The sequence below is a fragment of the Parvularcula lutaonensis genome (assembly GCF_014651915.1).
GTDB classification, from domain to species: domain Bacteria; phylum Pseudomonadota; class Alphaproteobacteria; order Caulobacterales; family Parvularculaceae; genus Parvularcula; species Parvularcula lutaonensis.
In genome coordinates, this window is sequence record NZ_BMXU01000001.1 from 1471015 (window position 1) to 1526983 (window position 55969).

Sequence of the window (55969 nt, forward strand, 5' to 3'; positions counted from 1 at the left end):
AGGCTTCGGGCCTCGTTGTAAAAGGCGCGGGCTTCAGCGCCGAGCCTGCGGCGGATGGACGGAAGTTGCGCCGAGGCCGCGACAGCCTGCGGGCTGGCTCCTGCAAGACCATGCTCTGCGAGAAGCTCCGCAGGCAGATAGAGGCGATCGATCCGTGCGTCCTCCTCGACGTCTCGCATGATGTTGGTGAGCTGGAGGGCATCGCCCAGAGCGAGGGCAAAACGGTCGGAAACCTCGCCCTTCCAAGCACCGAAGACCCTGATCGACAGGACGCCGACGCTCCCCGCCACCCGGCGGGTGTAAAGAGCGAGTTCTTCGCGACTCGGGGCCTGGATCGGTCCGTTGGCATCCATCGCCATGCCATCAATCAGGGCGAGGAACTCGTCCTTGGGCAGAAGATAGGCCTGTATGGAAGGGAGCAGTGCGCGACCGATCGGCGAACGCGGCGTCGCCTCATAGACCTGCTCGATTTCGTCCCGCCAGGCGTCGAGAGCCTTGTGCTTCTCGGCCGCAGGCCACGGCCCGTCCGCGATATCGTCGACCTGGCGGGAGAACGCGTAAAGAGCGTGCATCCCGGCCCGGCGCTCGGGCCCGAGGATGCGCATGCCTGCTGCAAAGCTGGTCCCAGAGGCCTGGGTGATCGCCGTTGCCTCGTCCTGCGGGTCCGCGCCCTGGTGGGCGAGGGGAAGATGGGCCTCGATACCGGTCATGCGGCCCTCCGGGGCATGAGCGCTCCCTGCCAGAGGCCCAAGGCACCGGCAGCAAGGAAATCGGTCCTTGAGAGCGCAACACGCTCTGCGACCGGATCACCCGTGCGGAGACGGTTGTGGAGGCGCTTGGCGAGGCGGAGGATCACCGCACTTTCCGCCGCGAGGCGGCGACTCCTGAGCCCTCCGACCAGCTCCTCGGCCTTTCGGTTGAGGTCATCGCAGACATCGAGGAGGCGGTGGAACACCTTGCGCAGCTCCGGCGAGGCACGGTCGGCGAGCACGTCCTCGACCGCGGCCCCCTCCTCCGTCAGCCAGCGGATGGGCAGGTAGCTGCGGCCGATCTTTCGCAGGTCATCGCTGCAGTCCTGAAGGTGGTTGAGGATCTGCAGAGACGTACACAAAGCATCCGAGGCCGGGAACAGCGCCCTGTCCTCCCCGTGGAGGTCGAGGAGGAACTGGCCCACGGGGCAGGCGGAATACTCGCAATAGGTGATGAGTTCCGACAGCGAAGCATAGCGGTCCTGCCGGGCGTCCTGCTTGAAGGCCCTGAGGAGATCCGAGCCACGCTCCAGCGGCACGCCGGTGGCGAGAAGCGAGCGGCGAAGGGCTTCAGGCTTCGTCAGGCCCTTGGCCTCTCCGTGGAGAACCTGGCGGTAAGCTTCCAGACGGCGGATTTTCTCCTCTCCGTCGAGATCGGGGTCGTCGCCGATATCATCCGCGCCACGGGCGAAGTCGTAATAGGCCTTCACGTGGGGGCGCAGGGGCGGCGCGATGAGGAACGAGCCGACGGGAAAATTCTCGTCGCCTGCGCCCTTCCCCGAGGCGGCCTCGATATCCGCGTCCCTGTAGACTTTCATCTTCCGCCTTTCGCAGCGCGAGGAGGGTTCCTACGTCCCACCCGAAGAGCAATCCATCAAGGTTTTCGCCCATGCTTGCGCTCACGTTACTGTCCTTTGTCATCTGGCTGTTCCTGCTGTTCGGGCGCGGGGGGTTCTGGCGCGCGGACATCGCACTGCCTGCAGCGAAGGAGCCCGAGCGCTGGCCAGGCGTGGCCGTGGTCATCCCGGCAAGGGACGAGGCGGAAACGATCGCCCGCGTGGTCGAGGCCCACCGGAACGCCGACTATCCCGGCGCGCTGCAGGTCTTCCTCGCCGACGACCATTCGAGCGACGGCACGGCGGACAAGGCCCGGGCAACGGAAGGCAGCCGCGCGCTGCACATCGTTCCTGTCGGGGACCTGCCCGAAGGATGGAGCGGCAAGCTTTGGGCCCTGAACGCAGGGCTCGCGGCGGCCGAGGAGACGATGCCCGACGCCGACTACGTCCTTTTCACGGATGCCGACATCGTCTGTGACCGGGGCCTTGTCAGGAAGCTGGTCGCCCATGCCGAACGGGAGAAGCTGGCGCTGGCGTCGATCATGGCGCGGCTCGATGCGTCAGGGTTCTGGGGAGGCCTGCTGGTGCCGGCCTTCGTCTTTTTCTTCCAGAAGCTCTATCCGTTCGCCGAGGTCTGCGACCCGCGCTCGAAGGTGGCGGGGGCGGCGGGCGGCGTTGTCCTGCTCCGCCGGTCAGCGCTCGAAGCCATCGACGGGCTCGAGGCGATGCGCGGCGCGCTGATCGACGACTGCACGCTGGCAGCGCGGGTCAAGGCGACCGGGCGCAAGATCGGACTCTACCACTCCTCGCCCTTCGCGCAGGCCGTCAGCCTTCGGAAGAACGATAGCTACCGCGCCATGGAGACGATGGTCGCGCGGACGGCCTACACGCAGCTCGACCACAACCCGCTGATGCTGGCCGGGACGCTCGTCGGGATGTTCGTTATCTATCTCGCCGCACCGCTGGCCGTGCTCTTCGGTGATGGCGATGCACGCATGCTGGGCCTTCTCGTCTGGGCACTGATGGCCTTCGCTTATATGCCGACACTCAAGCGCTATGGCCGCCGGCGCTGGGAGGCGCTGGGTCTTCCGCTGGCGGCGGCGGTTTTCGTGTGGTTCACCTGCCTGTCGGCTTGGCGGCACTGGCAGGGGCGCGGCGGGGAATGGAAAGGGCGGAGCTACCCTGCGAGGAAACCTTCCTGACGCAAGAAGGCGACCGCATCCCGGATCGCTTCCTCCGTGGCGCGAGGGGCAAAGCCCAGCTCCTCGCGGGCGAGGCGGTTGTCGAACCTGACAGGCAGCGCGGCGAGATCGACACCGTCGGCTGGTGCGGTAGGCGGCTGGCCTGTGAGCTTGCAGGCCATCGCCTCAATCCTCGCCGCAGCGCGGGCGACGATCGGCGGCACGGTCAGCGCGGGCGGATCGACGCGCGCCTCAGCCGCGACTTTCTGCGCATACTGACGGAGCGTGAGGTCTTCGCCTGAGAGGAGGTAGGCCTTGCCCGGCTTTCCCCGGTCGAGCGCCGCGAACGTTGCCGCCGCGACGTCCCTGATATCGACGATGTTGATCCGGCCCGCCATGACGCCGGGGAGCTTCCCCGCCGCGACGTCGCGGGTCATCTTCATCGGCGGGGTGAGCGTCAAATCTCCGGGGCCGATGGGCGCGGTGGGGCGGACGATCACGGTCTGCGGCCAGGCAGCGAGGGCGGCCTTCTCCCCCGCCCTTTTCGAGGTCGGGTAGGCGCCGATGAGGTCGAGGGGCGGCGGCAGGCTGACCCCGTCGATGAGGGTCTCGGACCGGGTGCCTCGGCCCATGAGCACCGTGTACGAACTGACGAGGAGAAGGGGTGCGTCGTGCTGCTTGGCGAAGAGGGCCGCCATTTCCGCGCCGCCGCGGTTGATGCGGTCGAAGTCCGAGGGGTCCTTGCGCCAGAGGTCCGTGATCGCCGCGCCGTGGATCACGGCGTCGACCTTGCCGACGGTCTCCCATGCGGACGGTTCGATGACCGAGCCACGGATCGAGAGCCATGGCGCGCCTTCCTCCGCATGAAGATCAAGGCAGACAGCGGCATCGCCGCGCTCGTGGATCATGCGGCAGAGATGGCGGCCAAGGAACCCTGCGCCGCCAGTGACGAGGATACGCCTGCTCACGGCGAAGGCTCACAGACGAGAAGTCGGTCGCCGCGGACCGAGCTGGCAATCATGGTGCCGTCATCGGTCAGGACGGCCGCGGTGGCGCCGGAGAGGAGCGTGCCTTTGGGATCGTCGTAGAGGATCTCGATTTCTTCCGTGACGGGATCGATCAGCGCAATCCGTGTCGGGGCCCGTTCGGAATGGCCGTAGCGGTAGAGACCGAAACGCCAGAGCTGCGGCTGGAGGGCTGCAACGATACCTTCGGAGGACGCGTTCAGGTTGTCTGGCGCGCCGGGGAGGTCGATGGTCTCGCGGTCAAGATTGATGAGGCGCTTCGCGCGCATTTCTGCTATCCAGAGTTGGTCCCCATACTCAGCGATCCCGTTTGCCAGTTTCAGGCCGTCGAGAAGCACCGAACGCGTCTTCGCGACACCGAGAAGGTGTTCAACCCGGGCCGAAGGCTTGCCAAGGACGCGCTCATGAAACGCGCCCTGACATGTGTCGCGATCCACGGTGTATGCCGTCTCCTCCCACCCCTGCACGAGGTCGTTGGCGCCACACGGAAGATCGCTCGTCTTCAGCGTCAGGATTCTTGTTGGGGTCCGAAGGGCCTTTAAGAGCGAGACATTACCGACCCCATCACGAACGATCGCATCCACATAACCTTCTCCGCCGCTGATCCCGTGTGGCCGGATATCGGCGAGGAATGGGGTAACCGAGACCTCATCACCCCCAAGATCAGCCAGCTGAATATCATATACCCCGCCTTCAGCGTTGGCGAGCCGATCGTAAGCGGAGACCCAGAGCGTGTTCGAGCTGAGCGAGAGATCCTCCGCACCCACCACAGTCGTGCCGGTCTCGGCATCGACCAGCTCCACAGTCCGGCACTGCTCGGCGGCAAAACGAACGTTGCCCAACTCCTCCCCGCCGCAAGCAGCAAGAGCCAACAATAACGGTACGCAGTACCTCATGCGGGTTTCTCGTAGCCCCAGCGGTCGAGCCACGGCGCCCAGGCTTCGGCTACTTTATCTGTCCACTGATCGGCTTTGCGGAACTTGTTCTTCTGATAGCCCTTGATGCTGTCGAGATAGGCGGCGAAGGCTGGCCGAGCCGCATCGAAGCCGGGCAGGTCGAGGGTGCGGTAGATCGTCTCCAGCGTGCCGATAGCATCGCGGTTGAGGTCGGCATAGGCGACCTCAACGTAGTCGGGTGCGGTGAGGCCCTCCGTCTCTTCCGTGAACTGACGCATCATGCGGTCGTAGACGCGGAGGATGGTGCCGTCCACATCAACATGGTCATAGGGCTGCAGTGCCAGAGGCGGGAAGAGTTTCTGGTAGAAGTTCTGCATCGACGGGAAGACGTCGAAGGGGTCGCGGTGGATGTGGACGATCTTCGCGCCGGGGAAGAGCTTGAGGAGCTGTGCGGGCCGGGCGGTATAGACCGGGTTCTTGATAAGGATCCTCCGTCCACGGAACAGCCGGTCAAGCTTGCGCATGAAGAGGACGAAGGCGTCCTCCCACTGGGCGATGTCCTCCAGCGAGGCGTCGTCGAAGAACAGCCCTCTGTTCACGAACCGGTCGAACCTCTCGGGGAAATAGATGCCGTGGTAGAAACTCATCGCCGAGAGATTGGCGAGGGCGATCTCGTCTTCCTGCGGAGAGGTCGGGGTGACGGGAATGTTGTCGATATAGCGGCTGTCGGGGAGCTGCTTCTCAAGCATCGGCCGCAGCCACTTTCCCAATGTCAGCATCTCTGACGGCATGCCCGTCGCCACAGGCGGGACATAGGCGAAGCCGCCGAGGCTCATGACGTTATAGAGATGAGTGGTGCCCGAGCGCCAATGGCCGAGGAGGAAGATCGGCGGCTCGAGCTCCTCCTTGGGACGGAGGCCCTTCTCGATCTGTCCTTCGAGCGCGGTAAACGGCGTGCGGCCGAGGACCGAGCCCATGATCGGGGCCAGCCTGCCGCGGTCGACAGTCCCCGCTTCGGACAGGACGCGGCGCAGGACGGACAGTCGCGCGCCGCTCAGGGGATGGGCCATAGGTCTCTCCAAACCGATGCGTCTTCGCTTAGGCGCTGCAAAAAGCTGCGGCCAAGGGCGCAGTTCTTTCCGGGATGTAATCTTTTGCCGTGTCGAGATGGTTGAGGCGGGTAAGGTGCCGCTTCGGGAGATCGGCGTGGACGAAGAGAAGGTCACCGCGGGCTTTCGCGCCGGATCACAGATGTGGCAAAGCACCTTCCACGGGGCACGAAGCTTGCGCTCGACGTGTCTCTGCCCAGATGGGGCCGAACACGCCGGAGTTGTCGTCCATGAGATCCGCCTTGCTGCTTGCCCTCGCCCTTTTGAGCGCCGCCTGCACGACCACGCCGCAGCGGCTCGAGCCCGCGCCGAGCTATGCCGAGCCGAATGATCCTTTCGAAGGCTACAACCGGCGGGCACTGGCCGCGAACCGGATCGTCGACGATCTCTACATCAAGCCAGCAGCGGACCTCTACCAGTTCCTCCTGCCCCAACCCGTGCGGCGCTCGGCGGCGAACGTGACGGAAAACATCCTCACGCCCGGCTATGTGCTGAACGAGTTGCTGCAGCTCGATTTCGAGGATGCCGGGCACTCGACAGCCCGTTTCGCTATCAACACGACCCTTGGCGTGGGCGGGCTTTTTGATCCGGCAGCGAATTGGTGGAACCTCGAAAGCCGACCTGAAGACCTCGGCCAGACGCTCGGGAACTGGGGTGTCCCGGAAGGGCCCTATTTCGTGGCGCCCTTCATCGGGCCGACCACGGCGCGGGGTGTGCTGAGCTCTCTCGCCAAGCTCGGCCTCGGCCCGACGACGCAGCTGGTCTTGCCCGATGGCATCGAGTACCGCATCGCCATCGTCACCCAGCGGACCGCCCAGCGCCGCATCGACAGCCACGAGCAGCTCGAGAGAGTGTACACATCCGAGGATGGTTACATTCTCCTGCGTTCCCTCTACCTCCAGAGCCAGGCCGCCGAGCTCCACGAAGACGGCGATCCCTACGAGAACCTGCCCGACTTCTAAGCCCCGGACCGAACGCCCGTGAACACCACCCTTCTCGAAGGCCCGCTTTGGCGCCTCATCTCCTTCGCGCGCAGCAACCGGCTGGTCGTGATCCTGTTCTGGGCCCTGATGACCGGGCTGGCCGTCTGGCAGGTGGCAACCCGGCTTGCGATCAACACCGATAGCTCGGACATGATCAGCCCGGACGCGCCCTTCCGCGTCGCGGCATCGAAGCTGAAGGCAGCGTTTCCCGACCTCGAGGACCAGGTCATCGTGGTGGTGCGTGCGGCAACGCCCGATGAGGCCACGGCCTTCACCGAGGAGCTGGCGGCACGGCTCAAGGAGCGCGAGGAAGTCCGCGCGATCCTGGCGCCGCCGTCCGAGCCGTTCTTCCAGGAGAACGGGCTTCTCTTTCTCGAGGTGTCCGAGCTCGAAGACCTTCTGGCCCGGCTGACCAATGCGGCGCCGCTGATCGAGCGGCTGGGGCCGGACCCCAGCCTCGCCACCCTCTTCGACGCCTTGGCCGAAGCCGCAGAAAATGACGGCGCGACCACCGACCAGGAAACCCTCGACGCTCTCTACACGCAGCTATCGGAGGTCCTGACCTCTGAGGATCAGGTCCTGTCGTGGCAGACCCTGCTTTCCACCGGCGAGCCACCTGAAGCACAGGTGCTGTTCAGCCTCGACCCGGTGCTCGACTACACCAAGCTGAAGCCTGCCAAGGCGGTGAAGGATGCGATCCTTGCCGAAGCCGATGCCGTGCGGGTGCAAACCCAGTATGTCGCCGATGTCCTGATTACCGGCGAGCCCGTCCTGCGCACGGAAGAGCTCGAGGCGGTTTCCAGTGGCATCGGGTGGGCGCTGGGCCTCTCGGGGATCATGGTGGCGATCCTGCTCTGGTTCGCCTTCCGCTCGACGCGGCTGGTCGGCGCCTGCCTTGTCACCATCGCGCTGTCGGTGGTGCTGACCGCTGGCGTCGCGGTGGCGATCTTCGGACAGCTCAACCTGATCTCGGTGGCCTTTGCCGTCCTGATGGTTGGTCTTGGCGCTGACTTTTCGATTCACCTCCTGGTGCATATCCGTCATGAACGGGCACGAGGGCTGAGCGACCGGGCTGCTGCCTACCGCACCGTGCGGATGATCGGCACGGCCCTCGCCCTCACCGCCCCGACCACGGCACTTGCCTTCTTCTCCTTCGCGCCGACCGAGTTCATCGGCATGAACCAGCTCGGCGTCATCGCGGGGCTCGGCGTGTTGATCGCCTTCCTCGTGGCCATGACCCTGATCCCGGCGGTGGTGCGCGTCCCGGCGCCCGAGACGCCAGCGGTCTCCCGCGCACCCAGCGGCCTGCTGAGGATCATCGTCTGGCCAGTAGGAACGGTCGTCGCCCTTCTTGGCGTAGCATCGCTGTTCCTGCTGCCAAAGGCGCGGTTCGACGCCGATCCCATGGCCCTGAGGGCCAAGAGCGCGCCATCGGTCATCGCCTTCGACATCGTCGTCGAAGACGAGAAAGCGACCCCCTACCGCCTCAATGTCCTGGCACGGAGCGAGGAAGAGTTGCGCGAGCGGGCCGCTATCCTCGAGCAGCCCGCCAGTGTCGACAGCACGCGGCACCTGTTCAGCTTCGTCCCCGAGGATCAGGACCTGAAACTGAGCCTGATCGATGCAGCGAGCGTCGGGCTTTCCTTTGCCCTCATTTCGGGCGGCGACCTCGGCCCTGATCTCGAGCCGGCATTGGCGCGGCTGCAGATGGCGCTGCGGCAGGAAGAGAGCGAAGCGGCGGCGCGGCTTGGCGTGATCCTCGATGGCCTGTCCCTCGAAGCAATTCGCGCTTCAGCGCCGCGGGTCTTCAAGTTCTGGCCGCGCCAGCGCGAGGCGCTGAGCAGGCAGTTCCGGGCGAGCTATGTCAGCGTCGAGGACATCCCCGAGGTGATCCGCGACCGTTACGTCACCGAGGACGGGATTTACCGCCTCGAAATCCTGCCCAAAGGCGGTGCGGTCGAACTCGAAGACCGCAGGCGTTTCGTCAATGACGTCCTGGCCCTTGCCCCGGATGCTGCCGGGAGCGCGCGCACCGCGCTGGCGGCCGGCGATGTGATCGGTCGGTCCATGGTGCAGGCAAGCCTGACGGCTGCGGTTCTGGTCAGTCTTCTGGTGTTGCTGGTGACCCGCAGCGTGACGGTGCTCTTCCTCTTGCTGGTCCCGCTGGTCCTCGCCGGCTCGCTGACCACGGCGACGGGGACGCTGTTCGGGCTGCCTTACAATTTCGCCAATGTCCTGGTCCTGCCCCTGATTATCGGCATCGGCATCGACAGCGGGATCCACCTTGCCTTCAGGGCCGCGAAAACCGGGGACGCCCTTGCCGCCGTGCAAGGCCCCACGGGGCGCGCAGTGCTGTTCTCCGCACTCACGACCATTGCTTCCTTCGGCTCCCTCGTGGTGTCCGACCACCGCGGAACGGCGAGCATGGGAGCCCTCCTGACCGTGGGGATGCTTTGGGTCCTTGCCACAATGTTGTTTGTCTTACCGCCGCTCGCGCAGCTCCTATATGGGCGCAGGAGAGCAGCCCTCAGGGAGCAGATCGCATGATCAACCGTTTGATTGCCCTTGCCGCGTCCGGCGTCCTGGCGGTGACCGCCGCATTCGCAGCGGAGCGCCAGCCCGAGGCCGAAGCCTTCATCGTCGACCTTGTCACCGAACTCAGAACCAACGCCGAGACCGACGGCGAAGGATCGCTGTCGGTGCGCAAGACCCTCGAAGACAACCTCGCCACCGAAGCGATCGGCAAGTTCCTGCTCGCCGGCGATGCCGCCGAAGGCGCCACCGACGAGGAACGCAGGCGCTATGAGGAACTCTTTCCGGCCTATATCGCCGCCGCCTATGCCGAGGAGATCGGCCAGCTGACGGCACGTGAGATCCAGGTGAAGAACTCACTGGAACGCCGCCCCGGCGACATCATCGTGCAGTCGGTTCTTGTTGACAAGGAAGGCAAGCCCCGCGCCGACATCGACTGGCGCGTGCGCGTCCTCGAGGACGGCGAGCTCAAGCTGCTTGACGTGCTGGTCGAGCGGACGTCGCCGCTCATCACCCGTCGCCAGGCTTTCTCGGCCCGGGTCAGGGACGAAGGCATGGCCGGCCTGCTCGCCCATATGGAAGAGGTGATCGCCGCGGGTTCGGTGGAAGCGGTCGAGGGCTGAGCGCCCTCGACAGGACGCCTCCCCCCGCCTAGCCAGCGGCCGATGACGGACCCATCCGAGAACAAGCCTTCCTTCGTGAAGAACCGATGCAACGACCGGCGCTGCGTCGGCACCGGCGAGGCGCTGGCGCCGGATGCGCCTGCCCTACGCTTTGCCCGCGCACCGGACGGCAAGATCGTCCTGGACCTCAAAGGGAACCTGCCCGGACGGGGCGCTTGGCTCAGCCCGACAAGGGACGCCCTGCGCAAGGCCGTGAAGAAGGGCGGCTTCGCCCGCGCCTTGAAGGCTCCGGTGGAGGTGCCGGGCGGCGATGCGGAAGCCTATGCCGAGCAGGTGGAAAGCGCCCTCGCTGCAGCGGCCCTCAACCGGCTCGGCCTTTGCCGGAAGGCAGGCGTCCTCGCCATCGGTTACGACAATGCGAAGGCGGCGGCGAAAAAGGGTGTCGCCTATTTAACGCCCGCGGGATCAAGCGAGACCGAGACCGCGAAGCTCGCCAACACCCTTCACAAAGCGGCGGGCATTCCCCATCTCCCGCTTCCGGCAGACAGGCTGACCGTCGGCGAAGCCCTTGGCCAGGACGCGGTTCATATTCTCCTTCTTGGCGGAGGGCCGTCCAAAGCGGCCCTGGGGTCAGTTATCCTCTGGCGTCAGTTCGCGGGTTAGGATTGGGTCCCTGATCAATCGGTCTTTTCCCTGTGGAGAAGCTGGACCGAAGGGGGCGTGTCGGTTATGGGGGCGCCCCGGGCCCGAGCGACGTGTGTGGCGCTGGCCGGGCGCTTTGGGCCTGCGCTTTGGCCCTATTCCGACCTTGTCGGGGATCGATGGAGGCACCGGCCTCCTTTTAAGGATTGTATGAGCGACGATACGCAAGAAAAACCGAAGTCAGGACGCAAGACGCTGAGCGTGGGCCGCCGGGAGACCGGAGCGGTCAAGCAGAGCTTCTCCCATGGCCGCACCAAAACGGTCGTGGTCGAGAAGAAGCGGCGCGCGGTCGGGCCTGGCGGCGCGAAGACTGGTTCTCCGAGCACGACCAAGGGTCCGAAGCTGGTCAAGCCCGCCGAAGGCAAGGCCGCGACCGAGGCCAAGAAGGAAGCCGCTTCCAAGGCTGCGGCACCCGCCAAGAAGGGCAAGGTGCTGCGCCAGCTTTCCGATGCCGAGAAGAAAGCGCGCGCCATCGCCCTGGCCAAGGCCAAGAAGGAACAGGCAGAGCGCGCCAAGCGCGAAGAAGCCGAACGGAAAGAGCGCGAGAGGCGCGAGGCCGAAGAAAAGGCCAAGCTCGACGCTGCCCGCAAGGCCGCAGAAGAAGAAGAGAAGAAGCGCGCGGCCGAGGCCGAGGCGCGCCGCAAGGCTGAAGAAGAAGCCAAGAAGCTGCTCGAAGCCGAAGAGGCCGAGCGCAAGCGTCGGCAGGAGCTCAAGGCCAAGGGCATCTCCGACGCCTCGAAGGACGACAAGAAGAACGACCGTTCGAATTTCGCCAAGGACGAGAACAATCCGCTTTCCGCGCTTGGCGGCAGGATCAAGCAGAAGCGTAACAACGCGCCTTCGAATGATCGCAATGCCAAGGAAGCGCCAAAGCGCCGGTCGGGACGCCTGACCATCGCGAAAGCCCTCGAGGATGACGAGCGCCAGCGTTCGCTCGCCTCGGTGAAGCGCGCCCGGGAACGCGAAAAGGCGCGCCGGGCCAAGCGCGGCAACCAGGCTTCGCAGAAGGTGCGGGAAGTCGTCATTCCTGACGTCATCACCGTTGCGGAACTCGCAAGCCGCATGGCGATGCGCCAGACGGACCTCATCAAGGAGCTGATGAAGCAGGGCCAGATGGTCACCGGCAACCAGACGCTCGACGCCGACACGGCACAGATCATCGTCGAGGACCTCGGTCACTCGGTGAAGCGGGTGTCCGACGCGGATGTCGAAGAGGGCCTGATCGCTCCCGATCCCGACGATGCGGTCCTCGAGCCGCGTCCGCCGGTCGTGACCATCATGGGCCATGTCGACCACGGCAAGACCTCGCTGCTCGATGCCCTGCGCGGCGCCAATGTTGTCGAAGGCGAGGCCGGCGGCATTACACAGCACATCGGCGCCTACCAGATCACCGACAAGAACAAGAACAAGATCACCTTCCTCGATACTCCGGGTCACGCAGCCTTCACGGCGATGCGGGCACGCGGGGCAAACGTGACGGACATCGTCATCGTGGTGGTCGCGGCCGACGACTCGGTCATGCCGCAGACGGAAGAAGCCATCAGCCACGCCAAGGCTGCGGGCGTTCCGATGATTATTGCGGTCAACAAGATCGACAAACCCGGCGTGGACCCGAACAAGGTCAAGACCGATCTCCTGCAATACGAGGTTCAGGTCGAAAGCATGGGCGGCGACATCCAGGATGTCGAAGTTTCGGCCCTCAAGAAGATCAACCTCGATGGCCTGATCGAGGCGATCACCCTGCAGGCCGAGCTGCTCGAGCTCAAGGCCAACAAGAACCGCCCCGCCTATGGCACGGTGGTCGAGGCAAAGCTCGACAAGGGCCGCGGCGCCGTCGCGACGCTTCTCGTGCAAGGCGGCACCCTCAAGCGCGGCGATGTCGTCGTCGTCGGGTCCGAATGGGGCAAGGTGCGCGCGCTCAACAACGACCAGGGCAAGCCGGTGAAGGAGGCTGTGCCCTCCCAGCCGGTGGAGATCCTGGGCCTCAACGGCGTGCCGGAGCCCGGCGACCAGTTCGCCGTGGTCGAAAACGAAGCCCGTGCCCGCGAGGTTGCCGAGTACCGCGCCCGCGTGAAGCGCGAAAAGGCCAACGCATCGAAGTCGGGCACCTCGCTCGAACAGATGATGGCGCAACTTCAGGACGCCGAGATCAAGGACCTTCCGGTCGTCATCAAGGGCGACGTCCAGGGTTCGGTCGAGGCGATCGTCGGGGCGCTCGAGAAGTTGGCCAATGACGAGGTCCGGGTCCGCGTCCTTCACACGGGCGTCGGGGCGATCTCGGAGAGCGACGTCATCCTCGCCGAAGCGTCCGGTGCGCCGGTCATCGGCTTCAACGTCCGCGCCAACAAACAGGCCCGCGACGCCGCCGAGAAATCGGGCACGGAGATCCGCTACTACTCGGTGATCTACGACCTGATCGACGACATCAAGGGCACGCTGTCGGGCATGCTCGATCCGGAACTGCGCGAAACCTTCCTCGGCAATGCCGAGGTGCTCGAGACCTTCATGGTCTCGAAGGTGGGCCGTGTTGCCGGCTGCCGCGTCACCGAAGGCATGGTCAAGCGCGGTGCCAAGGTCCGCCTCCTCCGCGACAACGTCGTCATCCACGAAGGCGAGCTTTCGCAGCTCAAGCGCTTCAAGGACGACGTGCAGGAAGTCCCGGCCGGCCAGGAATGCGGCATGAGCTTTGCCAACTATGACGACCTCAAGGTCGGCGACGTCATCGAGTGCTTCGATGTCGAACGCATCGAACGCACGCTCGACTGAGCTGCATGTCGATTGCCGGAGCCATCGGCTCCGTCCTAAGCTCCCGTCACGCAGGCGGGAGCTTTTTTCATGCGCAATTGGATATGGCTGGCGGGAGCGGGTTTCGCCTCGTTGAGCGTTGCCTCTGCGGAGAGCTGTCCCGCTGGGCAGGAAGCGATAAACCGTGCCTTCGAAGGACCATCGGATTCCCGCGGTTTCAGCGCCGAGCTTCTGGCGACCGTCGGTATACGGGAGGACCTTGCCCCGACTGCTGCGCACCGGATCATCCGCATCACGATCCAACCTGGAGGGTATCTCTCCATGCATGACCATAAGAGTGCACAGGGCGGCGCTGTCATCTTGTCGGGGACCGCGGTCGAGTATCGCTCGGACTGCAAGGTGCCGGTCCTGCGCGAGCCCGGCGATGTCGCAACGGAGCATGAGGGCCTGACCCACTGGTGGTCGAATCAAGGCGACGAGCCGTTGGTGGCGCTCGTCTCCCACACTTTCGCATTGCCCGACGAGGACTAGGCGTCCTCGCCTCTGGGGGCGTCGGGGTCGTCCTCAGGCGGAACGATGACGATGTAACCGCCATCGATATTCACCTCAGGTACGGCTTCCTTCGTGAAGGGAACGAGGACAAAGCCGCCCTTGCATTTCACCTCCACGATATCCCCTGCCCCGTGATTTGGCACGGCGCGGACCTTGCCGAGAACGGTGCCGTCTTCACTGCGGGCTTCAAGGCCGATGAGGTCGGCAACGTAGAAATCGTCCTCATCCTCCGCCTCCGGAAGAACGCTCCGGGGAACCGAGAGCAGAGCGCCCTTGAACGGCGCCGTCTGTTCAGGAGACGAGATCCCCTTGTCGCGGCAAAGAAAGACGCCGGGCTTCAGCTCACGAACGAAAGAAGGCCGCAGCACCGCGCCATTGGGCGAGGTGAGCGGCCCATAGGTGAAGACGTCGCGGGGTTCTTCCGTGTAGGAGCGGAGCTTGAACTCTCCGCGCACGCCGTGGGGTCCCGCGAATTGCGCGACCACCACGGCTCTGTCCTGAGACGCCAAGCGCCTTACTCGGCGGCTGCTTCTTCTTCAGCCGGAGCTTCGGCCTCGGCAGCCGCTTCAGCTGCGGCAGCCTTCTTGGCCTCTTCCTTCTCGCGCTTCTCTTCGAGGCGCTCTTTGGCTTTCTGGCCCGGCTCGCCTTTCTTCGGATTGTTCCCGTGCTTCCACTCGATCAGGCCGGCGGCGCCGAGGAAACGCGCAACGCGCTCCGTCGGCTGAGCGCCGCGATCAAGCCAGTGCTTGGCGCGTTCGAGGTCGATGACGACGCGGTTCTCGTCGTCTTTCTTCAGAAGCGGGTTGTAGTTGCCCAGCTTCTCGATGAAGCGGCCGTCGCGCGGCATACGGGCATCGGCAACGACGATGCGGTAGTAAGGACGCTTCTTCGAGCCGCCGCGGGCGAGACGAATTTTCAGTGCCATGATCAGTTCTTCCTGGTTTGGTCTAGTCTTGAGGTTCGTGGGTTACTTCTTCTTTGGACCGCCGAGGCCGGGGAGGCCCCCGCCGCCCAGTCCGGGAAGCCCGCCGGGAAGCGGGCTGTTGCCGAGCCCGGGGATGGGCGCGCCGCCCTTGGGCGGCATCATGCCGCCGCCTCCTCCGCCGAGCATTTGTCCGAGCTGGGCCGCCATGCCACGCTTGCCGCCCTTGCCCATCTTTTTCATCAGCGTGCTCATCGCCTGGTAGGACTTGAGCAGCCGGTTGACGTCATGCACCTGCACGCCGGCGCCTGCTGCGACGCGCTTCTTACGTGAGGCGTTCATGATCTTCGGGTTCTTCCGTTCCTTTTTCGTCATGGAACGGATGATGGCTTCCTGCCGGGCAAGCTCCTTGCTGCCCATTCCCTGTTCGGCAGCTTCCTTGAATTTGCCCATGCCGGGCATCATGCCCATGATGGCACCCATGCCGCCCATCTTCCGCATCTGGACGAATTGGTCGGCAAGGTCGTCGAGATCGAACTCGCCCTTGGCCATCCGCTTGGCGGCTTTTTCGGCCTTTTCCTGGTCGATCTCCTGGGCGGCTTTTTCGACGAGGCCGACAATGTCGCCCATGCCGAGAATGCGGCCAGCCATGCGCTCGGGGTCGAAGACGTCAAGGGCGTCGATTTTTTCGCCGACACCGGCAAACTTGATCGGTGCGCCGGTGACTTCGCGCATCGAGAGTGCGGCACCGCCGCGGCCATCACCATCGAGACGGGTGAGAACGACGCCGGTGACCGGTACCCGCTCCTTGAAACGCTCCGCCGTCTGAACAGCGTCCTGGCCGGTAAGGGCGTCAAGGACGAGGAGGGTTTCCGCCGGGTCCGTGGTGCGGTGAATCTCCTGCACCTCGGCCATCAACTGTTCGTCGATCGACAGGCGGCCCGCCGTGTCGAGCATGACAACGTCGAAGCCCTGGAGCTTCGCGGCTTCCATGGCCCGCTTGGCGATCTGGACTGCCGACTGACCCTTGACGATCGGCAGGGTCTTCACCCCCGCCTGCTCACCAAGGACGGCGAGCTGCTCCATCGCCGCGGGGCGACGGGTGTCGAGCGACGCCATCAGGACCTTTTTCTTCTCGGCCTTCTGCAGGCGAAGAGCGATCTTGGCGGTCGATGTCGTCTTACCGGAGCCCTGCAGGCCCACCATCAGGATCGGCACCGGCGCGGGACGGTTCAGGTTCAGCTCATGGTCGCCTTCGCCGCCGCCCAAGGTCTCGACAAGGACATCGTGAACGATCTTCACGACCTGCTGGCCGGGCGTCACCGACTTCAGGACCTCGCGGCCGACGGCGCGTTCCTTGACCTTCTTGACGAAGGAGCGGGCGACCGGGAGCGCCACATCCGCCTCGATGAGGGCGACGCGCACCTCGCGCAGCGCTTCGTTGACATCCTCTTCGGTGAGCGCGCCACGACCCCGCAGCCGGTCAAAGACCCCGCCAAGGCGCTCCGAGAGAGTGTCGAACATATGCGCTCGCTCCGTTCCATAGCCGTACGAACGACCGAGAGGGCGTTACCCTGTCGGAAGGAGCCCCCTGCCCCGTCCTCGTGGATCCTTCATCGCGAAGGGAGGGGTCGTGCAGGCAGACACGGTCGTACGGCCGCTTGTCAGATTTTCAGACGAGGCAAGTGGCACCAAGGTGGGGATAAGTCAACGGCCCGCCGAATCATCCCGCCACGGCCTGGGATCGGTGTCGATGATCGCCAGCATCACCGTGTCGCGCTGGCCGATATGGGTCTCCCAGCGCTTGCGCAGCACGCCTTCGCTCGTGAAGCCGTGCCGCTCGAACAGCCTGAGCGAGGGGGTGTTGTCGGGGTCGATGTCCGCCTCGATCCGGCGGGGACGGTAGAGCCTGTCGACCTCGTCCATGGCAAGCCGCAGCGCCTCGCCGCCAATGCCGCGGCCCTGCGCCTCGGGACAGGTCATGATCCCGACCTCCCAGACGCCGCCATCCTTCTCGTAAATGGTGATCCGTCCGATCGCGGTGTCGCCATCATCCTCGGTGATCGCCCAGTCGGTCTTCGGCGCCATGCCAGCCCAACGGGCGAGCTTCTCGCGCGTGTCCGCAACGCTCGCCCCTGGGGGATCGGGCAGGTAGCGGCACGCCTCCTCGTCGCCGAGAACCGCGTGCAGCGGCTCGGCATCCCTTGAGGGATCGATGGGGCGGAGCTTCACCATGGTGACGTCTCAGACAATTAGCCAGCGCGGCACGCGGGCCTTGTAGGCGCGGTAGTCGTCACCGAATTTATCCGCAAGGGCCCTCTCCTCGGGCAGGATCTGGGTGAGCTGGATGACCAGCACGAAAACCGTGACGGGCACCAACCCCAGCCAGTTGCCGAAATGCAGGACCGCCGCGAGCAGGATCAGGAGCATGCAGACATACATCGGGTTGCGCGTGAGCCTGTAAATGCCGCCGGTCACGAGTGCGCTCGCCTCCTCCGGGTGCATCGGATGCACCGTTGTCTTCCGATGCAGGAACTGCGCGATGGCGACGAGGCCGAGCGCGAGGCCGAGCATCGCCAGCCCCTGCGCCACACGGCCATCGAGCGGACTTTCAAAGTCCAGCGCCTCGATGGCAAATGGTCCCGAGACTGACCACACCCCAAGGAGGCTGAGAAGGAACCAGACAGGGGGCGGAAGGATCGGCTTGCTCATAGGAGCGTTCTTCCACGCCGGATTGTGATCGGCCAGCCTTCTTTACTGGAACGACGCAGGATGGCTGCACGTTATCATCTCGGCCGCGCCGCGATGGGAAAAAGGACGTGATGAGGATCGTCAAGAAGGCCGGGACGGCCGTGCTGGGGCTTTCGGGCGATGCGGCATCGTTCCTGAAATCTGGTGCCACGCCAGCGCCGCACAGGTTCCTGATCTTCGGCCAGGGGCGGACCGGTTCGACCCTGCTCGAAACACTGCTCGACAGCCATCCCGAGATCACCTGCCAGGGCGAGATCCTCGCCTGGCGGCGGATTTTTCCCGAGGGTTTTCTAGACCGGAGTTCCCGTGGGCATGGGACGAAGGCTTATGGCTGCCATGTAAAGCCGCACCACCATGCGCGGCTCGTGCAGGGCATTAACGATCTCAAGGGTTTTGCGCATCGGATGCATGAGCGCGGCTGGCTGATTGTTCACCTGTGGAGGGAAAATACGCTGGAGCATGTCCTGTCCGGCCATTTTGCACGAGCGGCAAAGAGCTATCGGTTTACAGGTGACCTAAAGCCCCCTCCCCTCGAACTCACCCTTGATCCGGAGCGGATCATCGAAAAGATCAGCATACGGCAGGGTTTTCTCGAGGAAGAGCGGGCGGCACTGGCTGGACTGCCGGTCCACGAAATCCAGTATGAACGGGACCTCAAGGATCCGGCGGGGCGCAAGGTGAGCATGGCTGCGCTGCAGGCCCGGCTAGGGGTGGCGCCGCGCAACCTCCAGACCCCGCTCAAGAAATCCGTGCAGCGATCATTCAGTGAATTGGTTACCAACGCCGACGATGTTCTTGCCCGTCTCGAAGCAAGCCCGTTTGCACACTTCGCCAAGGCCGTGCGCTAGACGTCGAAGCGGCCAAGCTTCTCGTTCTTCTTGAGCTCTGAAGCCGTGAAGACGCAGCCATTCATGACGCCGTAGACGCCGGGCGGCAGGGTCTGCGCGGCAATGATCGCTCCGCCGAGATTGAAGCTCGCATCACTCACGAACAGCGCGTGGGGCCGCATCGCGCCGGTGAGGACCACGGTCTTCCCAAGGTCGCAGGCATCGAGATAGCGCGCGGTCTCGTCCATGGTCGACGTGCCGTGGGTGACGACGATGGCGTCCTCCTTGGCCGCGAGAATCCGCTCACAGATGAGCTTGCGGTAGGTCTCGTTCATGTCGAGACTATCGATCTGGAAGAGCTGCTCGACCTCATGGGCGTAGCAGCGCGACTGCTCGAGGATCTCCGGCACCTGGGACTTGCCCGCGCCAGCGAAGGCGATTGTCTCCGCCCGCCAGTCGTGGACCTTGTCGAGGGTACCGCCCGTGGTCAGGATACGGACGGGCTTCATGCTGTCTCCGGCTCCCGGACGGGCTGACGGAGCTCGCCCTCCCATTTGGCGACGGTGGTTGCGACCGCGGCGTCGCCTGTGACGTTTGTCAGGGTGCGCATCATGTCGAGGAGGCGGTCAAAGGGGAAGATGAGGGCGATGATGAGCACTGCCTGCTCCGAGGTCACGCCGAAGCTGCTCAGGACCGCCAGGGCGAGGAACAGGCTGGCCGACGGGATGCCGGCCGCGCCGATCGAGGCCGCGGTGGCGGTGACGGCGATAGCGATATAGTCGGCAGCGCCGAGGTCGATGCCGACCGCCTGCGCCGCGAAAAGCGACACGATGCCGAGATAGATCGAGGTGCCGTCCATGTTGATGGTCGCGCCGAGCGGGGCGACGGAACCGGCGACGGCGCGACTGACGCCGAGATTCTTGGTCAGGTTCCCGATGGTGACCGGAAGCGTTGCCGACGAGCTGGCGGTCGAATAGGCCGTGGACATCGCATCTGCCATGCCGCGGACGAACTTGAAGAAGTTGACCCGCGCAAGCAGCGTCACCAGACCCCCGTAAACGACGAAGATGTGGACGATGCACGCGAGATAGAGCGCGATCGCGAGCTTGCCGAGATTGACGAGGACTGCGAGCCCTTGCGTCCCGAGCACCCAGCACATCAGCGCGAAGACGCCGAAAGGCGCAAGCCACATGACCCCTTGGGTCAACTTGAGGATCGACTCGGCGGCCGACTCCATCACCTGGCCGAAGCGCTCGCCTTTCTCTCCCGCCGCCAGGATCGCAACGCCGAGGAGGATCGAGAAGAAGATGACCGGAAGGATGTCGCCATTGACCATCGCTGCAAGCGGGTTGTCAGGGATCACGTCAAGGATCTGCTCGACCGCCGACCGTTTCGCAGCCGCGGCTTGGTCGAGGCGCTCGGTGATGGCGGAGGTTGAATCGACCGAAGCGTAGTCGACCCCGAAGCCGGGCTTGAACAGGATGGCAAAGCCGATGCCGATGAAGACGGCGATCGACGTGGTGAAGAGATAGAGCGCGATGGTCCGCAGGCCAAGGCTGCCGATGCGCTTGGGATCACCGAGGGCGATCATGCCACTCGTCAGCGTCGTGACGATCAGCGGAATGATGAGCATGCGGATCAACTTGATGAAGCCGTCCCCGATCGGCTTGGCCTGTCCAGCCGTCTCACCGAAAAGGATGCCGGCCACGCCGCCGAGCACGAGCCCCGCAAAGACCCGTGCCCAGAGAGGAAGGCCCATGCGGCCCAGGACGAACAGAAGGACGAACGCGCCCAGGAGGACGCCCCAGAACAGCATGGTCACGGACGATTACTCCTCGTCGGCGTAGTCGATGAGGCCGAGCTCGCCGGCAAAGTAGGCGTACTGAAGCGCAAGACGGCGGGCCGCTTGGTCGAGGTTCGCCGCAGCGCCATGGCCGCCCTCGATATTCTCGTAATAGAGAAAGTCGTGGCCATATTCCTCCATCAGGCGCGCCATCTTGCGGGCATGGCCCGGATGGACGCGGTCATCCTTGGTGGACGTGAAAAAGAACGGACGCGGATAATCCACATCGGGACGGAGATTGTGGTACGGGCTGATCTTCTCGAGGAAGGGTCGCTCCTCGGGATTGTCCGGATCGCCATATTCGCCGACCCAGGATGCCCCGGCGAGCAACTTGTCGTAGCGGAGCATGTCGAGAAGCGGCACGCCGATCCCCACCCCCTTGTAGAGGTCCGGGCGCTGGGTCATCGAGACGCCCATCAACAGGCCCCCATTCGAGCCGCCCAGGATGCCGAGCTGCTCCTTCGTGGTGATGCCGCGCTCGATCATGTCCTCGGAGATCGCCTGGAAATCATCGTAGATGACCTGGCGGTTGCCCTTGAGGCCGGCCTGGTGCCACGCCGGACCGTACTCGCCGCCGCCTCGGATATTGGTGGTGACATAGACACCCCCGCGTTCCGCCCAGAGCTTGCCAGCCGTTGCGGCATAGGTCGGCAGGATCGGGATCTCGAAGCCGCCATAGCCGTACTGGATGGTCGGCGCAGGGCCACCGTCCAGCGTCTCTTTCTTGGCCATGATGGTGTACGGAATTTTCGTACCGTCCTTCGACGTCGCCTCATAGCGCTGGACGACCATGCCGTCGGCGTCGAAGAAGGCCGGGGCCTGGCGGATCTCCTTCGGACGACGGTTCTCAACGAAGTAGTAGGTATCCGGCGTGATCGGGTTCTCATAGGTGACGATCAGCGCGCCCGTCTTCGGCTCGACCGTCTGCACACCGACGACACCACCTTCGGGCAGGCGGACATCCCGGCCACGCCACCCGCGGCGGCTCTTCTCGAAGCGAACGACGCGCCCCTGGATATCATCTAGAAGGCTCACGATCACGTCGTCTTCAGAGGTCGAGACCCCCTGCACGGCCATTTTTGCCGTCGGCGCGATGATCAGCGAAGCCTCTTCCATATCGTCGGACAGCGCGACGACACTGCCCGCCTCATAGGTCTCGCCGCCAAATTCCCAAGGCTCTTTCAGTTCGATGATGTAGTCGCCCGAAGCGTATCCCGACAGGCTGGCCTTCTTGGGAAGCGGCAGCCGCTTGACCGTGTCCCCGTCCAGGACCAACCAATTGTAGTCGTAAAATGTTTCGCCGTGGAAAACCCCGCCGCGATACTTCTCGCCGTCCCAGAAGCTGAGCGGATAGGCCCAGATATCAGCCTGCGGAATTTCATGGACGAGGGTCGCTTCGGAGAGGTCCTGGCCGCGCTTCCAGAGCTTGACCTGACGCGGATAGCCTGAATCCGTCAGCGTCCCTTCACCGAAATCGGTCCCGACAAGGATCGTGTCCTCGTCAAGCCAAGCGGTCGAGGATTTGGCCTCGGGAAGGTAGAAACCGTCCTCGACAAAGCTCTTGGTCGACAGGTCGTATTCCCGCACGACCGCAGCGTCCGAACCGCCGCGCGAGAGGGTGACGAGGCACCGTGTGTAGTCCGGCGCGAGGCAGGACGAGCCTGAATAGACCCAGTTCTCGCCTTCGTCCTCGGCGACCTTGTCGAGATCCATCAGGATCTCCCACTCGGTCTCGCCCTTGAGATAGGCATCCTGCGGCATGCGGCGCCACAGGCCCCGCACATGATCCGCATCCTGCCAGAAATTGTAGGCATAACCGCCGCGCAGGGAGACACCAGGGACCCGCTCGTCTGAGGTCAGGATCGCCTTCGCCTCCGCCAGCATCGCGTCATAGGCCGGATGCGCCTCGAGGATCGCCAGCGAACGTTCGTTCTGGGCACGCACCCAGTCGAGCGCGCGCTCACCCTCGACCTCTTCGAGCCACAGGAACGGGTCCTCTTTCATCACGTCGATCTCGCTTTGGGCATGGGCTGCAGTGAAGGAAAGCGCGGCAAAGGCCACGCTCGTAAGAAGGCGTTTCATCCTCGGGACTCCCTGTCTTCCGTTGGGATTATTTCGACCGGCGGTAAACCGCGCCGGACAGGTTCTTCTGAACTTCGGCAGCATCGTAGGCGGCGACGTTGCCCTCAGGCTTCGGTCCCTTTCCGAGCACGATATAGGCAACGGCGGAGTAGCGCTGGCTCTCCCGCACATCGATGTCCGAACCCCAGCCCCACGGATAGCCGCGAACGTAATAAGGGAACGGCCCGAAGCCGTAATAGCCGAAGGCGCCGTAGCGCGGACCAAGATCGGTCACCCGCGTCTCGGTGGTCTTTTCGGTGTCATCACTGACCACGATGAAGTGGTCATAGCCATTCTCCAGCGTCACCTCTGCAGCGCGCAGGAGCAGCGCCGTCTCGACCTGCTCGCGGGTGGTGAGCGAGTTGCCGCGGAAGGAGATGCGGTAGCGGTTCTCTTCGATTCGCTGGTCGGCGAAGCCATAGCCCTGTCCATTGGCGGGCTCGAACGGTGTCGGGGTCGCGCAGGCAGCCAAGGTGGCAACCGCAGTGAGTGTGAGGAGCTTTCTGATCATTTGCCCATCCCTTCTGGTCACGCGCGCGACCTGCGTTAGTTGATCGCGCAACAAAACACTACCGCAAAGCGCCGCCGGGGGGCATGAGGCCTTCGTATGGATCACGTCACGCCCCTGACCGCAGCGCCCCAGAACCACCCGCCGATCGCGTTCGGCCGTGTTGGCGTCCTGCTTATCAATCTTGGCACGCCCGAGCACCTCACCGATGCGAGCGTGCGGGCCTATCTTGCTGAATTCCTGAGCGACAAGAGGGTTGTCGATTACCCCTCGATCCTCTGGCAGCCGGTCCTGCGCGGTATCATCCTGCGCACTAGGCCGGCGAAAACGCGGGCTGCCTACGCCAAGATCTGGGACCGCGAGACCGATGAGAGCCCCCTGCGGCGTTATACCCGCGAGCAGGCCGAAAAGCTGCGCGAGAAGCTTCCGTCGGAAATCGTCGTCGACTGGGCCATGCGCTACGGCGTGCCGGGTACTGCAGCGACGCTGCAGAAGATGCAGGATATGGGCTGTGACCGGATCCTGCTGGTGCCGCTCTATCCGCAATATTCGGCGACCACCACAGGCACGGCGTGCGACGCGGCCTTCGCCTGGGCACAGAAACAGCCCTGGCAGCCGGCCCTGCGCGTGATGCCTGCCTTCCACGACAATCCGGGCCTGATCGCGGCGCTGGCAGGGCTATGCCGCGCCCATGTGACCGAGAAGACCGAACGGGTGATCCTCTCCTTCCACGGCCTGCCCGAGCGCTATTTCAAGCAAGGCGACCCCTATCACTGCCACTGCCACAAGACGGCGCGGCTGATGCGCGAGGCGCTCGGCTGGTCCGAGGAGTTCGCGCCTGTTGCCTTTCAGTCGAAGTTCGGGCCGGAGAAGTGGCTCGAGCCTTCGACTGAGAGCCTCGTCATCACGGCCGCCGAGGAAGGGCTCACGAATATTGCCGTGGTGACGCCGGGCTTCGTTTCGGACTGCATCGAGACGCTCGAAGAGGTCGGCATCGGACTTGCCGAGACCTTCGAAGAAGCGGGCGGCGAGACCCTGACCGCGATCCCCTGCCTCAACAGCTCCGACGCCTTTATCGATGTCTTGAACGGGCTGGTCCGGCGCGAGCTTGGCGGCTGGATGCCGTCAGAAAGCTGATGATCTTCTTTACGGCGCAGGACTTCAATCTCGACCTGCCCGACGGGCACCGCTTCCCGGGGCACAAATACCGGCTGCTCGAAGAGAAGCTGGTGCGCGACGGGACGCTGGCGCCCGATCAGTTGCGCGAGTCCCCCGTCGCCTCTGACGGGGTGATCCTTTCGGTGCATACGGAGAAGTATCTCCGCTCGCTCGAGGACGGGACGATCGAGCGCGCTGCCATGCGCCGGATCGGCTTTCCGTGGTCGGAGCAGATCCCCCGGCGCGGAAGGCGAACCGTCGGCGGCCAACTGGCAGCGGCCCGGCAGGCGCTGCGGGTCGGGCTCTCAGGCCAGCTCGCAGGCGGTACGCACCATGCGCATCCGGACTTCGGCTCGGGCTACTGCATCTTCAATGACCAGGCCGTCGCGGCAACGGTATTGCTTAGTGAAGGGGCGGTCGACCGGATCGCGATTGTCGATCTCGACGTGCATCAGGGCGACGGCAATGCGGCTGTCCTTGCCGATAACCCCAATGTCCTGATCCTCGACGTCTTTGGCGAGAAAAACTTCCCCTTCCGCAAAGTGCCGAGCGATATCGATGTTCCCCTCCCTGACAATTCCGAGGATGGGCTGTTCCTGAGGGCCATAGACGAACGCCTGCAGGATATCTGGGCGTTCAAGCCTGACCTCGTTCTCTACCAGGCGGGCGTTGATCCGCTCAAGGAGGATAAGCTCGGACGGCTGGACATCAGCTTCGAAGGCCTGCGCGCGCGGGACGAAATGGTGCTGGAAGGCTGCCGACGCCGCGGTATCCCCTGCTCCATGGCGATCGGTGGCGGCTACTCCATGCCGATCGAGCACACGGTCACGGCCTATGCAGGAACCTATGAGGTGGCAAAGGACGTGTACGGATGGTGAGCTCTATCGCTTGCGTCGCCTCACGTACCAAAATGCTCGCACGATGACATACATGAATGGCAGAGCGGTCATTAGCATGATTGCCTGAAGGCCCAACTCGGTCGCAGCAACGAGTGGTATCATACGGGATGACAGGGCAGTTAAACCCACGAGCACAAAGAAGTCCGTAAGCAGGCTTTTGCGCGCTGCTCGCTCTCCCAATTTATCATCCGTGTGTTGATGGCTGTCCGCTTCTGAATCGGGTACGACCTCTGACTGAGCACCAAAAGCCTGCTCATTCTGTTGCTTGAGCCAACGCGCCCCGTAGAGGATGCCAATCACGGCTGGCGTTCCGAACCAGATGATGACGAACAACCAAGTCGGGACCATCGGCCCGATGGGCGTGAACGCCCAGACTACGAAAATGACCGGCATGATCGCGAAAAGCCGCACGCTGCGATACATGCTGTCAGCGTAGTTTCGCCAGCGCCTCGCACCGGGCTCGCCGATCGTTCGCTTGCGATACCAGATCGGCCCTTCAGAGGGCACGCTTCAGTGCCTCGACCTGCTCGCCCGTCGTCTCCCAGCTGGTCACGAAGCGGCGGGCCTCGCCTGCATAGGGATCGCCCGGCTGGACCCAGTCGTAGAACTCGGCGCCAGCGTCGCGGAGAGACTTTGCACGGTCATGGGGCATGCGGACGAAGAGCTCATTGATCTGCGGCTCAACGAGCACTTCGCAATCATCAGTCGCGGCGAAAATGTCCGCTACCTCCGCGCATTTCGCCCTCGCCTCTTCGGCCAATGAGAGCCAGAGTCCTCCGCCGAAATAGGCAGGCCACTGGGCGGAGAAGAACCGCTGCTTGGACGTGCCGAGCCCTGCCCGCTTGCAGCGGTAGGTCAGCTCCTCCGCGAGGCCTGTGTCAAAGACGACAACCGCCTCCGCCTGCAAACAGCCATTCTTGGTCGCGCCGAGCGAGAGGATGTCGACCCCTGCTTTCCAGGTCAGCTCGGCCGGCGTCGCGCCCGAGGCGTTGACCGCGCCGGCAAAGCGCGCGCCGTCCATATGCATCTTCATGCCGTATTGGTCAGCGACGTCCCTCAAGGCACGGATTTCCACGGACGTGTAGACCGTTCCCCACTCCGTCGCCTGGGTCAGGCTCAGGACGGAGGGTTTCACCCGGTGCGCCATCGGCGGATCGTAGGGCGCCATAGCCTCGCGCACGCTCTCGGGCGTCAGTTTGCCAAAGGCCCCTGCCGCAGGAATGACTTTCGCGCCGCCGGTATAGAATTCGGGCGCGCCGCACTCGTCGATGAGGATGTGCGCATGCTCGTGGCAGATCGTGGCCCCAAAAGGTTGCGTCAGCAGGCTGAGCGCAATGCCATTGGCCGCCGATCCCGTGGGCACGAAAGCGAGCGCGGCTTCCTTCTCGAAGATCTCGGCAAAAAGCTTCCGCACACGGTCCGTTAGCTCATCATTGCCATAGGCCGGCGCGAACCCGCCATCGGCAGCAGCGATCGCCGCCATGATCTCTGGATGCACCCCGCCCCAATTGTCCGAGGTGAACAGCATCAGATCGACGAACCCATCAGTCTACGGCAGATATCGTCAAGCTGGTCGAGATTGTCATATTTGAGGACGACCTGCCCTGCCCCGCCCTTCCCCTTGCGCGTGATATCGACATCCAGGCCGAGGGACTCGCGCAGGTCCTGTTCCAGCGCACGGGTGTCCGCATCCTTCGTTGCCTTCTGGATCGCCTTCGCCACTTTCTCGGTGCCCTGATCGTTCGCGGGCTTCTGGACCAGGCGCTCGGTTGCGCGGACGGATAGCCCGTCCTTCACCACCTTCTTTGCCGCTGCCAACGGGTCGTCAGCAGCCAGCAAAGCGCGTGCGTGGCCCATCGATAGCTCACCCGCCATCACCATGCCGCGAACCTCCGGCGGCAAGGCCGTCAGGCGAAGCATGTTGGACACATGGCTGCGGCTCTTGCCGACCGCCTCGGCGATCTCGGAGGCTTTCTTCCCGTACTGATCGGTCAGCCGCTGATAGGCATCCGCCTCTTCCATCGGATTGAGGTCGACACGCTGGACGTTCTCGATGAGGGCGATCTCAGCCGAGACCCCCTCCTCCACATCCTTGACGATCGCTGGAATGGTATGGAGCCCGGCGCGTTGGGATGCGCGCCAGCGACGCTCGCCTGCGATCAGGATGTATTTACCCGGAATGGCATCCTTGCGGACAAGGATCGGCTGGAGGACGCCGCGCGCTTCGATGGAGGACGCGAGTGCCGCCAGCTCTTCTTCGTCAAACTGCTTGCGCGGCTGGTCCTTGTCCGGCGCGATATCGGCAATATTGATCTCCGACGGGCGATGCTTGGGCTGACTGTCTGCCTGCGGAACATCACCGAGGATCGCTTCGAGACCGCGGCCGAGACCTTTCTTTGCCATCTTACGCGGCCCTTTCCCGGCCGATCACTTCGCTGGCAAGCTGGACATAAGCCTGGCTGCCTGCGCATTTGAGGTCATAGAGGAGGGCGGGTTTGCCGTGGGACGGCGCTTCGGAAATCCGGACATTGCGCGGGATCGCCGTGCGGTAGACCTTGTCACCGAGATGGGCACGGACATCCGCCTCCACGTCAGCGCTCAGATTGTTCCGCCGATCATACATGGTGAGAACCACACCCTGCAACTCGAGCTGTGGATTAAGACGTGCACGAACGGTTTCGATCGTACGCATGATCTGGCTCAGTCCCTCGAGCGCGAAAAACTCGCATTGAAGAGGGATCAGCACGGCGTCCGCCGCCGTCATCGACCCGACAGTCAGAAGGCCGAGGGAAGGGGGGCAGTCGATGAGCACATAGGTGATATCGGGGCACTCAGCAGCGAGCCTGTCGATGGCTCGCTTCAGCCGATAATGACGCTGTGGGTCATCGAGCAGATCGATATCAGCTCCGGCCAGCTCCATACCCGCTGGCGCGACGAAGAGGCGGGGGACCGATGTCTTCTTGAGGATCGAGGAGAGGGGAACATCATCAACGAGCGCGTCATAGGTCGTACCCGTGCGCTCCGAAACGCCGACGCCGAGACCGGTCGAGGCGTTGCCCTGGGGATCGAGGTCAAGAATGGCGACGGTCTCGCCAACCGCGGCGAGGGCCGTCGACAGGTTGATCGCTGTGGTCGATCGCGAGAACCCGCGGTTTGCTCATCACTTCCTCTTTGGATCGCGGATCAGCAGGATCCGGGCGTCAGGATCGGTCTGACTGGCCATACTTTCGAGATCAAAGGACCATCGTTCGCGCGCTTCGTCCACTTCTTGTTGTGCACGCTGCCCCTTGGGAAAGATCATCGTCCCACCCTCGGCAAGACGGGGAACGGCAAAATCCAGCAGGCCGGGCAGGGCGGTTACGGCGCGGGCGGTGATGGTATCGAAGCGGTCATGCTCCGGAAAGTTCTCCACACGCCGATTGCTGACAATGACGTTGCGAAGACCCGTGCGCTCAATCACGCGCTGCAGGAACGCCGCTTTCTTTCCCACGCTGTCGCAGAGTGACAGCCTGAGGGCAGGGACCCGGTCAGCGGCAAGAATGGCGAGAACCATGCCTGGAAATCCGGCGCCCGAGCCAAAGTCAAGGAGGCGCCGGGCGCTGTTGGGCAGCAGGGCCCAGAGCTGGGCGCTGTCTGCGTAGTGCCGCTCCCAACGCTCGGGCAGGCTTCCGCGCGCGACAATGTTGGTGTGCGCTGCTGTCTCGATCAGCTCAGCATCATAGGCACGAAACCGGGCCCGCTCCTCAGGACTGGCGTCGATATGGGCGAAAAAGGCTTCTGCGGAATCAAGCGACACGATCGAGCTTCTTGAGATGAATGGCGAGAAGAGAAAGAGCAGCAGGCGTCATGCCCTCGATGCGAGCAGCTTGCCCCAGATTCTCCGGCCGCGCCTGCGCAAGACGTTCCTTGATCTCACTGGAAAGGCCACCCAGCGCCCTGAAGTCAAAGCCTGAGGGAATCGCAAGCCTTTCGTCGCGCTTGAAGGCTTCGATGTCAGCATGCTGGCGCTCGAGAAAGCCCGAATAGGTCGCATCCGCTTCGAGCTTCGCCCGCTCGTCATTGCTCGCTTCGGCCAGGCGCGGGAAGTGTTCCGTCAGCTCGTCATAACTGGTGCCCGGAAGGGAGAGAAGGGTGAGGACAGACCGATGGCGGCCATCCTGCTTCACGCTGAGACCCATCTTTGCCGCTTCATTGGGTGTGACAGTCGTTTCCTCTGCCCATTGTCGCAGGGCGTTCCAGCGCTGCTGTTTCACGTGAAACGCTTCGGCCCGCTCCTCCGAGACAATTCCATGAGCTTCGCCAAGCGGGGTCAGCCGATCGTCAGCATTGTCGGCCCGCAGGGACAGACGATACTCCGCCCGCGACGTGAACATGCGATAGGGCTCTGAAACCCCTCGCGTAATGAGATCGTCTATGAGAACACCAATATACCCTTCGCTGCGATCCATAACGAACGGGTGAGCCTTGTCCCCGATCGCAGCATTGACCCCGGCAACCAGGCCTTGGGCTCCTGCCTCTTCATAGCCCGTGGTGCCGTTGATTTGCCCGGCGAGAAAAAGGCCCGGTAGGGCCTTTACCTGCAACCGCCGGTCCAAGGCGCGCGGATCGACGTAATCATACTCGATCGCGTAGCCATGCTGCTTGATGGTGACATCCTCCAGTCCAGGGATCGTCCTTATCAGAGCGTCCTGAACGTCGGCGGGCAGGGACGTCGAGATCCCGTTCGGGTAAACCGTGTCGTCTTCCAAACCTTCCGGCTCGAGAAAGATCTGATGGCTCTGCTTGTCCGCAAAGCGGACGATCTTGTCCTCGATCGATGGGCAGTATCGAGGACCCTTCCCCGCAAGAGCGCCGGAATAGACCGCTGATTTCCCGAGATTTTCCCTGATAATGGCGTGAGTCCGCTCATTGGTCGCGGTGATGCCGCATGCAATCTGCGGAACCTCGATCTTTCGCGTGAGAAACGAAAACGGCACCGGCTGATCATCGGCAGGTTGCATCTCAAGGCCCGACCAATCGATAGTCTCGCCGTCCAGACGGGCGGGCGTGCCGGTCTTTAGCCTGCCTAATGGCAATTCCATTGCTTCCAGGCGCGCACCAAGACGGTTGGCGGGGGATTCGCCAATCCGGCCTGCGGGGATTCGTTCGTCGCCGCGGTGGATCACGCCCCGCAGAAAGGTCCCGGTCGTCAGCACAACTGCGTCGGCTTCGATCGCGTGGCCATTGTCGAGAATGACTCCGCGGCAAACCCCATCCCGGACGACCAGATCCTCCACCGCGCCTTCAACGACTGACAGGCCCTCTTGCTCCTGGATGAATCGCTGGATCGCCGCGCGGTACAGGGCTCGGTCTGCTTGGGCTCGCGGACCCCGAACAGCAGGCCCTTTCGACCGGTTGAGAAGGCGGAATTGGATGCCCGAAACGTCAATCGCCCGGCCCATGAGGCCGTCGAGCGCGTCGATTTCCCTCACCAAATGGCCTTTTCCGACCCCGCCGATGGCCGGGTTGCACGACATCTCGCCGATCGTGCTGATTTTGTGCGTAACGAGAAGAGTGCTCGCCCCAGCCCGCGCTGCGGCTGCGGCAGCCTCGCATCCAGCATGCCCGCCGCCTATGACGATGACGGTCCGATCCTTGGCTTCCGCGCGTTTCACGTGAAACACCTATTTCCCAATGCAGAAAGAAGAAAAGATATCGTCCAGGATGTCGTCGGGCGCAATACGTCCGGTCAACTCTTCAAGTCGTGTCGAAGCGGCCCGAAGCGCCTCGGCGCCCATCTCGGGAGCGATCTGCGCAACATGCTCGAAGCGATCGAGCTCATCCAGAGCTCGCAGAAGGAGAGCCTGTTGCCGTTCCGTCGCCGCGAGGCCCGGGGCGGCAACCTCGTTGAGGTGAGCGACCAGCTTCCCGTGAAGCCTCTCTATCGTTTCGGGTGAATGAACGCTCACAGCCTCGCTATCGGAAGCCTGAACAAGATCGGCTTTGGTCCGAACGACGATATCACCTTCACGGGAATGGGCGGCGAGCCATTCCGGAAGCGGGTCTTTTCCGGCAGGAAAGCACAACAGACGGAGATCCGCATCCTTGGCGGCTGAACGCGCCCGCTCGATTCCTTGCGACTCGACGGCCGACGCCGTCTCGTCCCTCACGCCGGCCATATCCAGGAAGGTCACGAGATGCCCACCGATCTCGACACGATGAGAGACAATGTCGCGCGTGGTTCCCGCCTCATCCGAGACGATCGCGCGGTCTTCCCTGACCAACGCATTGAATAGCGTGGATTTTCCAGCGTTGGGCGGCCCGAGCAACGCCACCTTCACGCCGTCCGACACCCTTCGCGTACGAGAAAATGAAGCGACGGTCTCTGCGATGGATGCACGAACCGACTCGACGAAGGGCTGCGCACCGGCCGCGATCTCACCGGGCACGTCTTCTTCGTCGGGAAAATCGACCGCTGCGTCGAGCTTCGCCATGGCCCGGACGAGATCAGCCCGCCACTGGTCCGCCTGGTCACGCAAGCTGCCACGGTAATGGGCCATGGCCTGCCGGTGCTGGAGCAGCGTTTCGGCCTCGAGTAGGTCAGCGAGCCCCTCGGCCTGAGTCAGGTCGAGCTTGCCGTTCGCAAAAGCGCGCGTGGTGAACGCACCGGGTCCCGCGGGCTCTAGGCCCAGCGCTATAAGCTCATCCGAGAGGCGGGCCTCCACCGCCGGTGATCCGTGCAGTTGCAGCTCCACCACATCTTCGCCGGTGAAGCTGTTCGGAGCAGGAAACCAGAGTGCGAGCCCGTCGTCGATGAGCTCGCCCTGCCTGGAACGGACGAAAACGCGCTTGGCAAAGCGGGGCTTCGGAAGGTTTCCCGTCAGTTTTTCAAGGGTTTGCCCCGCTAGCGGGCCAGAAATCCGGAACACCGCAACGCCACAGCGCCCTTGGCCCGAGGCCCGGGCAAAAATCGTCGAGGCGCTCAATCCTTGTCCTGAGCTTTCAGCGCCTGGGCCATCATCGCCTGCATCGCTTCGAAGGATTGTCCCCCGGCAAGCATGGCCCTCTCCCAGAAACGGGCAGGATCGGAGAGGGTGTCGATATTCTCCTCCATCCGTGCCTTCAGGGAGTCCGTCATCACCTGGTTCACAGCCGTAAGGTCGGGCAGGCCGAGAAAGGTCCGGGCCTCCTCCGGGGTGCAGTCAATGTCGATCGTGATCTTCATCCCCTCGGCAAACGCTCCTCGGCTTTCCAAGTCAAGACAAGAAAAAAGCCGCCCGGCGAAGGGCGGCTTTGTGAATCAGCGCGTGGCTGCCTCTTAGGTGTTCATCGAGTCGAAGAAGTCCTTGTTGGTCTTCGTCTGACGGAGTTTCTCGAGGAGGAAATCGATCGAGTCCTGCGGGTTCATCGGCGACAGGATGCGGCGGAGAACGAAGATTTTCGCAAGCTCGTCCTTCGGGACGAGGCGGTCCTCGTTCCGGGTCCCGGACTTGGCGATGTCGATGGCCGGGAAGACGCGCTTGTCGGCCACCTTCCGGTCCAGGACGATTTCGGAGTTACCCGTGCCCTTGAACTCCTCGAACACAACCTCATCCATGCGCGAGCCAGTGTCGATGAGAGCCGTCGCGATGATGGTCAGCGAGCCGCCCTCTTCGATGTTCCGCGCGGCACCGAAGAAACGCTTTGGCCGTTGCAATGCGTTGGCATCGACACCGCCGGTGAGAACCTTGCCGGAGCTCGGCACGGTCGCGTTGTAAGCTCGGCCCAGGCGGGTGATGGAATCGAGCAGGATGACGACATCGCGACCATGCTCGACCAGGCGTTTCGCCTTTTCGATCACCATTTCAGACACTTGAACGTGGCGCGTGGCAGGTTCGTCAAAGGTCGAGGAAACGACCTCACCTTTGACCGAGCGCTGCATGTCCGTCACTTCCTCCGGGCGCTCATCAATGAGAAGCACGATGAGGTAGCATTCGGGATGGTTCGCCGTGATCGCGTGGGCGATGTTCTGCAGAAGGACCGTCTTACCTGTCCGTGGCGGCGCCACGATGAGTGAGCGCTGGCCTTTGCCAATCGGCGCGACGATGTCGATCACCCGGTTGGAGAGGTCCTTCTTTTCTTTCGACTTCAGTGTCTCTTCCGAGATCACCTCCATATGGAGGCGCTCGTCCGGATAGAGCGGCGTCAGGTTGTCGAAATGGACCTTGAGCCGGGCCTTTTCGGGCTCTTCGAAATTGATGGTGTCAAGGCTGGTGAGGGCGAAGTAGCGCTCGCCTTCCTTGGGGCTCCGGATCTCGCCGAAGACGGTATCACCCGTCTTGAGCGTGTATTTCCGGATCATCTGCGGTGAGACGTAGATGTCGTCGGGGCCGGCGAGATAGTTCGCGTCCGGTGAGCGGAGGAAACCGAAACCGTCGGGCAGGATCTCGAGAACGCCCGAGCCCTTGATCTCGACTTCTTCGTCGGCAAGCTCACGCAGGATTGCGAAAAGGAGGTCCTGCTTGCGCAGCGCGGAGGCGTTATCGACGCCAACCTCTTCGGCGAAGCTGACGAGGTCCTGCGGGGTTTTTTCCTTGAGCTCGTCAAGGGTGATGCGTTCGGGAAGCATAGGGGGTCCACGGAAAGGAGCGGCCAGAACGGCGCTATGGACTAAACGAGGGGAAATGACACGGCGAGGACCGCCGATAACGTTGAGTTAGTGTCCGCTTACCCGTCCGTCAACCTTGGCGCGCCTGCCAAGAAGCGCTCATGCGGTGTGCTGCGCGACCATTCCGCGAAGTCGCCCGTCGAATGCGCAGGGCAAGCGCATCACTGCATGAGCGGCTTCAGGATCACCATAAAGACGATGATGGCCATGAGGCCAAACGGGATCTCGTTGGCCACGCGCCAGAATTTCTCGCTGCGCGGTTTCTCTCCGGCAGCGAACTTCTTGCGGCTGGCGGAAAGAAAGCCGTGGAAGCCCGACAGGATGATGACCGCCACGAACTTGATGATGAACCAGCCATCATTACCCCAATCCGGCATCGCCGCGACCATCAGCAGACCGAACACCCACGTCGCGATCATCGCCGGGTTCATGATGAGCTTGAGAAGCTTCTTCTCCATCACCGTGAAGAGGCGCGCAGCTTCACCGTTCGGCTCCGCCTGGAAATGGTAGACGAAGAGCCGGGGCAGGTAGAGAAGCCCCGCCATCCACGCCGTGAAGGCGAGGATGTGGAACACTTTCAGCCAGTTGTAGAAGGGTGCGAGCCAGTCCATTTTGCGGGCCTTAGTCGCCCCGGACGATCTTGACCACCTCTGCGACATGTTCAGGCGGCGTTTCGGGCACGAAACCATGCCCGAGATTCAAGATATACGGGACGCCGTCGAAGGTTTTCACCAGATATTCGACGGCCTCGCGCATGGCCTTACCGCCTTCGACCACGAGAAGCGGATCAAGACCGCCCTGGAGCGCGACATGGGGGGACAGGGTCTTCTTCGCCCACTCCATCGGCATTTGCGTGTCCATCGCGAGCCCCTCGAAACTGCCTTCGATGGCCACTGCCTCGTAGAGCGCGCCCGCGCCCTTGGGGAAGTAGAGGATCGGCACATCCGTCTTCTCGCGCACCCGGCGGGCGATCTCCATGTTGGCTTCAAGGCACAGCTCCCGGAAGACGTTCTCCGGCAACCCCGCGGCCCAGCTGTCGAAGAGTTTCAGCGCATCCGCGCCGGCCTCTGCCTGGGCGATCAGGTAGTCGGCGGTGGCGCTGACCAGCATCGCCATCAGGTCCCGGACCATTTGCGGTTCGCGATAGAAGAGCTGGCGCGCCGCGGAGGGGTCCTTCGTCCCCTGACCGTTGATCATGTAGGTGGCCACCGTCCAAGGAGAGCCGGCAAAGCCGATCAGCGTCTTGTCATCATCAAGACCGGCCCGGACCAGCCGGACCGTTTCATAAACCGGCGAAAGCCGCTCCGCCGCCTTGTCGGCCGAGAGCGTCTTCATCAGGTCCGCACTGACCACAGGTTCGAGCTTCGGACCTTCGCCCTTCACGAAGCGCACATTCTGGCCCATGGCATGAGGGATCAGGAGGATGTCGGCGAAAAGGATGGCCGCATCCATACCGAAGCGCCTGATTGGCTGCAGCGTCACTTCCGCTGCGTCTTCAGGCGTGAGGCAGAACTCGATGAAGCCCGGATGCCTCGCCCGGACATCCCGGTACTCCTTCAGATACCGACCAGCCTGACGCATGAACCAGATGGGGGGGCGGGATTGAGGATGGCCATGGAGGACCTGAAGGAGGGGCTGGGAGCCCCCAGAAACTGAAGAAACCAAAGTTTGAGTCCGAGTCTATTGGTGGGGGAAACTGTGGGTAATCCCTCGTAGGGCCACTTTCCAACAAATTTCACAGGATAGCGAGCGAATGGGGAAATCCGGTTTCCACCGCCGTATGGCCAGCGGAATCGCTGTCCAGAAAAAGTTACCAAAGTCTTAACCCGGACATACCCCGGCAGTACCGGGGGAAAACTTTTTGCCGGGGAAAACCGGCAAAATCTGAGGCAAAGGTGGATGACCTTCCCGCCGGGTCGGGGTATGGGCGAAAGTCGTAGGTTATGAACAACTGGTTGACGGATGGATCAGGCGGCGAGGGCTGACAAGACGAAAGCCGCGCGGCGGACTTTCTTTCACGTGCATCTCGTCTCCGACTCGACGGGCGAGACGCTCAGCACGCTGCTGAAATCGGTGGCAGCGCGATTTCCTTCGGCCAAACCTCTCGAGCACGTCGCGTCCCTGGTGAGGAGCCATACCCAGCTTGACAGCGTTCTTGCGCGGATCGAACAGGCGCCGGGTCTTGTCATGTACACCGTCGTCGATCCCGGTATGCGGCGCCGCCTCGAAGTGAAGTGTGCGGAGCTTCAGGTCCCCGCGATCTCCTGTCTCGATCCGCTTCTCAATGCCTTCGCGGATTATCTCGGTCTCGAACAGACTCGTCAGGCGGGGATGCAGCACGAGCTCGATGAAGACTATTTCCGAAGGATCGGCGCGATCGATTTCACCCTCGCCCATGATGACGGCCAGAACACCTGGAACCTCGAGGCGGCGGATGTCGTCCTTGTGGGGGTGAGCAGGACCTCGAAGACGCCCACCTGCATGTATCTGGCGAACAAGGGCATCAAGGCCGCGAACGTCCCCTTGGTCCCCGGCGTTGATCCTCCCCCGGAACTTGAGAAGCTGCGGAAGCCCCTGGTCGTCGGTCTGACCGCGAACCCTGACAGGCTCGCTGCGATCAGGACTTCGCGCCTGTCGAATCTCGGATCGGAAGACCGCGCGCAGAGTTACACCGACGGCGCCGCCGTGCGCGACGAGGTAACGAAGGCCAAGCGTCTATTCGTCAAGAACGGCTGGCCGATGATCGACGTGACCAAGCGGTCCGTCGAGGAAACTGCAGCCAAGATCCTGACATTGCTGAGTATTCGCCGGGGAGGGGAAGGATGACCGACATCGTCCTCGCATCAGGAAGCCGCTCGCGCCGCGAGATCCTCGAGCGTGCGGGCATCCCGTTCCGGGTCATGAGGCCCGATGTCGACGAAGACGCGCTTAAACTTCAGCTTACTGAGAAGTCCCCCGCCGATCTCGCCATTGCCCTAGCCGAAGCGAAGGGGCTGTCCCTTGACCTGCCCGGCGCGATCGTGATCGGTGCGGACCAGGTTATGGAGTTCGAGGGCCAGCCATTCGACAAGCCCGGATCGATGGATGAGCTCCGTTCCCGGCTACTCGATATGGCGGGCAAGCCGCACCACCTGCGGGGCGGCGTGATCCTGGTGCGGAATGGATCCGTCATCGAAAGGATCCGCGAAACATCCACCCTCTGGATGCGGAACGTTTCCAGGAGCGAAGTCGATAGCTATCTGGAGACGGTTGGAGAAGACGTGCTCTCCACCGTCGGCGGCTACATGCTGGAAGGCTTGGGCGTACGTCTTTTCGACCGGGTCGACGGCGATTTCTTCTCCATTCTCGGCCTGCCGCTTTTTCCTGTTCTCCGTGTCCTGCGTCGTGAAGGAGCGATTCCCTGGTGATCCGCGCCGGTGTCATTGGCCACCCTGTCAGCCACAGCCTCAGCCCACGGATCCATAACCGCTGGTTCGAGGAAACCGAGATCGACGGCCGCTACGAAGCGATTGATGCCCGGCCCGAGGATTTCGTCGAAGCCGTGAGGCGCGCAGCCGGTGATGGCTTCGTCGCGCTGAATGTTACCATTCCGCATAAGGAAAAAGCGCTGGAGATCGCCGATGAGGCGAGCCCTTCGGCGAGGGCAATAGGCGCCGCGAACCTCCTTGTTTTCAGGGACGGCAAGATCTTCGCCGAAAATACCGACTGGTGCGGATTTGCCGAGGCGGTGGAGCGTGAGGGCGGTTCCCTGGCAGGGGACACTGCGGTCGTTCTTGGCGCGGGCGGCGCCGCGGCGGGCATCCTTTATGCGCTGCAGGATTTCGAGAACGTTTTGCTTGCGAACCGAACCCGAGCGCGGGCAGAAGCGCTCGCGGGGCGCTTTCCCAATGTGACGGTCGTCGATTGGGAGAAGAAGCTCGAGCTCGGTGCGACGGAATCGGGGCTCTTCGTCAACACGACCAGTCTTGGCATGGCGGGCTACCCGACCCTCGGCATGATCCTTGGCGATCCAGGACCGGCAATGGTGGTCGATATCGTCTATGCACCGATGGAGACCAAGCTGATCCGCGCCGCCCGGAAGGCGGGCAAGCCCGTCGCCAACGGCCTGTCCATGCTGGTCTGGCAGGCGGTGCCGAGCTTCGAGGCTTTTGCCGGTATTCCGCCGAAGCGCCCGGCGGCAACGCTCGCGGATCTCGAGGCGGAGCTGTCATGATCGTCGTCGGCCTCACAGGCTCCATCGGCATGGGCAAGAGCACCACGGCGAAGATGTTCGCCGATGCCGGCGCGGCCGTCTGGGATGCAGACGCTGCGGTGCACAGGCTTTATGCCCCCGGCGGCAAGGGGGTAGAGGCGGTGCTCTCGATCTTTCCCGAGGCTCGTAGCGAAGAGGGTGGCGTCGATCGCGCGAAGCTTTCGGCACTCACCCTCGGTGCCCCCGACCGTCTGAAGCGGCTTGAGGAGATCGTTCACCCCCTCGTGCGTGAGGACCAGGCCGCCTTCCTCAAATCTGCCGAAGAGGACGGTGCCGAGATCGCCGTTCTCGACATCCCCCTTCTCGTCGAAGGCGGGATGCAGGACCTCTTCAGGGAAGTGGTCGTAGTCACCGCCGATCCGGAAGTCAGGCGCCGGCGCGTGCTGGCCCGACCGGGCATGACCGAGGAGAAGCTCGACGCCATCCTCGCACGGCAGGCTCCGGAGGAAGAGCGCTTGCGGCATGCGACCTTCACTGTCCGCACTGATGCCGGGCTTGATGCTGCACGGGCTGAGGTCGAAGCCATCATGGCGGCACTTCGGGAGAAGTACGGGCTTTCCAGCCAGTCCGAACAGGGGTGATATCCACCATGGTCCGGCAAGTCATTTTCGATACCGAAACAACTGGTTTCTCACCACAGGACGGTGATCGTCTCATCGAGATCGGCGCGATCGAAATGATCGATGGCAACCTGACGGGTGAAAGCTTCCACCGCTACGTCAATCCCGAGCGCGACGTGCCGATGGAGGCCTATCGGGTGCACCGGATCTCGACGGAGATGCTGCAGGACAAGCCGCTCTTCAGGGACCCTTCGGTTGGCGAAGCGTTTCTCGCTTTCATCGAGGGGGCGGAGCTGATCGCCCACAATGCGCCTTTCGATGTCGGTTTCATCAATGCCGAACTCGACATTGCAGGGCTTCCCGCGCTGACGAACAAGGTCATCGACACGGTTCCGATGGCACGGCGGAAGTTTCCTGGCGCTCCTGCATCTCTCGATGCGCTCTGCCAGAGGTTCGGCATCTCCAAGGCCGAGCGTGACGAGAAGGGCCACGGCGCGCTTCTCGACGCTGAACTCCTCGCGAGGGTCTATATCGAGCTGACCGGCGGTCGGCAGGCGAGTTTCCTGTCTGCATCGACGTCTTCCCGGTCCGCGCCCGGTGACGCGGGCGGCGATCGCGCCGTCACCTACCAGCGCCCGCGCCCGCTGCCTCCGCGCATCACCGATGAGGAAAGGGCGGCCCACAGGGCCTTCATCGAAGAGCTGGGCACGCCGATCTGGGCCAAGCTCCAGGGTTGAGGGGTCAGAGGCCGCTGGGGGGATCGACCTTCAGGATGCCATGCTGCTCCCGGTCGCGGATGACCCGTTTCACGATGTCTTCGGAAACCTGGTTCTCGCTGGCGGCGAAGGCGTAGACCATCGCCGTATCGGCAAGGATATTGATCTGCCGCGGGATACCGTTCGAGGCATCATGGATGCGGTCGACGGCTTCGGGAACGAAGATCTGCGGATTGCCGCCGGATGCAGCAAGGCGAGCGCTGATATAGTCGCCCGTCTCGTCCCGGTTGAAGGCACGGAGATGGTAATGGGCCACCACGCGCTGCCTGAACTGCGCAAGCTGCGGCATGTTGAGAAGCGCACCGAGCTCGGGTTGGCCGAACAGCACGAGCTGCAAGACGGGCCGTCCGCCTGACTGGCGTTCGGCAAGGACCCGGATCCGCTCGAGAAGGCGCGCTTCGAGAAGCTGGGCTTCGTCGATGAACAGGACGGCCTTGCGCCCCGCATTGCGGTTCTGGGCGAGGAACTTGTCGAGCTGGCTCAGGGACTGGCTGGCCGAGTTCGACTTCGTTTCGATTCCGAAGCCGTAAAGGATCCAAGCCGCAACATCGTTCTCATAGCCGATGTCGCCGGTCAGCGCTCCAAAGCGGTTGCCGTCACGATGCCGGCGGGCCAGGTCGTGCAGCAGGGTGGTCTTGCCCGAGCCGATTTCACCGGTGATGACCACGGTGCCATTGCCCGAGGTCAGGCCATAGGCAAGCATGGTCCGGGCCATCTTGTGGCCGTCGGACCAGAACAGCATGTCCGGCTCCGGATGGCTTGCGAAGGGTTTCCTCGAAAGCCCGAAATGCTTCTCGTACATCGTGTCCCCTCGGCGTTACGCCCGAGTTTGCCCTGCGGCGTTTACAGTTCGGCGATAGCCGCCTTGATGGCCTCTTCGCTGACCACGTCGGTCTTGCCGGGAGCTTCCAGCGCCTTTTCGAAAGCAGCCCGCGCAGTTTCCGTATCCCCATTTGCGGCGGCGATCACGCCCCGATGGTAGAAGATTTCGGCGTTCGGCGTATCGGTGCGGGCAGCGATTTCGCTGTATTCGAGAGCCTTCTCCAGCTCGCCGTTGCGGTAATAGGCCCAGGCCAGCGTGTCCGCGAGGAAGGGCTGCTCTGTGCCTTCGAAACGTTTGGCGATTTCGAGCGCCTGGGCTGGGTCATCGTCGAGATCAAGCATCAGGGCTGCGAGATTGTTCGCGGCAAGGTCGCCGAGCTGCTCGTCTTCGTAGAGCGTCATCAGGACATCCCGCGCGGCAGCGCGATCGTTCTCATTCAGGAGCTGGTTGGCGCGCAGCAGGCGGAGGGTCGTCGTGTCCTCCGCTTTCTCGATGCCCTCGAGGATGGCCTGATTGGCCGCTTCTTCCTGCCCCTGGGCAATCAGGGCGTTGTAGAGGATGACATAGAGACCTTCCTGTTCCGGGAAGGCGTCGACCCCGCTCCGGGCCGCCTCCGCAGCGGCATCGACGTTGTTCTGGCTCGTCTCGAACTGGCTCAGCAGGACGAAGCTGTCCGGGTATTCGCCACGGGCGGCCTGTGCCTGAAGGAATTCGCGCAGCTCGTCCGTCCGCCGGAGCTGCGACAGCGCCTGGGCCCGGATGCGGATCGCCTGCGGGTCGTTCTGGCCGTCCTCGGGCAGGCGATCGAGTTCTGCAAGCGCATCTTCGTACCGCTGCTGCTGCATCAGCGAAGCCGCGAGAATGCGGCGCGCGTCGACATCGTCCGGGTCCGCGCGAAGCAGCGAACGGGCCACGACCTCGGCTTCATCGGCCCGGTTCTGCGCGACGAGGACGCGGGCGCTTTCGCGCTGGATCTGGGGCGTCGCGTCCGGCGTCTGGGCGAAGCGAAGGGTAAGGTCCGAAGCCTCGTCGGTCTTGCCGTTGCGCAGGAGCATCGCCCGGTAGGCCTGGAACAGGTTCGGCGACAGCCCGATCCGGTCGATGGCCTGGGCGAGCTGGGCTTCGGCAAAGGGCGCGCGGCCATTCTCTTCGTAGGCAAGGCCGAGAAGGATCAGGGCCGCTTCATTGTTCGGATCGCCGTTCAGGGCGGTGCGCAGTGTTTCGATGGCCGGCTCGACGTCGCCCTGTGCAAGCTGGATCTTGGCCTTGAGGGTGAGGGCCTTGGGGTCTTCCGGGTCCGTCTCGAGGACATCTTCGGCATACCGGCTGGCCTCGTCGAGATCGCGGCGGGCAAAGGCGCGCTCACCAAGGTCGACCTTGGCCTGGTTGCGGATCTCCAGGGGGCGCTCATCATCATTGGCAAGGCGTGTCAGCTCTTCGAGGCAGCGTTCGTCCTCGCCAATCTCGCAGAGGAAGGCCGGGACGGCGAAGACAAGGTCCGTGTCCGGATACTGAGCGACGAGTTCGCGCAGCTCGGCCTCGGCGGTGGCATCGTCCTCTTGCTCGCGGATGATGCCAATAAGGCGACCGACGGCCTCGGTCTGGTCCTCGAGAAGCGGGATCGCCGCCTCGAACTGCTTCCGGGCACCATCGAGGTCGCCCCGGGCGGTGATCAGGAACTCGCCATAACGCTGACGGTAGAAACCGTTCTCAGGGCTTGCTTCGACAAGGGCCGCGAAGGTTTCGTCCATTGCCGTGATGTCCTGACGGCGCTGGGCCAGCAGCAGCTTGACCACCAGCAGGGCCTCGGAATCCGGCTCTGCCGCGAGGCCCTCGTCGATGATCGCCTGAGCCCGGTCGAATTCCTCGTCACGGACATAGCGCGCGGCGAGGAGGTTGCGGACCTCGACATTGTCCGGGTCCGCGGCGAGGGCCTTTTCAAGGGTCTCGCTCGCCTCGTCGAGATTGTTCTGGAGCACAAGAGCCGCGCCCTTGACGGTCAGCGCCTCGATATTGTCGGGCTCCGCTGCAAGCACCTGGTTCGCCCGTTCGAGGGCGTCATCAGGCTCGCCAGCGAGCAGGTTGAGCCGTGCGATCTTCGCGATCGCCTCGTAGTTGTTCGGCTCGAGGGTGACGAGACGCTGCAGGAACCGAAGCTGGTCGCCATAGCGCTCCTGACGTTCGGCCACCTCGGCGGCACCGCGCAGGGCAACGACATTGTTCGGGTCGTTCTGCAGGGCGTTCTGGAATTGGAGCTTGGCCCGCTGGAGCTGTCCCTCATCGAGATAGTCTTGCGCGTTTTCTGCGAAACGGACGGCCTTGTCCTCGCCGCTCTCACAGGCGACCAGGGCCAGCGCAGTGAGGGACGCGCCGAGCAGTTTCCAGGTTTTCATCGCTTTACCATCCGGTTTCAGGTGTCTTCGACCAAGACTGACAGCAGGTCTCATGCCGCTCTTGGCTGATTTTGCAAAGGTTTCGTTATAGTCGGCTGCATCAGCTGAAGTCGTAGGCCCTGCCACCCTTTTCCCAGTCGCCATAGCGCGTGGGTTCGGCCTTTCTGTCACCGCCATTGACCTCTTTCGGCACATCGGCACGGGCATCGATCGCATCGCGCCGGGCACGGGCCTCCCGCAGGATCTCGATCTCCTTGTCCGTCAGCTTCCGGCCGTTCGCGAAGAGGGGAATCCCGTCTTCGGTCTTGGGCACGGGTTCCAGTTCCTTGTCGCCAGTATCGGTCACGGTTGCGTGTTCCTCTTCAAACAGCGGCGCGGAGAACTAACCTAGCGTCGAGAGATAAAGACACCATCAGACCAATGAACGCAAATTTCCGCACCCTCGTCCTGATGGCCCTGATGACGGCGATCTTCGGCACCGTCGGTGCCCTGATCGGTGGCAGGGGCGGCATGATCCTCGCGCTTGCCTTCGCCGCGGCGAGCAACCTTTACGCCTATTGGAATGCCGACAAGATCGTCCTGCGCATGTACCGGGCGCGGGAAATCGGTCCCGACGAACCGGATCCGCGCCTCCGGCGCTTTGCCGAAGGGGTGGCTGGCCTCGCTGCAAGGGCAGGTCTGCCGACGCCGAGGACCTACATCATCGACCAGGCCCAGCCCAATGCTTTCGCTACCGGAAGGAACCCCCAGAATGCTGCTGTTGCCGCGACGACGGGGCTGCTGGAAACCCTCACGGAAGAAGAGGTGATGGGCGTCATGGCCCATGAGCTCGCCCATGTCATGAACCGCGACACGCTGACCATGACGATGACCGCGACGCTCGCCGGTGCGATCTCGGCGCTTGCCAATTTTGCGATGTTCTTCGGTGGCAGGCGGGACGAGGGCGTCAACCCGATCGCCATGATCGCCATCGTGCTGCTGGCCCCGATTGCCGCGAGCCTCGTCCAGCTGGCGATCAGCCGGACGCGTGAATACCAGGCGGACAGGATCGGCGCGGAGATTTGCGGTCGTCCCGACTGGCTCGCTTCGGCGCTCGCAAAGATCTCCAGCAAGGCAGCGCGGACGCCAATGCCGCTGGCGGAGCGCAATCCGGCATCGGGCCAGATGATGATCGTCAATCCGCTATCGGGCGGCGGCGTCTCAGCCCTGTTCTCGACTCACCCGCCGGTTGAAGACAGGATCCAGAGGCTCCTCGCCATGGCGAACGGCGGTGGACACCCGTCGGTCCCGCCGCAGCGGGCGCGCCCGGCACCGCAGCGCGGCCCTTGGGGTTAGCCCCTATTCCTTCTCGGTCGTTTCGCCCTCGGAACCCTCTTCCTCCGTCTTTTCGGACGTCGGTTCTTCGGCATCATCATCAAGGTCGTTGGCCACTTCGGCGCTCGGTGTCTTGAGGGTCGGTGCCGCCGCCGGAGGGTGCGACGGAGCGTTGAGGCCCGAGCTCATCGTGTCGCCGTCGCGGATGCCCGAGCGCAGGTGATCGTCGATGGACAGCACCGCCATGATGAGCTCCGCGCCGACACGCAGCAAAAGCAGGGAGACAATGAACTCGAGCGGGATACGCACGACGAACTTGCCGAGTCCCAGCCAGAACTTGCCGCCGAACATCTGGCCCACGGCGACGCCGAGGTCATAGAGCGTCGTCATCATGAGCAGGAACAGGAGGACGTAATAGACGAACTTCACGAGTCCGCGCCCGAGGTGCTCCTCGAAGCTCAGGAAACGGCCGATCAGTTCAGACATCGCGATACTCCTCGTTCGGTTCCGCTGCGCTAGCGGCTTGCGCTGGCCGGTGGAAGCCCCCGCCCGCTGGATCACGCGTCAGTGGGCTTCTTCCCAGTTGGGCGCGGCATTGGCGTCGACCTCAAGGGGGACCGAGAACTCCGCAGCAGGCGCCGCGGCATTCTCCATGACCTCCTTCACCACCGCGCAGGTTGCCTCCGCCTCGTCCTCCGGGCATTCGAGGACAAGCTCGTCATGCACCTGGAGCAGCATCCTCGCGCCGAGACCTGCCTCCTGGAGGGCTGGGGGCACACGGACCATGGCGCGCTTGACGACATCCGCTGCGGTGCCTTGGATCGGCGCGTTGATCGCCTGGCGTTCGGCAAAGGCGCGCATGTTGGGCTGCTTGGCGTTGATGCCTGGGATATGGGTTTTCCGCCCAAAGACTGTCTCGGTGTAACCGTTCTCTTTCGCCGCGGCGACTGTCTCGTCCATGTAACGGCGGATGCCCGGGAACTTCGCGAAATAGCTGTCGATGTAATCCTTCGCCACGCTGCGGTCGATGCCGAGGCGCGACGATAGTCCGAAGGCGGAAATTCCGTAGATGATCCCGAAATTTATCGTCTTGGCGGAGCGGCGGAGATCCGGTGTCACGTCATCGAGCGGCACGCCGAACACCTCCGATGCCGTCAGCGCGTGGACGTCGATCCCTTCGTTGAAGGCCCGCGCCAGCTCCGGGACGTTGCCGATATGGGCAAGGAGGCGAAGCTCGATCTGCGAGTAGTCGGCGGAGACGATCAGGTTCCCTTTCTCCGCGATGAAAGCGCGCCGGATCTTGCGTCCTTCTTCAGTCCGTATCGGGATGTTTTGCAGGTTGGGATCGTTGGACGAGAGCCGGCCGGTGTTGGTGGATGCCAGCGAGAAGCTCGTATGCACCCGGCCCGTCTCGGGATGAATGGCCTCGACAAGGGCATCGGCATAAGTCGATTTGAGCTTTGACATCTGGCGCCAGCCGAGAACTGCCTTGGGAACCTCGTGGCCCTCGGCAGCGAGCTCCTCGAGAAGATCCGCACCCGTGGCCCAGGCGCCGGTCTTTGTCTTCTTGCCGCCGGGTAGCCCGAGCTTGCCGAACAGGATTTCGCCGATCTGCTTGGGCGAGCCGAGATTGAATTTTTCGCCGGCCGCCTCGTAGGCCTCTTGTTCATACATCGCCATCTTCTGGGCGAACTCTGAGGAAAGACGGGAAAGCTCGTCCCGGTCGACCTTGATGCCCTCGCGCTCCATCCGGGCAATGACGGGAACGAGGGGGCGTTCGATGCGTTCGTAAACGGTCAGCATACTGTCTTCAAGCAGTTTCCTGCGGAGGACAAGGCCCAGGCGCTGGGTCACATCGGCGTCCTCGGCCGCGTATTTCGTCGCATCGGGTATCGGGATCTGGTCGAAGGTCTTCTGTTTCTTGCCCTTGCCAGCAAGATCCGTAAACGGAATGCAAGTATGGCCGAGGTGGCGCTCGGCAAGCTCGTCCATGCCGTGGCCACCTTCGCCGCATTCGAGGACATAAGACATCAGCATGGTGTCATCCACGGGCGAGAGCGTCGCCCCGTGGCGCGCGAGCACAACGAGGTCGTATTTGAGGTTCTGGCCAACCTTGACCACCGAAGGATCGGTGAAGATTCCCTCGAGGGCTTCGAGCACTTCGTTCGTGTCCAGTTGTTTCTCATCGCTCGCGTCACCGAGATCGAGACCATCCGCACCATGAAGAAGCGGCACATAAACCGCATCGCCCGGCGCCGCTGCGAGGCAGATGCCCACGAGTCGCGCGCGCATCGCGTTGAGGCTGTCGGTCTCGGTGTCGGCCGCGAGGGTTCCGAACTCATAGGCCCGATCAATGAACGCCCTCAGGTCTTCCATCGTGAAGATCGCCCTGTAGGCCGACGGGTCGATCTTGTTATCGAGTTCTTTCATCGCCGGGTTCCCTTCGCCGGAGGAGGCCTCGATCCCGCCGTCGTTTCGTACCCGGTTCGTCAGTGTGGTGAGTTCCATCTCTTCGAGGAAGTCGACCAGCTTCTGGTGGTCGAACTCTGCGACACCGAACTCTTCGGGGTCCTCGAGGCCGTCCATATGGGCATCGAGGGTGACGAGCTTCTTCGACATCAGCGCATCGTCGGCGAAGGCGATCAGGTTTTCGCGACGCTTCTTCTGCTTGATGTTCTCTGCATTGGCGAGCAGTTCTTCGAGCGTTCCGTACTCGTTGAGAAGCTGGGCGGCTGTCTTCGGGCCGATGCCCGGAACGCCGGGAACATTGTCGGTGGAGTCCCCCATCAGGGCCTGCAGGTCGATCATCTTCTCGGGGCCGACGCCGAACTTCTCGATCACCCCTGCGGCGTCGATGATCTTGTTCTTCATCGGGTCGAACATCACGACCTTGTCGTTCACAAGCTGGGTCAGGTCCTTGTCCGAGGAGACGATGACGACTTCCGCACCCTTCTCCGCCGCCATCCGGGCATAGGTGGCGATGATATCGTCTGCCTCGAAGCCTTCTTCCTCCTTGCACGGAAGGCCGAAGGCGCGTGTCGCATCGCGAATGAGTGAGAATTGGGGCCGAAGGTCCTCCGGTGGCTCGTCTCGGTTGGCCTTGTAATCCGGATAAAGATCGTTGCGGAAGCTGTAGCCCGAATGGTCGAAGATGACCGCGAAGTGAGTGGGCGTGCCGATATGCTCGACCGCATCGTTGCTGGCATCGGACAACAGCTTCCACAGCATGTTGCAGAAGCCCGACACCGCACCAATGGGCAGGCCGTCGGACTTCCTCGTCAGCGGCGGCAGCGCATGGAAGGCGCGGAAGATATAGGCGGAGCCATCGACAAGGTAGAGACGGCTGTTCTCGTTCAGGGGGGCGTGCTTCGGCATGGCCGCGTCTCTAGCGGTCCTTGGCCGAAGTCACAAAGGAAACGAGCGGTGCGTTACGCCGCGCCGACGACCTTGAGGGCGTGCCCCTTCTGGCTCTCGCGCTCTTCTTCGGGGTCGAAGCGATCGGCGATGAACTTGGCGAGGCGCGGCTGGATTTCGTTTCGCCACTTCTTGCCGTTGAAGACGCCGTAGTGCCCCGCGCCCTTCTGGATGTAGTCGAGCTGGTCCTTGGCCGGAATGTTCGTGCAGAGATCGTGGGCGGCCTGCGTCTGGCCGATGCCCGAAATATCGTCCAGCTCGCCTTCGACGGTCATCAGCGCAATATCCTTGATCGCCGACGGGTCCACAACTTTGCCATTATGGGTGAAGAGACCGCGCGGCAGCAGGTACTCCTGGAAAACGTCGTGGATGGTCTGGAGATAGAACTCCGCCGTCATGTCACACACTGCGAGATACTCGTCGTAGAAGACCTCGTGTTTCTTGGCCGCGAAGTCGTCACCCTGCAGGATGTTGGCGTAGTAGTCGAAGCTCGCATTCACGTGCCGCTCCATGTTCATGGACATGAAGCTGAAAAGCTGGATGAAGCCCGGATAGACCCGCCGCGTGAAGCCTGCATAGGGGGCCGGCACGGTCTGGATCATGTTCTCCTCGAACCACTCGAAGGCTTTCTGCTCGGCCAGGAGGTTCGTCACCGTCGGCGACTTCCGGGCGTCGATCGGGGAGCCCATGAAGGTCATCGAGCGCGGGCGGGCCGGATCGTCCTCGGCCGCCATGACCGAGCAGGCCGCGAGCAGCGGCGGACCCGGCTGGCAGACGGCCATGGTATGGCTGCCCGGACCGATCATGCGAATGAACTCGATCAGGTAATCGATATAGGTGTTGAGGTCGAAACGGCCGAAGATCACCGGAACGTCGCGGGCGTCTGTCCAGTCGGTGATAAACACCTCATGGCCCGGCAGCATCGCCTCGACGGTGCCGCGCAGCAGTGTCGCATGGTGCCCCGACATCGGTGCAACGATGAGGACGCGCGGTTGGGGTTCAAAGCTTTTGATTGTCGCAAGAACATTCGGATCGCGACGGAAACGAAGCAGGCGGCCAAAGGGTTTCTCGAGCACTGTCTCGACAGTGACAGGCACCTCGACGCCCTCGATTTCGGTCGTGGGCAAACGCCAGTCCGGCTTGCCATAGCGGCGCGTGGCCATCTCGAAGACGTTATGGCCGGCGATGAAGGCCCGGCTCGGCCAGCTGTCGCGGGCGATGTTGGCAGGATTGTCGACCAGGCTCGCGGTTGCACGGGCCATCTGCCTGACCGGTGCCATCAGCTGGTGTGCCGCTTCGTAAGCCGAATAGATCATATCAAACCTCGGGTGCCTGATGCTCTGGATGTGCGATGCAACACGAGAACGCAGAATTCCGCAATCTTTATGAAGGTCGCGTGAACAACAGCTAGAGGCGGGCCTTGATCCGCGCGGCAATGACCGCAGGGTCCATGTCGTCATTGAAGGCAACGATTGGCTGCCCCGAGGCGTCGGTCAGGAAGAAAAGCGACTGATGGTCAACGGTATAGCCGACAGCACTGTCCTTGAGGGGCACCTTCGCGGCAAAAACGCGCATCCGGTTGCGGGCGTCCTTCAGCTCCTCCTCGCTTCCTGTGAGGCCGAGGATCCTCGGATCGAAGGAAAGATGCGCGCGCAGCCGCTCGGCGGTGTCCCGCTCGGGATCCACCGTAATGAAGAGGGGTTGCACGTCGCCCGCATCGCGTCCCAGCTGGTCGAGGGTCGCCGTCATCACGCCCAAGGCTGCAGGACAGACATCAGGACAACTCGTGAAGCCAAAATAGATCAGCATCGGTTTGCCCTCGAAACGTTCGTCGCTAGCAGGTTCGCCATACATGTCGATAAGGTCGAACTCAGCGGAGAAGGCTTCGTTGAGCTCGATCTCGCCGCGCGGCGGGGTGTCCTCGGTGCAGGCTGCTGCAAGAAGGAAGAAGGCGGGGATGAGATAATTCGTCCTGATCATGGGTCTTCTTATAAGCATCGCGCGGGAGCAAAGTAGGCCCATGGCACCGATTGCGTTCGAACATCCGTCCATTCTTCGCCAGGGGACCCTCACCGGGCTGCGTTGGTTCGCGATCCTGGGCCAGCTGATCGTCCTCGTGGTGGTGAAGTTCGGCTTCGGTTTCGAGATGCCCCTCGGCGGCATCCTGCTGGCGATCGCTGCGGGCGTGGTCGTCAATCTCTACGCAACGTTGAGCTTCAGCCCGGCCCAGCCGATGAAGCCCACCGAAGTCACGGCCTATCTCTGCTTCGACACGTTGCAGATCGCGACGATCCTCTACTTCACCGGTGGCATCCAGAATCCCTTCGCGCTCTGGCTCATCATGCAGGCAATGCTGGCGGCCTCGAGCCTGCGTCTCAGGCACGCGGCAATCGTCATCGGGCTGGTCGTGGCCTGCTATACGTTCCTGGCGCTTTGGCACATGCCGCTGCCGTGGACGACGACCGATGGCTTCGCGGTGCCGCAGGTTTACAATCTCGGTCTTTGGATCGCGCTCGTGATGGGGGTTGCGTTCACGTCGGCCTATGCGTGGCGGGTGACGCAGGAACGGGTGAAGCTGGCACAGGCGCTGACCGCGACGCAAATGGCTCTCAGTCGTGAAGAGCGCCTGACCGCACTAGACGGACTTGCCGCCGCCGCCGCCCATGAGCTCGGAACCCCGCTCGGGACCATCCAGGTCACGGCCCGCGAGATGGAGAGGGAGCTGCCCGAGGGTCCCCTGAAGGAAGACGCGGCGCTCCTGATCTCCCAGACCCAGCGCTGCCAACGCATCCTGCGGCGGCTTTCGGAGGCCGGTCAGGCCGGCGACGCGGTGCATAATGTCATCTCGCTCGACAGCCTGCTGCGCGAGGCCGCGCGGCCCTTCATCGAAAGCCCCGGCAAGGCCATCGAATTCAGTTTCGATCCCGAAAGCGGCCCGCTCCCAGAGAGGCTTCAGCGCCAGCCCGAGATTATATACGGCCTCCGCAACCTGATCGAGAACGCCACCAAATATGCCGAAAGCCGCGTCGATATCAGCGCGGCTTGGCGGGACGGCCGTCTCGAAGTGAAAATCAGCGATGACGGTCCGGGGATTCCGAACGAGACGATGCTCCGCCTAGGTGAGCCTTATCCGCGAAGCCCGGCGAAACACTCCGATGGCAAGGGCGGGCTTGGCCTCGGGTTCTTCATTGCCAAGACCCTGCTGGAGCGGACCGGCGGCGCGCTGCGTTTCGGGAACAATACGGGACGGAAGGGCGCATGGGTCGCAGTGTCCTGGCCTCTGGCCAAGCTTACCGAGAACCCCAAATCAGTTCCAGATGTATCCCCGAGGGAAGTGTACGCAACATGACAGAAATCCGAGATCTCCCAGACGATGCCAGTTGCCTGATCGTCGATGATGACCAGCCTTTCCGCACCCGCCTCGGTCGGGCGATGGAGAAGCGCGGCTTCAAGCCTGTCCTCGCGGAGGGAGTCAACGAAGCCAAGGCCCTGATCCGGCAGAACCCGCCGTCCTTCGCCGTCGTGGACCTGCGCCTTGACGACGGCGACGGCATCGACGTCGTGAATTTCCTGCATGAACAGCGGGCCGACAGCCGCGCGGTGATCCTGACCGGCTATGGCAACATCACCACTGCCGTCGCCGCGGTGAAGGCTGGTGCCATCGACTATCTCGCCAAGCCTGCCGATGCCGACGATGTGCAGAAGGCCCTTCTCGCCCGCGAAGGCGAGTTTCCCGAGCCACCTGAAAACCCGATGTCGGCTGACCGGGTCCGGTGGGAGCACATCCAGCGCGTCTACGAGCTTTGCGGCCATAACGTGTCGGAGACGGCCCGGCGCCTCGGCATGCACCGCAGGACCCTGCAGCGGATCCTCGCCAAGCGCGCACCGCAGTGACTGCGCTGTAGAGATGAAACCACCGCGGGGCTGGCGCCCCCGGCGGTCCTCAGGCAGCGACCACAGGCTAGAGCTGCGGACGGCCTTTCGAGGTCTCTGCCCATTCCCGATGCTCGGTATCGAGCTCATAGGCGGCGATCGCGGCGAGGGTGAGGATATCGTTGACCTGGACGCCGGTCTGGACGATCTGCACCGGCTTGGACAGGCCGATGAGGATCGGGCCGATCACCGTCGCGCCGCCGATCTCGGCGAGTAGCTTCGATGCGATGCCGCCAGAGTGGAGCCCAGGCATGATGAGAAGGTTCGCATCGCCCGTCAGCCTGCTGAACGGATAGATCTCGCGAAGACGGCTGTTCAGCGCCATGCGTGGGGTCATCTCGCCTTCATATTCGAAATCGATATCCGGTCGGGCGTCGAGGATCTTCACGGCGTTCGAGATCCGCCGCATGTGCTCCGTGTCAGGATTTCCGAAGTTCGAATGGGACGTGAGGGCCACACGCGGCTCGAAGCCGAGCTGCCTGACGGCATGGGCGGACTGGACCGCGATGTCTGCAAGTTCTTCCGATGTCGGATATTCTGCAATTGACGTATCGGCCATGAAGACCGTTCGGCCCTTGGCCAGGATCACCGACATGCCGATCACGCGCTCGCCGGGCCTCGGATCGAGCGCGAGACGGACGTTCCTGAGCGCGACGTTGTAGTGACGGGTCACCCCTGTGACCATGCCGTCAGCGTGGCCACAGGCGAGCATGCATGCCCCAAACGCGTTGCGGTCCTGGTTCACGAGGCGGCGACAGTCGCGCTCGAGATAGCCTTCGCGCTGCAATCGCCCGTAGAGATGCGCCGTGTACTGCTGGGTCTGCGCTGACTCCCGCGCGTTCCAGATTTCGATATTGTGGTTGGCGCTCAGTCCGAGGGTTTCCATAGTCCGGCGGACCTTGTCGTCGCGGCCGATCAGGATCGCCTGGCCGAGGCCCTGTCCTTGGAAGCTGTGCGCCGCGCGGATAACCTGCTCTTCCTCGCCCTCGGCGAAGACGATGCGCTTCTTCGTCTCGCCCGAGCGCACGGTGGCATAGACCTTCTGGAGAAACGCCGCTGACGGATCGAGACGGGTCGCCAGCTTGTGTTGGTAGGCGTCGAAGTCGGTGATGGGCTGCCGCGCCACGCCCGTCTCGCATGCCGCCTTGGCCACCGCAGGGGGGATCTTGGAGATCAAGCGCGGGTCGAACGGTGTCGGGATGATATAGCCGGGGCCGTATTGGAGGCGGGTGCCATAGGCGTTCGCCACCTCGTCCGGCACGTCTTCGCGGGCGAGCTCGGCCAGCGCCCGGGCGCAGGCGGCTTTCATCTCCTCATTGATTGTCCTTGCACGGACGTCGAGCGCCCCCCTGAATATGTAGGGAAAGCCCAAGACATTGTTGACCTGGTTCGGATAATCCGAGCGTCCTGTGGCCATGATCGCGTCGCCGCGCACTTCGGCCACCTGCTCCGGCGTGATTTCCGGTGTCGGGTTCGCCATGGCAAAGATGATCGGGTTCGATGCCATGGAGCGGACCATCTCCTTGGTGAACGCTCCGCCTACGGACAGACCGATGGCGACATCGGCGCCGTCCATGGCCTCGGCAAGTGTCGTCTTGTCCGTGTCCACCGCGTGGGCTGACTGCCACTGGTTCATCGGCTTGTCGCGGCCGGGACGAAGGACGCCGGCGCGGTCGCACATCAGGACGTTCTCGTGCTTCACGCCAAGGGTCTTGATGAGGCTCACCACCGAGATGGCCGATGACCCGGCGCCGGAGACGGCCACCTTCACGTCGCCGATCTTCTTGCCGACGATGTCGAGCGCATTCAGCAGTCCCGCTGCGGCGATGATCGCTGTCCCGTGCTGGTCATCGTGGAAGACCGGGATGTCCATCAGCTCTTTGAGCTTCGTCTCGATATAGAAGCTGTCCGGGGCCTGGATGTCTTCGAGGTTGATGCCGCCGAAGGACGGCCCGAGGTGCTTCACCGCATCGATGAAGGCGTCAGGGTCTTCCGTGTCCAGCTCGAGATCGATCGAGTCGATATCGGCGAAACGCTTGAAGAGGACAGCCTTGCCTTCCATCACCGGCTTCGAGGCCAGCGCGCCGAGATTGCCCAGGCCCAGGATGGCGGTCCCGTTCGAGATCACCGCCACCATGTTGCCCCGCGCCGTCAGGTCGTAGACGCTGTCGGGCTCCTCGGCGATCTTCTTCACCGGCACCGCGACGCCGGGCGAATAGGCGAGGGAGAGATCCCTCTGCGTCGCCATCGGCTTGGTCGGTGTGACCTCCAGTTTTCCGGGTTTCCCCTTGGAATGGAAATCGAGCGCTTCCTGATCGGTGAATTTCGTCGTTGTATCGTCGGCCATGGCCCAGCCTTAACTGCGGTTGTTTCAAGGCACCAGCCACGATGCTTCGGGCGGTTCAACCCCAAATTTCACTCGGGCGCGAGGACGGCGCACGCGGCCGGAGTGTATTGGTCCGTAAGCTGATAACCAAAGCGGGGCGCGCGCAGCTCCTCCCTTGCAACCGAGTCCTCAGGGTCGAAGCTGACATCGCTATCGGTCGATCGCTGCGCCCGGCACCGGCGCATGGGAGAAGTTCGACATCCTGCCGTGCTTCACCTTCTTCGGCGGATCGGAGACATGCAGCGAAGCCCGAGGCTGCTGCGCCAATTGCGCCGCTTTTGCCGAATGCCTGTCGGTCTAGAAAACCAGCGACCGCGCTTCCGCCCGGTGCCCGCGCATTGCGACCGTCCGCGTCTCCGGCGCCCCGTCCTCCGTCACAGTGCCGAGCGTCGGCCAATGGAAGGGAGAGCGGCTATCATTCGCTCCGCGTGAAAGCGCGACCAATCCACGATGCGATGTCGTGAGGCCCTGAAGGCAGGGCGGGGTCGTCCATAGGAAAGACAATTTGCCCGAAAACCTCCCTTGGCGAGCGCGGCATAAGGGTCCACTTAGACGCCATGTTCATTCGCACCGAAGACACGCCGAACCCGCAATCTCTGAAGTTCCTGCCTGACCAGCCGGTGCTGGGTCAGGGGCAGCTGGGGATGGATTTTCCGTCGCCCGGTGCCGCGAAGATTTCGCCGCTTGCGACGGCGCTTTTTGATGTCGACGGTGTCGTCTCGGTCTATCTCGGTGCGGACTTCGTCACCGTGTCCAAGGACCAGACGGTGGACTGGGAGTCCATCAAACCAGCCATTCTCGGCACCATTGCCGATTTCCTCGCTGCGGGCATTCCCGTCGTCGACGAGCGCCAGGCCACCGCCACGGCAGGGACCACCACGCCCGAAGACTACACGGGCGAAGACCGCGAGATCGTCGAGCAGATCATCGAGCTTCTCGAGACCCGTGTCCGGCCGGCCGTGGCCCAGGATGGTGGCGACATCATCTTCCACCGCTACGAGCCGGGCGACGGCATCGTTTTCCTGACCATGCAGGGGGCCTGCGCTGGCTGTCCTTCGTCGACGATGACGCTCAAATCGGGGATCGAGAACCTTCTCAAGCACTACGTGCCCGAGGTGACGGCGGTCGAGGCCGTCGCCTGAGGGCGCGGACGCCCGGCGCAACGGACTCTTGTCACCGGCTGCGATGACAACGCAGCCGCCGGGCGCTATCTGCCCCGACATGGACAGAACCATTCCCATCTCCGCCGAAGCCCAGGCCCAGATTTTCACCGAGGCCAGGACCCGCAACGCATGGTCGGACCGCAAGGTCACCGATGAGCAGGTCAGGCAGATCTACGACCTGATGAAATGGGGCCCGACGTCCGCCAACTGCCAGCCGGCGCGGTTCCTGTTTCTCCGGACCGAAGAGGCCAAGAAGAAGCTCGAGCCTTTCCTGATGGAGGGCAACCGCGAGAAAACGATGGCGGCGCCGCTCGTCTGCATCATCGGCTACGATCTTGCGTTCTACGAAAGGCTGCCCGAGCTCTTCCCGCATACGGACGCCAAGTCCTGGTTCGAGGGCAATGACGACCTGATCCGGGAGACGGCGTTCCGCAACGGCACTCTCCAGGGCGCTTATCTGATGATCGCAGCGCGGGCGCTCGGCCTCGATTGCGGACCGATGTCGGGCTTTGATCAGGACGGGGTCAATGAAGCCTTCTTCGCTGGCACCACGGTGAAGGCCAACTGGATCTGCAATATCGGCTACGGAACCGATGAAAACCTGTTCGAGCGCAGCCCGCGCCTGCCCTTCGACGAGGCGGCTGAGCTGCTATAGCCCTCCTTGCGATCGATACCTGCCTCAGCGCGCTGACACTGGGCCTCAAGCTCGATGATGGAAGGACCGTTTCGGTCTCGGAAGAGATCGGTATCGGCCATGCCGAGCGCATCGCGCCCGCTTTTGCGCAGCTTCTTGCGGAAGCCGGGATCGCCCCTGACGCGATCGACCGCATTGGCGTGACCGTGGGGCCGGGTTCGTTCATGGGCCAGCGCGTCGGGATCGCCTTCGCCAAGGGCCTCGTCATGGGGACCGGCGCGGAAACCGTGGCGCTCACCACCCTCGAAGCCCTCGCTGAAACCGCCGGCTATCCGGTGGCCGTGGCCATCGATGCCCGCCGCGGCCAGGCTTATACCCAACGCTTTGGCAAGCGTGGCGGGGCCAAGGGCACGGCCAAGGTCCGTGACTATGCCGACACCCGTCGCTGGATGGCCAAGCGGAGCCGGGTCGCGGGCTCGGGGGTTTCGGCGGCCGACCCCTCGCGCAACGCCGTGGGACCGCTGGTCCCGAGTGCTGCGGCGCTTCTCCGCCTGACCGAACAGCGCCACGTCTCGCCGCTCCGTACGCTTTACATGCGGGCGCCGGATGCCAAGCCCCCGTCGCGGCCGGCGCTGTGACGATCCGGGTGGCGCAGCCGGGTGACGCGGCGACGCTTGCCCGCATTCACGCAAAGGTGTTCCCCGAAGGCCCCTGGGATGAGCAATTCTGGCGC

The 55969-nt window shown here is 63.4% G+C and carries 55 protein-coding genes (2 of these 55 running past the window's edge); 22 read left to right on the forward strand and 33 right to left on the reverse strand.

Annotated features, from left to right (window positions below; genetic code table 11):
- Both IE053_RS07120 and IE053_RS07125 read right to left on the reverse strand, forming a co-directional pair.
- Positions 1-710, reverse strand: partial view of a squalene/phytoene synthase family protein gene (locus IE053_RS07120; protein ID WP_189573866.1) — the 5' portion only. 193 nt of this gene lie to the left of the window's left edge; the window shows 710 of its 903 coding nt (coding positions 1-710); it begins with the start codon at positions 708-710; its stop codon lies off the left edge, out of view.
- Positions 707-1567 (reverse strand): squalene/phytoene synthase family protein, encoded by an 861-nt coding sequence (locus tag IE053_RS07125; RefSeq protein WP_189573869.1) that lies wholly within the window; start codon positions 1565-1567, stop codon positions 707-709. The genes IE053_RS07120 and IE053_RS07125 overlap by 4 nt, the downstream gene beginning before the upstream one ends.
- A 71-nt stretch (positions 1568-1638) precedes the next feature.
- Between IE053_RS07125 and IE053_RS07130 the strand changes: the two genes are divergently transcribed.
- Positions 1639-2787, forward strand: coding sequence for a glycosyltransferase (locus IE053_RS07130; protein ID WP_189573873.1), 1149 nt, complete (start codon positions 1639-1641; stop codon positions 2785-2787).
- On the opposite strand, the gene IE053_RS07135 is transcribed toward IE053_RS07130, so the two are convergent.
- From IE053_RS07135 to IE053_RS07145, 3 genes are read right to left on the reverse strand one after another with little or no spacing between them, the layout of a single operon-like run.
- Positions 2763-3734 carry an NAD-dependent epimerase/dehydratase family protein gene (locus tag IE053_RS07135; RefSeq protein ID WP_189573876.1) on the reverse strand — a complete coding sequence of 324 codons (972 nt, stop codon included), beginning with the start codon at positions 3732-3734 and terminating at the stop codon, positions 2763-2765. The genes IE053_RS07130 and IE053_RS07135 overlap by 25 nt on opposite strands.
- On the reverse strand, positions 3731-4633 hold the full coding sequence (locus tag IE053_RS07140) for a hypothetical protein (protein WP_189573879.1): 903 nt from the start codon (positions 4631-4633) through the stop codon (positions 3731-3733). The genes IE053_RS07135 and IE053_RS07140 overlap by 4 nt, the downstream gene beginning before the upstream one ends.
- 50 nt (positions 4634-4683) lie before the next feature.
- On the reverse strand, positions 4684-5757 hold the full coding sequence (locus IE053_RS07145) for a sulfotransferase family protein (protein WP_189573882.1): 1074 nt from the start codon (positions 5755-5757) through the stop codon (positions 4684-4686).
- Positions 5758-6026: 269 nt separating this feature from the next.
- Between IE053_RS07145 and IE053_RS07150 the strand changes: the two genes are divergently transcribed.
- The 6 genes from IE053_RS07150 to IE053_RS07175 all read left to right on the forward strand — a co-directional run bounded on the left by IE053_RS07150 (position 6027) and on the right by IE053_RS07175 (position 13912).
- A complete protein-coding gene (locus IE053_RS07150; RefSeq protein ID WP_189573885.1) occupies positions 6027-6758 on the forward strand; it encodes an MlaA family lipoprotein in 732 nt (243 codons plus the stop codon).
- An 18-nt stretch (positions 6759-6776) separates the two neighbouring features.
- Entirely contained in the window at positions 6777-9326 is a 2550-nt protein-coding gene (locus IE053_RS07155; RefSeq protein ID WP_189573888.1) for an MMPL family transporter, read from the forward strand.
- Positions 9323-9934 (forward strand): Tgt2/MlaC family protein, encoded by a 612-nt coding sequence (locus IE053_RS07160; protein ID WP_189573891.1) that lies wholly within the window; start codon positions 9323-9325, stop codon positions 9932-9934. The genes IE053_RS07155 and IE053_RS07160 overlap by 4 nt, the downstream gene beginning before the upstream one ends.
- 42 nt (positions 9935-9976) lie before the next feature.
- Positions 9977-10597, forward strand: coding sequence for a DUF448 domain-containing protein (locus IE053_RS07165; RefSeq protein WP_189573894.1), 621 nt, complete (start codon positions 9977-9979; stop codon positions 10595-10597).
- Between the two features lie 189 nt (positions 10598-10786).
- The gene (infB, locus tag IE053_RS07170; protein ID WP_189573897.1) at positions 10787-13402 is read left to right on the forward strand and encodes a translation initiation factor IF-2; all 2616 of its coding nucleotides are present in this window, start codon (positions 10787-10789) and stop codon (positions 13400-13402) included.
- A 69-nt stretch (positions 13403-13471) separates the two neighbouring features.
- The gene (locus IE053_RS07175) at positions 13472-13912 is read left to right on the forward strand and encodes a cupin domain-containing protein (protein WP_189573900.1); all 441 of its coding nucleotides are present in this window, start codon (positions 13472-13474) and stop codon (positions 13910-13912) included.
- Here the strand turns inward: IE053_RS07175 and rimM are convergent.
- The 5 genes from rimM to IE053_RS07200 all read right to left on the reverse strand — a co-directional run bounded on the left by rimM (position 13909) and on the right by IE053_RS07200 (position 17567).
- Positions 13909-14418, reverse strand: a complete 510-nt coding sequence (gene rimM, locus IE053_RS07180; RefSeq protein ID WP_189573903.1) for a ribosome maturation factor RimM — start codon at positions 14416-14418, stop codon at positions 13909-13911. The two genes, IE053_RS07175 and rimM, sit on opposite strands and share 4 nt — an antisense overlap.
- Before the next feature lie 29 nt (positions 14419-14447).
- Positions 14448-14858 (reverse strand): 30S ribosomal protein S16, encoded by a 411-nt coding sequence (gene rpsP / locus IE053_RS14570; protein WP_189573906.1) that lies wholly within the window; start codon positions 14856-14858, stop codon positions 14448-14450.
- A 42-nt stretch (positions 14859-14900) separates the two neighbouring features.
- The gene (gene ffh / locus IE053_RS07190) at positions 14901-16379 is read right to left on the reverse strand and encodes a signal recognition particle protein (protein WP_189573909.1); all 1479 of its coding nucleotides are present in this window, start codon (positions 16377-16379) and stop codon (positions 14901-14903) included.
- 183 nt (positions 16380-16562) lie between these two features.
- A complete protein-coding gene (locus IE053_RS07195) occupies positions 16563-17090 on the reverse strand; it encodes a GNAT family N-acetyltransferase (RefSeq protein ID WP_189573912.1) in 528 nt (175 codons plus the stop codon).
- A gap of 9 nt (positions 17091-17099) precedes the next feature.
- The gene (locus tag IE053_RS07200; RefSeq protein ID WP_189573914.1) at positions 17100-17567 is read right to left on the reverse strand and encodes a methyltransferase family protein; all 468 of its coding nucleotides are present in this window, start codon (positions 17565-17567) and stop codon (positions 17100-17102) included.
- A gap of 110 nt (positions 17568-17677) precedes the next feature.
- Here IE053_RS07200 and IE053_RS07205 point away from each other — a divergent pair, with 110 nt between their 5' ends.
- Complete coding sequence (locus IE053_RS07205; protein ID WP_229786137.1) at positions 17678-18454, forward strand: sulfotransferase; 777 nt, start codon at positions 17678-17680, stop codon at positions 18452-18454.
- Here the strand turns inward: IE053_RS07205 and IE053_RS07210 are convergent.
- From IE053_RS07210 to IE053_RS07225, 4 genes are read right to left on the reverse strand one after another with little or no spacing between them, the layout of a single operon-like run.
- Positions 18451-18942, reverse strand: coding sequence for an asparaginase domain-containing protein (locus tag IE053_RS07210; RefSeq protein WP_189573920.1), 492 nt, complete (start codon positions 18940-18942; stop codon positions 18451-18453). The genes IE053_RS07205 and IE053_RS07210 overlap by 4 nt on opposite strands.
- Positions 18939-20249, reverse strand: coding sequence for a dicarboxylate/amino acid:cation symporter (locus IE053_RS07215; RefSeq protein WP_229786138.1), 1311 nt, complete (start codon positions 20247-20249; stop codon positions 18939-18941). The genes IE053_RS07210 and IE053_RS07215 overlap by 4 nt, the downstream gene beginning before the upstream one ends.
- A 12-nt stretch (positions 20250-20261) precedes the next feature.
- Positions 20262-22358, reverse strand: a complete 2097-nt coding sequence (locus IE053_RS07220; RefSeq protein WP_189573923.1) for a prolyl oligopeptidase family serine peptidase — start codon at positions 22356-22358, stop codon at positions 20262-20264.
- Positions 22359-22386: 28 nt separating this feature from the next.
- Complete coding sequence (locus IE053_RS07225; protein ID WP_189573926.1) at positions 22387-22908, reverse strand: CC0125/CC1285 family lipoprotein; 522 nt, start codon at positions 22906-22908, stop codon at positions 22387-22389.
- Between the two features lie 96 nt (positions 22909-23004).
- Here IE053_RS07225 and hemH point away from each other — a divergent pair, with 96 nt between their 5' ends.
- Positions 23005-24042 (forward strand): ferrochelatase, encoded by a 1038-nt coding sequence (gene hemH, locus IE053_RS07230; RefSeq protein ID WP_189573929.1) that lies wholly within the window; start codon positions 23005-23007, stop codon positions 24040-24042.
- Positions 24042-24941 carry a histone deacetylase family protein gene (locus IE053_RS07235; RefSeq protein WP_189573933.1) on the forward strand — a complete coding sequence of 300 codons (900 nt, stop codon included), beginning with the start codon at positions 24042-24044 and terminating at the stop codon, positions 24939-24941. The genes hemH and IE053_RS07235 overlap by 1 nt, the downstream gene beginning before the upstream one ends.
- 3 nt (positions 24942-24944) lie before the next feature.
- Here IE053_RS07235 and IE053_RS07240 read toward each other — a convergent pair whose 3' ends face one another.
- The 11 genes from IE053_RS07240 to hemE all read right to left on the reverse strand — a co-directional run bounded on the left by IE053_RS07240 (position 24945) and on the right by hemE (position 35253).
- Positions 24945-25469, reverse strand: a complete 525-nt coding sequence (locus tag IE053_RS07240; protein ID WP_189573936.1) for a hypothetical protein — start codon at positions 25467-25469, stop codon at positions 24945-24947.
- Complete coding sequence (locus IE053_RS07245) at positions 25459-26490, reverse strand: threonine aldolase family protein (RefSeq protein ID WP_229786096.1); 1032 nt, start codon at positions 26488-26490, stop codon at positions 25459-25461. Before IE053_RS07245 ends, IE053_RS07240 begins: the two co-directional genes overlap by 11 nt.
- A complete protein-coding gene (locus IE053_RS07250; protein ID WP_189573939.1) occupies positions 26490-27365 on the reverse strand; it encodes a ParB/RepB/Spo0J family partition protein in 876 nt (291 codons plus the stop codon). Before IE053_RS07250 ends, IE053_RS07245 begins: the two co-directional genes overlap by 1 nt.
- Before the next feature lies 1 nt (position 27366).
- The gene (locus IE053_RS07255; RefSeq protein WP_189574833.1) at positions 27367-28086 is read right to left on the reverse strand and encodes a ParA family protein; all 720 of its coding nucleotides are present in this window, start codon (positions 28084-28086) and stop codon (positions 27367-27369) included.
- Positions 28087-28122: 36 nt separating this feature from the next.
- Positions 28123-28758 (reverse strand): 16S rRNA (guanine(527)-N(7))-methyltransferase RsmG, encoded by a 636-nt coding sequence (gene rsmG / locus IE053_RS07260; RefSeq protein WP_189573942.1) that lies wholly within the window; start codon positions 28756-28758, stop codon positions 28123-28125.
- Positions 28748-30616, reverse strand: a complete 1869-nt coding sequence (mnmG, locus tag IE053_RS07265) for a tRNA uridine-5-carboxymethylaminomethyl(34) synthesis enzyme MnmG (protein WP_189573945.1) — start codon at positions 30614-30616, stop codon at positions 28748-28750. The genes rsmG and mnmG overlap by 11 nt, the downstream gene beginning before the upstream one ends.
- Positions 30617-30625: 9 nt before the next feature.
- The gene (gene mnmE / locus IE053_RS07270) at positions 30626-31927 is read right to left on the reverse strand and encodes a tRNA uridine-5-carboxymethylaminomethyl(34) synthesis GTPase MnmE (RefSeq protein WP_189573948.1); all 1302 of its coding nucleotides are present in this window, start codon (positions 31925-31927) and stop codon (positions 30626-30628) included.
- Positions 31924-32166 (reverse strand): DUF6489 family protein, encoded by a 243-nt coding sequence (locus tag IE053_RS07275; protein ID WP_189573951.1) that lies wholly within the window; start codon positions 32164-32166, stop codon positions 31924-31926. The genes mnmE and IE053_RS07275 overlap by 4 nt, the downstream gene beginning before the upstream one ends.
- 93 nt (positions 32167-32259) lie before the next feature.
- Positions 32260-33549 carry a transcription termination factor Rho gene (gene rho, locus IE053_RS07280; protein ID WP_189573954.1) on the reverse strand — a complete coding sequence of 430 codons (1290 nt, stop codon included), beginning with the start codon at positions 33547-33549 and terminating at the stop codon, positions 32260-32262.
- Positions 33550-33749: 200 nt separating this feature from the next.
- Entirely contained in the window at positions 33750-34199 is a 450-nt protein-coding gene (gene hemJ, locus IE053_RS07285; RefSeq protein WP_189573957.1) for a protoporphyrinogen oxidase HemJ, read from the reverse strand.
- Between the two features lie 10 nt (positions 34200-34209).
- Positions 34210-35253, reverse strand: coding sequence for a uroporphyrinogen decarboxylase (gene hemE / locus IE053_RS07290; RefSeq protein ID WP_189573960.1), 1044 nt, complete (start codon positions 35251-35253; stop codon positions 34210-34212).
- Between the two features lie 297 nt (positions 35254-35550).
- On the opposite strand from hemE, the gene IE053_RS07295 reads away from it, so the two are divergent.
- Genes IE053_RS07295 through dnaQ form a run of 5 tightly spaced genes read left to right on the forward strand, consistent with a single transcriptional unit; the run spans position 35551 to position 39137 of the window.
- A complete protein-coding gene (locus tag IE053_RS07295; protein WP_189573963.1) occupies positions 35551-36414 on the forward strand; it encodes a pyruvate, water dikinase regulatory protein in 864 nt (287 codons plus the stop codon).
- Positions 36411-36995, forward strand: a complete 585-nt coding sequence (locus IE053_RS07300) for a Maf family protein (protein WP_189573966.1) — start codon at positions 36411-36413, stop codon at positions 36993-36995. The genes IE053_RS07295 and IE053_RS07300 overlap by 4 nt, the downstream gene beginning before the upstream one ends.
- On the forward strand, positions 36992-37801 hold the full coding sequence (gene aroE, locus IE053_RS07305; protein WP_229786099.1) for a shikimate dehydrogenase: 810 nt from the start codon (positions 36992-36994) through the stop codon (positions 37799-37801). The genes IE053_RS07300 and aroE overlap by 4 nt, the downstream gene beginning before the upstream one ends.
- Complete coding sequence (gene coaE, locus IE053_RS07310) at positions 37798-38421, forward strand: dephospho-CoA kinase (protein ID WP_189573969.1); 624 nt, start codon at positions 37798-37800, stop codon at positions 38419-38421. The genes aroE and coaE overlap by 4 nt, the downstream gene beginning before the upstream one ends.
- 8 nt (positions 38422-38429) lie before the next feature.
- Positions 38430-39137, forward strand: a complete 708-nt coding sequence (gene dnaQ, locus IE053_RS07315; RefSeq protein WP_189573972.1) for a DNA polymerase III subunit epsilon — start codon at positions 38430-38432, stop codon at positions 39135-39137.
- Positions 39138-39141: 4 nt separating this feature from the next.
- Here dnaQ and IE053_RS07320 read toward each other — a convergent pair whose 3' ends face one another.
- From IE053_RS07320 to IE053_RS07330, 3 genes are all read right to left on the reverse strand, one after another.
- Positions 39142-39978 carry an ExeA family protein gene (locus IE053_RS07320; protein ID WP_189573975.1) on the reverse strand — a complete coding sequence of 279 codons (837 nt, stop codon included), beginning with the start codon at positions 39976-39978 and terminating at the stop codon, positions 39142-39144.
- A gap of 41 nt (positions 39979-40019) precedes the next feature.
- Positions 40020-42392, reverse strand: a complete 2373-nt coding sequence (locus IE053_RS07325) for a tetratricopeptide repeat protein (RefSeq protein WP_189573977.1) — start codon at positions 42390-42392, stop codon at positions 40020-40022.
- Positions 42393-42492: 100 nt separating this feature from the next.
- On the reverse strand, positions 42493-42738 hold the full coding sequence (locus IE053_RS07330; RefSeq protein WP_229786100.1) for a DUF1674 domain-containing protein: 246 nt from the start codon (positions 42736-42738) through the stop codon (positions 42493-42495).
- A gap of 74 nt (positions 42739-42812) precedes the next feature.
- Here IE053_RS07330 and htpX point away from each other — a divergent pair, with 74 nt between their 5' ends.
- Entirely contained in the window at positions 42813-43727 is a 915-nt protein-coding gene (gene htpX / locus IE053_RS07335) for a zinc metalloprotease HtpX (protein WP_189573980.1), read from the forward strand.
- 3 nt (positions 43728-43730) lie between these two features.
- Here htpX and IE053_RS07340 read toward each other — a convergent pair whose 3' ends face one another.
- From IE053_RS07340 to IE053_RS07355, 4 genes are all read right to left on the reverse strand, one after another.
- The gene (locus IE053_RS07340; RefSeq protein ID WP_189573983.1) at positions 43731-44192 is read right to left on the reverse strand and encodes a DUF4282 domain-containing protein; all 462 of its coding nucleotides are present in this window, start codon (positions 44190-44192) and stop codon (positions 43731-43733) included.
- Positions 44193-44270: 78 nt separating this feature from the next.
- A complete protein-coding gene (gene polA, locus IE053_RS07345) occupies positions 44271-47081 on the reverse strand; it encodes a DNA polymerase I (protein WP_189573986.1) in 2811 nt (936 codons plus the stop codon).
- A 53-nt stretch (positions 47082-47134) separates the two neighbouring features.
- Complete coding sequence (locus IE053_RS07350) at positions 47135-48436, reverse strand: polyhydroxyalkanoate depolymerase (RefSeq protein ID WP_189573989.1); 1302 nt, start codon at positions 48434-48436, stop codon at positions 47135-47137.
- A 91-nt stretch (positions 48437-48527) separates the two neighbouring features.
- On the reverse strand, positions 48528-49100 hold the full coding sequence (locus IE053_RS07355; protein WP_189573992.1) for an SCO family protein: 573 nt from the start codon (positions 49098-49100) through the stop codon (positions 48528-48530).
- Between the two features lie 40 nt (positions 49101-49140).
- On the opposite strand from IE053_RS07355, the gene IE053_RS07360 reads away from it, so the two are divergent.
- Positions 49141-50469, forward strand: coding sequence for an ActS/PrrB/RegB family redox-sensitive histidine kinase (locus tag IE053_RS07360; protein ID WP_189574008.1), 1329 nt, complete (start codon positions 49141-49143; stop codon positions 50467-50469).
- Entirely contained in the window at positions 50466-51014 is a 549-nt protein-coding gene (locus IE053_RS07365) for an ActR/PrrA/RegA family redox response regulator transcription factor (protein ID WP_189574024.1), read from the forward strand. The genes IE053_RS07360 and IE053_RS07365 overlap by 4 nt, the downstream gene beginning before the upstream one ends.
- A 67-nt stretch (positions 51015-51081) precedes the next feature.
- On the opposite strand, the gene IE053_RS07370 is transcribed toward IE053_RS07365, so the two are convergent.
- Positions 51082-53400: an NADP-dependent malic enzyme gene (locus IE053_RS07370; protein WP_189574027.1), complete on the reverse strand. Its 2319-nt coding sequence runs from the start codon at positions 53398-53400 to the stop codon at positions 51082-51084.
- Between the two features lie 596 nt (positions 53401-53996).
- On the opposite strand from IE053_RS07370, the gene IE053_RS14660 reads away from it, so the two are divergent.
- The 4 genes from IE053_RS14660 to IE053_RS07390 all read left to right on the forward strand — a co-directional run.
- Positions 53997-54581 (forward strand): NifU family protein, encoded by a 585-nt coding sequence (locus tag IE053_RS14660; protein ID WP_189574030.1) that lies wholly within the window; start codon positions 53997-53999, stop codon positions 54579-54581.
- Between the two features lie 79 nt (positions 54582-54660).
- Positions 54661-55257 (forward strand): malonic semialdehyde reductase, encoded by a 597-nt coding sequence (locus tag IE053_RS07380; RefSeq protein ID WP_189574033.1) that lies wholly within the window; start codon positions 54661-54663, stop codon positions 55255-55257.
- Between the two features lie 11 nt (positions 55258-55268).
- Entirely contained in the window at positions 55269-55874 is a 606-nt protein-coding gene (gene tsaB / locus IE053_RS07385) for a tRNA (adenosine(37)-N6)-threonylcarbamoyltransferase complex dimerization subunit type 1 TsaB (RefSeq protein ID WP_268249056.1), read from the forward strand.
- Between the two features lie 8 nt (positions 55875-55882).
- On the forward strand, positions 55883-55969 hold the 5' portion of the coding sequence (locus tag IE053_RS07390) for a GNAT family N-acetyltransferase (RefSeq protein WP_189574036.1). It continues 351 nt past the right edge of the window; 87 of the gene's 438 nt are visible here — the first part of the coding sequence; its start codon is at positions 55883-55885; its stop codon lies off the right edge, out of view.

Excerpts from the sequence above, each read along its gene's own strand:
- IE053_RS07125 (WP_189573869.1), bottom strand. The coding sequence starts at position 1,567 with ATGAAAGTCTACAGGGACGCGGATATCGAGGCCGCCTCGGGGAAGGGC.
- IE053_RS07130 (WP_189573873.1), top strand. The coding sequence starts at position 1,639 with ATGCTTGCGCTCACGTTACTGTCCTTTGTCATCTGGCTGTTCCTGCTG.
- IE053_RS07145 (WP_189573882.1), bottom strand. The coding sequence starts at position 5,757 with ATGGCCCATCCCCTGAGCGGCGCGCGACTGTCCGTCCTGCGCCGCGTC.
- IE053_RS07150 (WP_189573885.1), top strand. The coding sequence starts at position 6,027 with ATGAGATCCGCCTTGCTGCTTGCCCTCGCCCTTTTGAGCGCCGCCTGC.
- IE053_RS07160 (WP_189573891.1), top strand. The coding sequence starts at position 9,323 with ATGATCAACCGTTTGATTGCCCTTGCCGCGTCCGGCGTCCTGGCGGTG.
- IE053_RS07165 (WP_189573894.1), top strand. The coding sequence starts at position 9,977 with ATGACGGACCCATCCGAGAACAAGCCTTCCTTCGTGAAGAACCGATGC.
- infB (WP_189573897.1), top strand. The coding sequence starts at position 10,787 with ATGAGCGACGATACGCAAGAAAAACCGAAGTCAGGACGCAAGACGCTG.
- IE053_RS07175 (WP_189573900.1), top strand. The coding sequence starts at position 13,472 with ATGCGCAATTGGATATGGCTGGCGGGAGCGGGTTTCGCCTCGTTGAGC.
- rpsP (WP_189573906.1), bottom strand. The coding sequence starts at position 14,858 with ATGGCACTGAAAATTCGTCTCGCCCGCGGCGGCTCGAAGAAGCGTCCT.
- ffh (WP_189573909.1), bottom strand. The coding sequence starts at position 16,379 with ATGTTCGACACTCTCTCGGAGCGCCTTGGCGGGGTCTTTGACCGGCTG.
- IE053_RS07195 (WP_189573912.1), bottom strand. The coding sequence starts at position 17,090 with ATGGTGAAGCTCCGCCCCATCGATCCCTCAAGGGATGCCGAGCCGCTG.
- IE053_RS07200 (WP_189573914.1), bottom strand. The coding sequence starts at position 17,567 with ATGAGCAAGCCGATCCTTCCGCCCCCTGTCTGGTTCCTTCTCAGCCTC.
- IE053_RS07205 (WP_229786137.1), top strand. The coding sequence starts at position 17,678 with ATGAGGATCGTCAAGAAGGCCGGGACGGCCGTGCTGGGGCTTTCGGGC.
- IE053_RS07210 (WP_189573920.1), bottom strand. The coding sequence starts at position 18,942 with ATGAAGCCCGTCCGTATCCTGACCACGGGCGGTACCCTCGACAAGGTC.
- IE053_RS07215 (WP_229786138.1), bottom strand. The coding sequence starts at position 20,249 with ATGCTGTTCTGGGGCGTCCTCCTGGGCGCGTTCGTCCTTCTGTTCGTC.
- IE053_RS07220 (WP_189573923.1), bottom strand. The coding sequence starts at position 22,358 with ATGAAACGCCTTCTTACGAGCGTGGCCTTTGCCGCGCTTTCCTTCACT.
- IE053_RS07225 (WP_189573926.1), bottom strand. The coding sequence starts at position 22,908 with ATGATCAGAAAGCTCCTCACACTCACTGCGGTTGCCACCTTGGCTGCC.
- hemH (WP_189573929.1), top strand. The coding sequence starts at position 23,005 with ATGGATCACGTCACGCCCCTGACCGCAGCGCCCCAGAACCACCCGCCG.
- IE053_RS07235 (WP_189573933.1), top strand. The coding sequence starts at position 24,042 with ATGATCTTCTTTACGGCGCAGGACTTCAATCTCGACCTGCCCGACGGG.
- IE053_RS07245 (WP_229786096.1), bottom strand. The coding sequence starts at position 26,490 with ATGCTGTTCACCTCGGACAATTGGGGCGGGGTGCATCCAGAGATCATG.
- IE053_RS07250 (WP_189573939.1), bottom strand. The coding sequence starts at position 27,365 with ATGGCAAAGAAAGGTCTCGGCCGCGGTCTCGAAGCGATCCTCGGTGAT.
- IE053_RS07275 (WP_189573951.1), bottom strand. The coding sequence starts at position 32,166 with ATGAAGATCACGATCGACATTGACTGCACCCCGGAGGAGGCCCGGACC.
- rho (WP_189573954.1), bottom strand. The coding sequence starts at position 33,549 with ATGCTTCCCGAACGCATCACCCTTGACGAGCTCAAGGAAAAAACCCCG.
- hemJ (WP_189573957.1), bottom strand. The coding sequence starts at position 34,199 with ATGGACTGGCTCGCACCCTTCTACAACTGGCTGAAAGTGTTCCACATC.
- IE053_RS07295 (WP_189573963.1), top strand. The coding sequence starts at position 35,551 with ATGGATCAGGCGGCGAGGGCTGACAAGACGAAAGCCGCGCGGCGGACT.
- IE053_RS07300 (WP_189573966.1), top strand. The coding sequence starts at position 36,411 with ATGACCGACATCGTCCTCGCATCAGGAAGCCGCTCGCGCCGCGAGATC.
- coaE (WP_189573969.1), top strand. The coding sequence starts at position 37,798 with ATGATCGTCGTCGGCCTCACAGGCTCCATCGGCATGGGCAAGAGCACC.
- dnaQ (WP_189573972.1), top strand. The coding sequence starts at position 38,430 with ATGGTCCGGCAAGTCATTTTCGATACCGAAACAACTGGTTTCTCACCA.
- IE053_RS07320 (WP_189573975.1), bottom strand. The coding sequence starts at position 39,978 with ATGTACGAGAAGCATTTCGGGCTTTCGAGGAAACCCTTCGCAAGCCAT.
- IE053_RS07325 (WP_189573977.1), bottom strand. The coding sequence starts at position 42,392 with ATGAAAACCTGGAAACTGCTCGGCGCGTCCCTCACTGCGCTGGCCCTG.
- htpX (WP_189573980.1), top strand. The coding sequence starts at position 42,813 with ATGAACGCAAATTTCCGCACCCTCGTCCTGATGGCCCTGATGACGGCG.
- IE053_RS07340 (WP_189573983.1), bottom strand. The coding sequence starts at position 44,192 with ATGTCTGAACTGATCGGCCGTTTCCTGAGCTTCGAGGAGCACCTCGGG.
- polA (WP_189573986.1), bottom strand. The coding sequence starts at position 47,081 with ATGCCGAAGCACGCCCCCCTGAACGAGAACAGCCGTCTCTACCTTGTC.
- IE053_RS07350 (WP_189573989.1), bottom strand. The coding sequence starts at position 48,436 with ATGATCTATTCGGCTTACGAAGCGGCACACCAGCTGATGGCACCGGTC.
- IE053_RS07355 (WP_189573992.1), bottom strand. The coding sequence starts at position 49,100 with ATGATCAGGACGAATTATCTCATCCCCGCCTTCTTCCTTCTTGCAGCA.
- IE053_RS07360 (WP_189574008.1), top strand. The coding sequence starts at position 49,141 with ATGGCACCGATTGCGTTCGAACATCCGTCCATTCTTCGCCAGGGGACC.
- IE053_RS07365 (WP_189574024.1), top strand. The coding sequence starts at position 50,466 with ATGACAGAAATCCGAGATCTCCCAGACGATGCCAGTTGCCTGATCGTC.
- IE053_RS07370 (WP_189574027.1), bottom strand. The coding sequence starts at position 53,400 with ATGGCCGACGATACAACGACGAAATTCACCGATCAGGAAGCGCTCGAT.
- IE053_RS14660 (WP_189574030.1), top strand. The coding sequence starts at position 53,997 with ATGTTCATTCGCACCGAAGACACGCCGAACCCGCAATCTCTGAAGTTC.
- IE053_RS07380 (WP_189574033.1), top strand. The coding sequence starts at position 54,661 with ATGGACAGAACCATTCCCATCTCCGCCGAAGCCCAGGCCCAGATTTTC.